Origin of the sequence: Streptomyces sp. NPDC096324 (assembly GCF_044763015.1) — a bacterium.
In the GTDB taxonomy this organism is placed as follows: domain Bacteria; phylum Actinomycetota; class Actinomycetes; order Streptomycetales; family Streptomycetaceae; genus Streptomyces.
The window spans coordinates 1-55,398 of record NZ_JBIWFK010000007.1 but is presented as its reverse complement, the minus strand read 5'-3'; the positions used below and the strand labels follow the sequence as shown (position 1 = coordinate 55,398).

Sequence of the window (55,398 nt, the reverse complement as noted above, 5' to 3'; positions counted from 1 at the left end):
CGTCGTCGTACGGCACGAGCGTGGCGGCGAGCGAGGAGGCTGCCTTCGTCCTGGCCTCGCCGCTCGTGGCCTTCGGGAACTTCCAGTTCGGCGCACCCGCGTCCCGGTCGGCGTCCTGGACGGTCACCACGGTGTAGGCGCTGCCCGCGACGACGGCACCGACGAGCAGCACGGAACCGGCGATGGCCGCGATACGGCCACGCCTGACGGGCTTCCTGGCAGGGGCGGGTTCGGCGGCGACCGCAGCGGACTCGGAGGTGACCGCTTGCGGTACGACGGACTCCGGCAGGGTCGGTTCCGGTGTCTCAGGGACGGCCGGCGCAGGGGCCGTCGGCTCCGACGCGATCGACGCCGGACCGGGCTTCACGGCCTCTGCGGTCTCCGGGTTCGGGGATTGCTCGTTCACAGCCGCTCCAACTGCCGCTTGGCCAGGTCCATGATCTTCGACTTCGGGATCGGCTTGGAGTCGTAGATCCAGATCTCCATGGCGATGTCACCACGCGAGGCCGTCGCCTGAGCCTTGTAGAGCGGCAGGTAGCCGGCCTTCCTCTCCGGCTTGAAGAGGTAGACCATGCCGTCACTCGCACCCGGGAGGGACCACTCGCCGCTGGAGCGGTACACGTACCAGTCACTCGCCCGATCCGCGGCGCTGAGGTTCTCCTCCTGGCGGTACTGCACCAGCCGGATCTGGGTGTTGCCCGTGCTGCCCATGTTCCAGCTGACCCCGGCGCCCCGGCGGAACTCCGCCTCGGCCAGACGACCGAACGCTCGGTCCGAATCCTTCAGTGCGTGCGCGTAGGCGGCCATGTCCAGCCAGCCGTCCTGCTCCGGCGCCCAGTCGGGCACCTTCGTGCCCTTCGGCCGGCTGATCAGCAGCTTGCGCAGGTCGCCGTTCGTCTTGACGCGGTGGTCCTGGGCGGCGGACAGGGGTTCGGGCCCGGGGCCCTTCGCCTGGGCCACCACCGGCTGCGACAGCGAGGGCAGCCGGGTCGGCTCGCGGTCGGCCTGGACCAGATATCCGGCGCAGGTACCGGCGACGAGACCGAGCACGGCGGCCGTGGCGATGAGCAGAGTCGTACGACCGCGCCGACGGCGCCCGGGCGCTGACGGAGCGTCCGGTGTCGTACCCGGATCGACGATCGGCGCGACCTCGGGCACGCTCGGTCTTTCCGGTGTTTCGGGACCTTCGGGTACCACCAAGACATCCCCCCACGAACGTGAAGCGCGGATTCCGTATCCGCGCGCACAGGAGACCCATGGCCTGCACACGGGGTTGCGCCGGTGTTGATCACGATTCGGACTACCATGGCGGCCATGGCGAACAAGCTCGTGATCAAGGTGACGGCGGGGGCCGACGCCCCGGAGCGCTGCTCACAGGCGTTCACCGTCGCCGCGGTGGCCGTGGCCAGTGGCGTCGAGGTCTCCCTCTGGCTGACCGGCGAGTCCTCCTGGTTCGCGCTGCCGGGCCGCGCCGCCGAGTTCGAGCTGCCGCACGCGGCACCGCTGCCCGATCTGATCGACTCGATCCTGGCGGCCGGGCGCATCACCCTGTGCACCCAGTGCGCGGCCCGGCGCGACATCACGGAGAAGGACGTCCTGGAGGGCGTGCGGATCGCGGGTGCGCAGGTGTTCGTGCAGGAGGCGATGACGGACGGGACGCAGGCGCTGGTCTACTGACCGCCGCCCCGCGCCGCTACTGACCCCGCCTGCGGCGCGTGCGGATGTCCACCCAGAGACAGAAGGGGTGGCCCGCCGGGTCGAACAGCACGCGTACGTCCTCCTGGGGCTGCTGCTCGGCGAGCCGGGCGCCCTGTTCCACGGCGCGGGCGGTCTCCTCGGCGAGGTCGTCGACCTCGATGTCGAGATGGAGCATCATCCGCTGGTCGCCGGGGCCCGCGGGCCACACCGGCGGCGTGTAGAGCGGCTCGGTCTCGAAGGCGAGCGCGATCCCGTCGAAGGGCGGGCCGATGAGCACCCAGTCGGGCTCCTCCGACCGCACCTCGTACCCGAGCAGCCTCCGGTAGAAGTCGGCGAGTTCATGGGCGTCGGGTGCGTCGAGCACCACGGTGGACAACCTCGTACGCGACATAGACGCCTTTTCCGCTCCTACCGCTGCCGTCGGTTCACGGCTGCCGCCGTTTCTTGCCGTCCAGCTCGTCCCACCACTCGTCGGACTTCGGGTCCCCGGACGGGTCGTCCCACCATCGGTCCTCGGGGCCCCGCCGGTTGGCCACCATCGCGGCCACCGGCGGAATCAGCATGGCCACCACGCACATGGCGACGGCCGCGGGAACCGACCACAGGCGTACGACCGCCCAGGCGAGGACGAACAGCACGATGCACGTCCCCATCATGGCGAAATACTGGCGACGCCTGCGCGCGTACATACCACCAGCGTAGGCCCGGACAACCCGTCCGGCGCAGTGCCGGCGGGCCGGGAAGCGGGCAAGCCGAAGGGCCGCACCCCGATCCGGTAAGCGTCCAACCCCCGGGGGTGCGGCCCTTCGGCCGTTCAGTCGACTGCCGTCATCGACGGCGGTCCGCCGTTCAGACGGCGATCGCGACCTCGGCGAGGCCGCCCGTCTGGGCGACGACCGTGCGGTCGGCGGTGCCACCGGGCACCAGCGCGCGGACGGTCCAGGTGCCCTCGGCCGCGTAGAAGCGGAACTGGCCCGTCGCGGAGGTGGGGACCTCCGCGGTGAACTCGCCGGTCGAGTCCAGCAGACGGACGTAGCCCGTCACCGGCTCGCCGTCGCGGGTGACCTGACCCTGGATCGTGGTCTCACCGGGCTTGATCGTCGAGGCGTCCGGGCCGCCGGCCTTCGCTCCACACATATTTCGATTCCGTCCTTCAGGCCTTGGGGTTTACTTGTTGGCGCCGAGCTCGATCGGCACGCCGACGAGGGAGCCGTACTCGGTCCAGGAGCCGTCGTAGTTCTTGACGTTCTGCACACCGAGGAGCTCGTGCAGCACGAACCAGGTGAGCGCGGAACGCTCACCGATGCGGCAGTAGGCGATCGTGTCCTTGGCGAGGTCGACCTGCTCGGCGGCGTAGAGCTCCTTGAGCTCGTCGTCCGACTTGAAGGTGCCGTCGTCGTTGGCGTTCTTCGACCACGGGATGTTGCGGGCGCTCGGGACGTGGCCCGGACGCTGCGACTGCTCCTGCGGCAGGTGCGCCGGGGCGAGCAGCTTGCCGCTGAACTCGTCGGGCGACCGGACGTCGACCAGGTTCTGCGAGCCGATCGCGGCGACGACGTCGTCACGGAAGGCGCGGATGGCGGTGTTCTGGGCCTTGGCCTTGTACGCGGTGGCGGCGCGGTCGGGAACCTGCGAGCCGTCGACCAGGTCGCGGGAGTCGAGCTCCCACTTCTTGCGGCCGCCGTCGAGGAGCTTCACGTTCTCGTGGCCGTAGAGCTTGAAGTACCAGTAGGCGTAGGACGCGAACCAGTTGTTGTTGCCGCCGTAGAGAACGACCAGCGTGTCGTTGCCGATGCCCTTGGCCGAGAGGAGCTTCTCGAAGCCCTCCTGGTCGATGAAGTCACGGCGGACCGGGTCCTGGAGGTCCTTGGTCCAGTCGATCCGGATGGCGTTCTTGATGTGGTTCTTCTCGTACGCCGACGTGTCCTCGTCGACCTCGACGACCGCCACGTTCGGGTCGTCCAGGTGGTCCTGGACCCAATCGGCGTCTACCAGGACGTCGCTGCGGCTCATGCTCGTTCTCCTCCGGGGCAGTTGCGGCGGGGTGGTGCGATGGAGAGGCTGCGCGGTGCTGCATGCCGGTGAGGGCTGCGCGGCGCAATGGTGGCCCGGACAAGAGAGGTCCAGGGGCCCGGCTCGCGGAAGACGGGAACGCTTCCGCTCAGAAGGTGCGACAGAGCATGGCGGCGACGCGGCACAGGTCTACTGCCCGCCGCTTCGTGAGATCCGCCTGTCGCTTCATGGGTCCGATCGTAGGGACGGACAGGCGGGCATGTCACCGGCGTGTCGGATGCTGAGACGCGATCGTCCGCACTGTGATACGAACATGCCGTCGAAGCCCGTCCCGCACGGATTCCGGAGGGCTCGGCCGGTCGCGTCCCGGCTGCCCATCTGCGGTACGGACGAGGTCGTCTCGCCTTTCGGACAGCGACCCCCTCCGGGGGCCCCGCCACCGGCCCCGCCGCCGGTCCGGCCGCCGACCCCGCACCGGCCCGGCCGCCCCTTCCGGCCGCCCTCCGGTCAGGCCTTCCGCCGGCCGGCGGAGCCTCTCCGCCCGCCGGTGGAGCCGTTCCGCCGGCTCGGCCGGGCCTGTCGGCCGCCACCGGCCGAGCCTTCCTCCGGCCGGACTTCCGTCCGCCTCCGGTCCGGCCTTCTACCCGACCAGCCGGACGTCCGAACCCTTCACCGAGATCTCGACGCCGTCGTGGGCCGCCTCGACCTTGTCGAGCTTGATCCCGCCGGGCAGTTGCTCGATCTTCTGCTCGAAGTCGGTGATCGAGCGGATCCGGCCCTCCGCGAGCTGGACACCCAGCTTGGGCAGGGAATCGGCGTGCACCTTCACGGTGTCGCCGGAGACCGACACGGAGCTGAGCACCGAGAGCGTCTTGGACGCCTTGGAGCCGGGGACGGTCACCTCGACGGCGACCTTGACCTTGCCGTTGCCACCGTCGGAGAGGCCCGTGACCTGGGTCTTGATGCCGAACCCGACGTCCAGGGGCTCGGGCTTGGCGGCCTTCAGCAGTTCGGCGTACGAGATCGACGCGGTGCCGGTGGCACTGCCTGCGGTGGCGGAGCTGTAGTCGCCGCTGAAGGCGACGCCGTGCATCTCGGCGTTGAGGTCGTCGATGCGGATCGTGCCCGCGGAGGAGCCCGTGCCGCCCGTCGACGCCTCGTAGTCCTTGATGCCGACCTTCACGTCGTCGAGTTCGCCCGAGGCGACCTGGGTGAGGAACGGAAAGCCCCCGATGGACACGTCGGGGGTGGACGTGAGGCCCTCGCTGGTCTTGATGCGGCCCGCCGCCTCGTCCTCCGCGAACCAGACCGCCACCCGGTCGGCGAGTACGAACAGTCCGCCGAGAACGACCAACAGAACCACGGTTATTCGCAGTGCGCGCATGCTCGTTGTTCCCCTACCTGGGACGGCTCCGTCTGGACGGCCGAGTGGCCACCGAACGCGAGCCTAACCCCGAAGGGCCCCCGAACCGGGGGCCCTTCAAGGTAGTTGTCGATCACCTGTGACGAATCGGCGCGGCCCGCGGACCGCGACCGGCCGCCCGGCGGGCCGGTCAGCCCAGAGCACGGCCCAGCAGGTAGACCGCCGGGGCGGCGGCGGCCAGCGGCAGCGCCACGCCCGCGGTGAAGTGGACGAAGCGAGAGGGGTAGTCGTAGCTCGCCACCCGGTGGCCGATCAGCGCGCAGACGCCCGCGCCGAGGCCGAGGAAGGCGCCCTGCGTGCCCAGGTCCGTCATGCCGCCGACCGCGATGCCGGCGCCGGTGGCGGCCAGCAGCGCGACGACCACGGAGGCCGCCGTGGGCAGCGGCAGCGCGCGGGCCAGGATCGCCGCGGCGACCGCGGCCGCGCCCACCGTGACGGCGTCCGGCTCGGCCGCCAGATGACCGGCCGCGATGATCGCCAGCGCCGCGGAGACGACGGTCGCCATCAGGCCGTACATGCGGGTGTCCGGATCGGCGTGGCTGCGGAGCTGGAGCACGAGGGTCAGCAGGACCCACACGCCGAGGGTGCCGAGAATCGCGGCGGGCGCGTTCTCCCGGCCGGCGGCGAGCAGCGCCACGTCGGCGGTCACCGCGCCCAGGAACGCCAGCGCGATGCCCTGGCGGGCGGGCCACATCCCGTTCAGCCGGAACCAGCCCGCCGCGGTGACGGCCTGGAGCAGGACGAGCGGTACGACGAGCGCGTACTCCCCGATCGCCGCCGTCCCGGAGAGCAGCAGCGCGAGCAGCGCGGTGAGCGCGGCCGGCTGGATCCCGGGCTCGATGATCGGCGACCGTCCCTCGGCGCGGGCACGCTGCGCGTCGGTGATCCGGCTCTGGCCGGTGACCGTGGCGGGCCCGTAGGCGACGTCGGTCTCGCTCTCGGGCGGGGTCCCGCCGTCACGCGGGGTCCCACCGGGGCGGGAGGGGTCTCCCGGGCCGTCGGCGGCCGGCGCGTGGGCCGGGTTCCACGGCTGCGCCGGGGCCTCGGGCGGCAGGGCCGCCCCCGCGACGCCGCCGTACCCCTGGGGCTCGCCGAAGCTCTGGTACCCCTGCGGGGGCGGGTACGAGGTGTCGGCCTCCTGGACCGGCGCCTGTGCCTGCGTCTCCCAGGTCCGCCCCTCCCACTGCTGGGTGTGCTGCGGCCAGTCGGCCTGCTGCTGGGGCTCCTGGGACTGGTGCTGCTGTGCTTGCTGATAGGGGTCGTACGCCTCGCGGCGACCCTCGTACGGCTGGTTGCTCATCGTCTCGCTCACCCTCCTGCGAACGGCGGGAGCACCTCGACCGTGCCGCCCTCGGCCAGCCGTACCGTCTCATGCCCGCGGGTCCCCACGGGATCACCGTCGATCAGGAACGAGCATCGCCGCAGGACGTGGACGAATTCGCCGGGGTGCCGTTCGCGGGCCGCGTCGAGTGCCTCGGCGAGCGTGCCGGCGTCGTACGGCTCGTCGCCGACGCCTGCCGCGGCCTTGGCGGCGGCCCAGTAACGCACCGTGCCCTTTGCCATCTCGTTCCTCAATCAGCGATCTGGTGTGTGGTGTCCGCGCACCTGTTTGCGTGAACCCCGCCAGGCTAGGCCACGTGCGCCGTGGACCAATCGCGGATGCGGGCCAGCAGGGCGTCGGGGGCGGCGTTCTCGGCGTGGCCCATGCCGTGCTCCAGCCACAGTTCGGCGTGCCCGGCGGAGGCCTCGGCCAGCATCCGCGGGTGGTCGACCGGGAAATAGCCGTCCCGGTCGCCGTGGACGACGAGGAGCGGGGTCGGCGCGATGTGCGGGACGCACTCGACCGGGGACGCCGGCACCGGATCCCAGTCACGGTGGTGGATCCGGGTCCGCAGCCCGACCCGGCCCACGATCCGGCCCTCGGGACGGGTCACCAGCCAGTGCACCCGCCGCATGGGGGCCGTACCCCGGTAGTACCAGCGGGCCGGCGCGCTCACCGACACCACCGCGTCCGTACGCGCCTCCGCGCGCCCCTCGTGCTCCCGCGCCGCCGCCGGCCCACCCTCCGCGGCCCCGGGGCCGTTCTCCCCGTAGAGCGCCGCGTGCCGCAGCACCACCGAGCCGCCCATCGAGAAGCCGACCGTCACGATCCTGGTGTGCCCGAGTTCACGCGCCCAGGCGACGGCCGCCGCCAGATCGAGGACCTCGCGGTCCCCGACGGTGGAACGGCCGCCCGATCCGCCGTGTCCGCGGAAGGAGAAGGTGACCACCGCCCCGCCCCGGGCGAGGACGCCGGCCGCCCGGCGGACGTGCGGACGGTCCAGATCGCCCGTGAATCCGTGTGCGACGATGAACGCAAGGTCACCGGACGACTCCGTTCCGGGGTCGTAGGCCGCGTCGATGTCCACCCCGTCGGCCGTACGCAGAAACCTCCGCAGAGGGGTGCGCGGAACCGTCTCAAGGCGTGGACTCTTGAACGAACGCGTCATGTGACCTGCCGGACCTGGGCTCATGTGGGCTATTCTGCTGGGCATGAGGACTCGGGCAGAGTAGCCCCCGGGTCCTTTTGTGCTTTCAGAAGCGTTGTATACGAAGCGGGAAACCGCAGGTGTACGGGCCGCGAAGGCGCGGCGGATCCCGGAGGCGCGGGAGCCGTATGTACAGGGCAGTGCCGCAAACGTCCTCGCAGGGACCGAGGAGGAACCAGACGTTATGGGCGAGCGAACCGTGCACGAAGGCAGGACGACCCGAGTGGGTGAGGCTCGATGAGCTCTCTTCTGCTCCTGACCAACGCCCTTCAGCCGTCGACGGAGGTGCTTCCCGCTCTCGGCCTGCTGCTGCACAACGTGCGCGTGGCTCCGGCGGAAGGCCCGGCCCTCGTCGACACCCCCGGTGCCGACGTCATCCTGATCGACGGACGACGTGACCTCCCCCAGGTCCGCAGCCTGTGCCAGTTGCTGCGCTCCACGGGACCCGGCTGTCCGCTCGTCCTCGTCGTGACCGAGGGCGGCCTCGCCGCCGTCACGGCCGACTGGGGCATCGACGACGTCCTGCTCGACACGGCGGGCCCCGCCGAGGTCGAGGCGCGCCTGCGGCTCGCGATGGGCCGCCAGCAGATCGTCAACGACGACTCCCCGATGGAGATCCGCAACGGCGATCTCTCCGTGGACGAGGCGACCTACAGCGCCAAGCTCAAGGGCCGGGTCCTCGACCTCACCTTCAAGGAGTTCGAGCTCCTGAAGTACCTCGCGCAGCACCCGGGCCGCGTCTTCACCCGCGCCCAGCTCCTCCAGGAGGTCTGGGGCTACGACTACTTCGGCGGTACGCGCACGGTCGACGTCCACGTACGGCGTCTGCGCGCGAAGCTCGGGCCCGAGCACGAGTCGCTGATCGGAACCGTCCGGAACGTCGGTTACCGATTCGTTACCCCGGAGAAGGTGGAGCGCGCCGCGGACACCGCGAAGGCCAAGGCGGCCCAGCCAAAGCCGGATGATGCGGACGAGACGGCGCACCCGGACGGGACCGCTCCCACGCAGGCCGCCGCGCAGCCCCAGGAAGCTGCCGTACGCCCTGCCCAGAGGTAGGTCCATCCGCGTAGACTCCGCGCGTGGCCAAGGTGACTAGGGATGATGTGGCGCGGCTGGCGGGTACTTCCACCGCCGTCGTCAGTTATGTCATCAACAACGGACCCCGGCCGGTCGCCCCGGCCACGCGCGAGCGCGTTCTCGCCGCGATCAAGGAGCTGGGGTACCGGCCCGACCGGGTCGCCCAGGCCATGGCCTCGCGGAAGACGGAGCTCATAGGCCTGATCGTGCCGGACGCGCGCCAGCCCTTCTTCGGGGAGATGGCGCACGCCGTCGAACAGGCCGCGGCCGAGCGCGGGAAAATGGTCCTGGTCGGCAACTCCGACTACATCGCCGAGCGCGAGGTCCACTATCTGCGGGCCTTCCTCGGCATGCGGGTCTCCGGGCTGATCCTCGTCAGCCACGCGCTGAACGACCACGCGGCGGCCGAGATCGACGCCTGGGACGCCCGCGTGGTGCTGCTGCACGAGCGCCCCGAGGCGATCGACGACGTCGCCGTCGTCACCGACGACATAGGGGGCGCCCAGCTCGCCACCCGGCACCTCCTGGAGCACGGCTACGAGTACGTGGCCTGTCTCGGCGGTACGGCCGAGACCCCCGCCGTCGGCGACCCCGTCTCCGACCACGTCGAGGGCTGGCGGCGCGCCATGCAGGAGGCCGGCAAGCCGACCGAGGGACGCCTCTTCGAGGCCCCGTACAACCGCTACGACGCCTACAAGGTCGGCCTCGAACTGCTCGCCGGACCACACCGGCCGCCGGCCATCTTCTGCTCCACCGACGACCAGGCGATCGGTGTCCTGCGCGCCGCGCGCGAGCTGCGCATCGACGTGCCGGGACAGCTCGCGGTCGCCGGGTTCGACGACGTCAAGGAAGCGGCCCTGACCGACCCTCCTCTGACAACGATCGCATCGGACCGCTCGGCGATGGCCCGCGCGGCCGTGGACCTCGTCCTGGACGACGGGCTGCGGGTGCCCGGCTCCCGCCGCGAGCGGCTGAAGCTGTTCCCCTCGCGCCTGGTGGTACGGCAGTCCTGCGGCTGCGAGTAGCCCGCCCCCGGGCGGCGGCCGCGAGCGGCCATCGCCCCCGGCGGCCCGGCCGCCCCACACTTTCCACCCGGACGACGAGGATCCCCGCGCCCTGAGGGACGCGGGGATCTCTGTGTGCCGGTGCGGGCCGCGAGGGCCCGACGGGCCTAGAACAGCAGGTTGTACTGGTTGAAGCCGGTGCCGAGGCTCTTGCGGGTGCCGAAGAGGCTGCTGGAGGCCTTGTTGGTGCCCGGGTAGAGCCAGAGCGTGCCGCCCGAGTCGCGGGCGAGGACGTCCGCGATACCGTCACCGGTCACATCGCCGTTGGCCACGTACGAGGTGAAGTTCCAGCCCGTACGAGCCTGGATGCGCGCCGAGAACGGGGTCTTCTCGACCTGCGTGCCCCGGTAGAGGTACAGGACGCCCGAGCTGTTGCGGACCAGCAGGTCGGCGCGGCCGTCGCCGGACAGGTCGCCGTGACCGAAGATCTTGACGTTCTTCCACGCCCTGTCGACGATCTTGACGCGGCCGTAGAACTGGCCGGTGCCCTTGCCCGGGTAGAGGTAGACCGACCCGTCCGCGTCCACCGCGACCAGGTCGGGGCGGGAGTCGCCGGTCAGGTCGCCGGGGACGGCGTACGACTTGTAGCCGCCCCACACCGAGCTGATCTGCATCCACTCGAACTCGCCCGAGCTGTGGTTCATGTAGCTGCGGTAGAGCTTGCCGTCGCCCTTGTCCCGCATGATCAGGTCCTGGTAGAAGTCCCGGTCCAGGTCGGCCTGGAGGACCCAGCTCGCGTTCTGCCAGCCGTTGCCCTGGTAGGCGCGCGCGGACAGCGAGGTGCCCTTGCTGTCCTGCTCGAACAGACCGCCGGAGGGCGTGCGCTCCAGCAGGTCGGCACGGCCGTCGAACGTCAGGTCGGCGTCGTCGATGCGCGGCTGGGCCGCCCAGGTGTACGAGGACACCTTGGTGAACACCGGGTAGGCACCCTTGGCGGTGCAGCCCGAGACGCCCCACGAGACGATGCCGATGATCTTGCCGCCGAACATCACCGGGCCGCCGGAGTCACCGTTGCACGGGCTCTTGGTGCCCTCGTCGACACCGGTCGCCGGGGTGCCCGCGCAGAACATGGAGCCCTCGATGAAGTCGTCCTCGCCGAGGACGGTGTTCATCGCGCTGTTGCAGGTCGAGTCCTTCACCAGCGGCAGGGTGACCTTGCGCAGGTTCGCCGACAGGTCGGCGTCCGCGGCGCCCGAGGTCAGCCCCCAGCCGTAGACGGTGGCGTTGCTGCCGGGCTGGTAGTAGGCGTTGTCGCCCGCGGCTGCCAGCTTCGCCCACTGCTGCTCCAGCGGACGGTCCAGGGTGAGGACCGCCACGTCGTTCTGGAGGGTCGAGCTGTTGAAGTGCGGGTGGTTCCACTGGCGGTAGACGCCCGCGACGGTGCCGTTGGTGCTGTCCAGCAGACCGGTGGCACCGGCGACGACCGCGCCGTTGTCCGCCCAGTCCAGACCCGCGACGCAGTGCGCCGCCGTCAGGACCTTGTTCGGGGCGACGAGGGTGCCGCCGCAGAAGTAGCCGGTCCCCGCCGCGCTGTCGTAGTAGGAGAGCTGGACCATCCACGGCGCGGAGGAGATCGTCGTCTCGCTGCCGCCGATGATGAACGGTGTCTTCTTGGGCGCCGTGCCGGGCGTCGCCTGGGTCTTGGCGGCCTCGACGACCCGGTGGCGCAGCTCCTTGTCGGAGGCGGTCGGCGCGGGCGCCGCGGTGGACTGGGCGACGCTCGCGTCGGGCAGTCCGGCCGGGTCACCGGCCGCGGAGGCGGGCTGTGCCGCGATGGCGCCGGCGCAGGTCAGCGCCAGCGCGAGAGCGGCCGTCGGCAACGCCGTGGCGGGGCGTCTCCAACGGGCGCGCAGAGCAGGTATCACTCAGGACTCCTGGGTGTGGGTGCGTGTGTCTTCTCGTCAGTGGCCCGAGAAGGGCGTACGACGCACCGGCCCGACCGTCGACGGCAATCGCTTGCATCGACATCGGGCGTAACCGCGGAGCCCCCCTCCGGCCCGGGAATCGTAGGCCTCACCGATCTCTGGGCACACGGCCTTCACAGGGGTCGGAGAAGTGTTCGTCCCCGGCGTTCCGGGACATCACCGGTGCGCAACCCGCCGTTCGCCGGAGGGCGGCGGAACCACGCACGGTGCACGGACGGGTACGAGCCGGAAGCGCGGGCGGACCTCGGCGGAGGCACGGCGCGGACGTCGGCGGAGGCACCCGCCGAGTGCTCACAGACAGTTCTCACGACACCCGCAGGGGTTTCCCGGACAGCCCACAGAAAGGGTCTTTATATCGGGCATACGAGGTTCTGTCGGGCTTCTCAGGGGCCACTCAGGGAGCTCTCATGATCGGAGGACAGTCTGTTTTCATGACCGAGAGCTTCCGCCGTAGCGGCGAGTACCCCCAGGGCGACCACCACGGGTCCGCGTACCCGGAGCAGCAGTCGCACCCCTCCTCCCCGGTGAATCCCGAGTGGCCTCCGCCCCCGGCGTACGACCCGGCCGGACCGGTCCACGTCGAGCCGGGCACCACGGTGTGGCCGGGCTCCGGCTCCGGCCACGGCTCCGGCGGCGGCAACGGCGGCCACACCGCCGGCCCGTACGCCGGCTACCCCGAGCACGACCCCGCCGGTACGACCGCCGCGTTCGCCACCGTGGCCCCCGGCCCCACCGAGCCCCCCGCGAGCCCGGCCGGCAAGCGGCGCGCCAAGGGTCCCTTCGCCCTGCTCGCCGCCGTCGCGATCGTCGCCGCGGCGATCGGCGGCGGCACCGCGTACGCCTTCCAGGAGCTGACCGGCAACGACACCGTCGCCACCTCCAGCACCACCAGCGCCAACGTGGTGCCCACCAGCCAGCGCGGCACGGTCTCCGGCGTCGCCAAGGCGGTCAGCCCGAGCATCGTCGAGATCGGCGCGACCTCGAACGCGGGCTCGTCCACCGGCTCGGGCGTGATCATCACGACCGGCGGCGAGATCATCACCAACAACCACGTCGTCGCGGGCGCCTCCGAGATCAAGGTGCAGCTCGCCAACGGCAAGTCGTACAAGGCCGACGTGGTGGGCACCGACAGCAAGAAGGACCTCGCGCTGATCAAGCTGGACAACCCGCCCTCCGGCCTGAAGCCCGCGACGCTCGGCAACTCCGACGGCGTCCAGGTCGGCGACCAGGTCGTCGCGATCGGCTCCCCCGAGGGCCTGACCGGCACCGTCACCAGCGGCATCGTCTCCGCCCTCGACCGGGACGTGACCGTCTCCACCGACGAGGGCCAGAGCCAGCAGCAACAGCAGGACGGCAGCGGCAACGGCCAGTGGCCGTTCGAGTTCGGCGGCCGGCAGTTCAACGGCGACACCGGCTCCTCCACGACGACGTACAAGGCCCTGCAGACCGACGCCTCGCTCAACCCCGGCAACTCCGGCGGCGCCCTCATCGACATGAACGGCAACATCGTCGGCATCAACTCCGCGATGTACTCGGCGGCTTCGGACTCCTCGTCCTCCTCGTCGAGCGCGGGCAGCGTCGGCCTCGGCTTCGCCATCCCGATCAACACCGTCAAGTCCGACCTCGCCACCCTGCGGGCCGGCGGTTCCGACAGCTAGCCAGGAGGCCGCCATGATGATCAAGAGCGTCCAGCACACCACCGCCGTGGGGGACGCGGCCGCACTCGCCCTCGCCCTGGCGGTCGCCCGCGCCCTGCACCCGTCCGTCCGGCGCGCGCCCGAACTGGCCCCCGCCGTGTCCCGCCCCGCCCGGAGCCGGACCTCCGCCCGCCGCCGCACCGTACGCAGCTGATCCATTCCGGCGCGGCCAGGAACGTGCGAGTCTGAAAGCACCGGATCACCACTCATACCACCCGAGGAACCCGACGCCCATGAGCTCCGCCGAAGGCGACCGTGACACCCAGCGCATCCTGATCGTCGACGACGAGCCGGCGGTGCGCGACGCACTCAAGCGCAGCCTCGCCTTCGAGGGGTACGACACCGAGGTCGCGGTCGACGGCGCGGACGCCCTGGAGAAGGCGACGGCCTACCAGCCCGACCTGGTCGTCCTCGACATCCAGATGCCGCGCATGGACGGCCTCACCGCGGCCCGCCGGATGCGCGGCGCGGGCACCACCACGCCCATCCTCATGCTGACGGCCCGGGACACGGTCGGCGACCGCGTCACCGGGCTGGACGCCGGGGCGGACGACTACCTCGTCAAGCCCTTCGAGCTCGACGAACTCTTCGCCCGCATCCGCGCGTTGCTGCGGCGCAGCTCGTACGCGGCATCCGCGGGCGCGGTCGTCGAGGACGACGCGCTGACCTTCGGCGACCTGCGCATGGACCTGTCGACGCGCGAGGTCACCCGTGCGGGACGCCCGGTGGAGCTGACCCGCACCGAGTTCACCCTGCTGGAGATGTTCCTGGCCCATCCGCGCCAGGTCCTCACCCGCGAGCAGATCCTGAAGGCCGTCTGGGGCTTCGACTTCGAACCGTCGTCGAACTCCCTCGACGTCTACGTCATGTACCTGCGCCGCAAGACGGAGGCCGGCGGCGAACCGCGCCTGGTCCACACGGTGCGGGGTGTGGGGTATGTGCTGCGGTCCGGTGGAGCGGAGTGATGCGACGCTTCAAAACGCTGCCGTTGCGCTCGCGGCTGGCCCTTCTGGTGGCAGCGGCGGTGGCGTTCGCGGTGGCGGCGGTATCGGTGACGTGCTGGTTCATCGTCCAGGGGAAGTTGTACGGCGAGCTGAACAACCAGCTGCGGTCCTCGGCGATCCACCCCCAGGGCAGGAACATCGCCAGCACCATCCAGAATTGCACCAGCACTCCGAACACCCCGTCCGGCCAGACACCGCCTGACGCCGGAGGATTCCGGGCCCAGTTCGAGTCGTACCTCCAAGTGGTCACGGCGGACGGCCAGGTCTGTGTCGCCTCCATGTCACCCGGCAAGATCGAGATCGCCGGAGGGGACACCGCCCTCGCCAAGAACCCGGTCCCGGGCCACGGCGCCTTCCGCGACGGCACCGACACCCAGGGCAACCCGGTACGGGTGCTCACGGTCCCGCTGACCATCGCCAATCCGGACGGGACGACGACGCTCGTCAAGGACGCCGCGACCATGTACGCCGTCCCGCTCAAGGGCACCAACGCCACCCTCAACGAACTGGCCCTGGTCCTCCTGCTCGTCGGCGGCATCGGAGTCGTGGGGGCCGGGGCGGCCGGGCTCTGGGTCGCGCGGGCCGGGCTTCGGCCGGTCGACGAGCTCACGGACGCCGTGGAACACGTGGCCCGCACCGAGGACCTCACCATCCGCATCCCCGTCGACGAGGAGAGCGACGACGAGATCGCCCGGCTCTCCCGTTCCTTCAACTCGATGACCGCCTCCCTCGCGAGCTCACGCGAGGTGCAGCAGCAGCTCATCGCCGACGCCGGACACGAACTGCGGACCCCGCTCACCTCGCTGCGGACGAACATCGAACTCCTGACCAGGAGCGAGGAGACCGGCCGTCCGATCCCCCCGGCGGACCGCAAGGCGCTGCTCGCCTCGGTGACGGCGCAGATGACCGAACTGGCGGCGCTGATCGGCGACCTTCAGACACTGTCGCGGTCGGACGCCGGACACACGGCCGACCGGGTGGAGGTCGTGGCACTCCAGGACACCGTGGAAGCGGCACTGCGCAGGGCCCGGCTGCGCGGCCCGGAGCTGACGATCACGGCCGAGCTGGAGCCCTGGTTCGTCCGGGCGGAGCCCTCCGCCCTGGAGCGGGCGATCGTGAACGTCCTCGACAACGCGGTGAAGTTCAGCCCCCCGGGCGGCACGGTCGACGTCCGGCTGAGGGACGGCGAGCTGACCGTGCGCGACCACGGCCCCGGCATCCCCGGTGACGAACTCCCGCACGTCTTCGACCGCTTCTGGCGTTCCCCGGACGCTCGGGCCCTGCCCGGCTCGGGCCTCGGCCTGTCCATCGTGGCCCGCACCGTCCAGCAGTGCGGCGGCGAGGTGACGCTGAGCCCCGCGGAGGGCGGCGGCACGATCGCGACCGTCCGGCTTCCGGGAGCACGGACGGCCCCGCCCGACACACTCTGACCTGCTCCCCTGCCCCGCTGCCGCCCTGCTCTCCGCATGCGAGTGAGCCCCCGCCCGAGACCGGGTGGGGGCTCACTCGCATACCGCGCCGTGCCGGGACCGGCCCGGTCCGGTCCGGCGGAAGGCCGCCGGCCGCCGAACCCGTCGGCGCTTCCGGCTACTTCAGGATCGTGATCCGGTCCGCCGTCGGAACCGGGTACGGCGTCGCGGCCGAGGAGTTGGCCGTCAGGTAGGCGCCGAGGGCCGCCAGGTCGTCGCCACCGACACGGACGTTGCCGCCCTTGCCGAGCTCGGCGAAGCCGTCGCCGCCGCCCGCGAGGAAGGAGTTCATCGCGACACGGTAGGTGGCGGCCGGGTCGATCGCGGTGCCGTCGAGCTTGACCGAGTCGGCGACGACACGCGCCGCGCCGGTCTTGGTCAGGTCGAGGGTGTAAGTGAGGCCCTTGGAGATCTGGAGGATCTTCGGGGAGGCCTCGTTGGCGCCGCTGACCTGCTGCTGGAGCGCGGTGACCACCTGTGCGCCGGTCAGGTCGACCAGGTTGACGGTGTTGGCGAACGGCTGGACCGTGTACGCCTCCCCGTAGGTCACCACGCCGTCTCCCTCGGCGCCGCTCGCGGCGTAGGTGAGTCCGGCGCGGATACCGCCCGGGTTCATCACCGCGAGGTCGGCCTCGGGGTCGACGGACTTGGCGTACGCGAGCTGCGCGTCGGCGATCAGGTCGCCGGCCTGGGACTCGGTGCCGGTGTTGCCGATGTCGCCCGCGATGTAGCCGAGGGGACGCGAGGCGACCGGCGCGGAGAGCGCCTTCCACTTGGTGATCAGCGTCGTCATGTCCGCGGCCTTCGCGACATCACGCGTGACCACGTGGTTCGCGGACTTCACCGCCGTACGGGCGATGTCGCCGGTCCAGCGGTCGTACGTCAGCGTCGTGTCCGTGTACAGCCGGCCGAAGGAGGAGGCCGAGGTGACCATGCGGGGCTTCCCCGCCGGGTCGGGGATGGTGCACGCGTACGCCTGGTGGGTGTGGCCGGTGATCAGCGCGTCCACGGCCGGCGTGACGTTCTTCGCGATGTCGACGATCGGCCCGGAGATGCCGTCGCCGGCGCCGGGGCTGTCGCAGTCGTAGTTGTACGCCGTCGAGGCGGGCGAACCGCCCTCGTGGATCAGCGCGACGATCGACTTCACGCCCTGGCGCTGGAGCTCCTTGGCGTACTTGTTGATCGTCTCGACCTCGTCGCCGAACTTCAGGCCCTTGACGCCCTCGGCCGACACGATGTTCGGCGTGCCCTCCAGCGTGACGCCGATGAAGCCGACCTTGACGCCGTTCTTCTTCCACACCCAGTAGGGCTTGAGGATCGGCTTGCCGGTCTTCTCGTCGGTGACGTTCGCCGCGAGGTAGGGGAAGTCGGCGCCGGTGAACTTCTTGCCGCCCGAGCAGCCGTCCACCGGGTGGCAGCCGCCCTTCTGGAGCCGGGCCAGTTCCTTGGCACCCTCGTCGAACTCGTGGTTGCCGACCGAAGTGACGTCGAGGTCGAGGCCGTTGAGCGCCTCGATCGTCGGCTCGTCGTGGAAGAGTCCGGAGATCAGCGGGGAGGCACCGACCATGTCACCGGCGGCCGCCGTGATCGAGTACTTGTTGCCCTTGCGGGCGTCGCGCAGATGCGTCGCCAGGTACTCGACACCACCCGCGTCGATGGTCTTCGTCGTGCCGTCCGCCTGCAGCTCCGTGACCCGGCCCGAGGAACCGGTCGGCGGCTCCAGATTGCCGTGCAGGTCGTTGAAGGACAGGAGCTGGACGTCCTGGTAGCGGCCGCTGCCGTGGTGGTGCGACGGTGTCGCCTTGTCCTGGTGCGCACTCGCCGGGATCGCGGCGGCCAGCGCCCCTACGGTGGCGAGACCGGCGGCGGCCGCGAGAAGGCGACGAGTGCGTCTGGACCGGATCGTGGGCGGCATGGTTCCCCCTGGAGAACGGTGAAGGGCCGAAACGGTGTGCGGTACGTGAGCCGAGCAGGTGGTGCGTGCCCTGTGCGTCGTGCGTGAGCCGAGCGAATGGTGCGCACCATGAGTGCCGTGCGGACCGTGTGCGAGCTGATGAACAGCCGTGGCTTTGCACGCACTTTAGAATCAACGCGCGTAGCGCGAAAGGGGGTTAGGGGTTACGGACTGATTGCCATCACCACACCGGAAGCCGAAAACCACGTCACCGCAGCTCACCGCCACACCCCTCACCCCCGCACCGTCCGCCCTCTCCCGGACCGGCCGCCGCCCGCCACGATCCGTGTCCGCGTCGCCCAACTCCTTGTCCCCTCATCGCCGAGCCGTACCCTCGTATCCATGACCAGCGACGACGCGGCGCCCTCCGCCCTCTCCCGCTCCATCGAGACCTACTCCGCGCTCTCCCCGGACCAGGCCGAGGACGTGCTCCGGCTGCTCTCGGAGGCCGCTCGGGCCGATGGACAGCAGGCCGTGTCCGAGCAGGGGCGGCTCCAGCTCAAGGGCGGGAGCCGCGACGGGGTCCGGCATCTGCTGCTGACCGTCGGCGCCGAACTGGTCGGCTACGCACAGCTCGAGGACACCGACCCGGTCGAGGCCCCGGCCGCCGAACTGGTCGTCCACCCGGCGCACCGGGGGCACGGTCACGGCCGGGCGCTGGGCTCGGCGATGCTCAACGAGTCCGGGAAACGGCTGCGGGTGTGGGCGCACGGCGGTCACTCCGCCGCCCGGCATCTCGCACAGGTCCTGGGCCTCACCCTCTTCCGTGAACTGCGCCAGATGCGCCGCTCGTTGGACAACCTCGACCTGCCCGAGCCGAAGCTGCCGGAGGGTGTCACCGTCCGGAACTTCGTACCGGGCGAGGACGACGCCGCCTGGCTCGCCGTGAACGCCGCCGCCTTCGCCCACCACCCCGAGCAGGGCTCCCTCACCCAGCGCGACCTGGACGACCGGACCGCCGAACCGTGGTTCGACCCCGCCGGCTTCTTCCTCGCCTTCCGTGGCGACGAACTCGTCGGCTTCCACTGGACCAAGGTCCACGCCGAGGAGGGGCTGGGCGAGGTGTACGTCCTCGGTGTGCGGCCCGGCGCCCAGGGCGGCGGACTCGGCAAGGCACTGACCACGATCGGACTGCGCCACCTCGCCGCCCAGGCCCTGCCCACCGCGATGCTCTATGTCGACGCCGACAACAAGGCGGCGGTCAGCGTCTACGAGCGTCTCGGCTTCGTCACCCACGAGACGGACCTCATGTACCGCACGGAGTCCTGAGCCCGCGGCACCCGAGCGTCGTTCCCGCGGCCTAAGTCAGCGGCGGGCGAGGACGGTTGTCCGGCGTCGCCGCAGGGGTTCGCCCAGGGAGCGGGCCCCGGCCAGCACGGCCACGACCAGGACGGCCGCCCATCGTCGGTGCGCGTCGTCCCAGTGCGGGTCGGACGGGCCGACGAAGAGCTCCCAGCGCGCGGGAAGCAGTATCGAGGCGGCGAAGAAGGCGCCCACCAGTCCGGCCGATATCGCGATCCCCGGTTCGGTGGCCCCCGAGTGCCGCACGGCGACGAGCGCGGAGGTCAGCGCGAGGGTCATGACAGCGGCCGCTTCCAGGGTGATCGCGCCCATCGGGGGCCGTCCCTCGGCGGGGATGAGGAACAGCGCGGCCGTCCAGCACACCGCCATGAACGGCACGACGAGCACCAGCCGCAGCCCCGTCCGTATCGGGCGTGGGGTCGGCACCGTGGCCGTGGTGTGCCGGGCCGGGTCGTCGAGCAGGAACGCCAGCCCCAGGCCGAAGGCGAGGGCGGTGGCCCGCAGCAGCATGAGACACAGCCACGGGTCCGGTTCCTCGGAGACCGTCCGGGAGGAGCCGGCCAGCATCAGCCCGAGGACGGCGCCTGTCATCACGGCCCACCGGGGCATGCCGCGCCACACCGGGCGGACCAGGGCGCGGGCCACGACGTGCGCGGGTGGGGGCCCGGCTGCTTTCGTGAGGCGGTCGGCGGAAGCCCCTGTCATCGTCTTCACTACTCCTCGCACGAGCCGCTCCCCGAGTCCGCCGCGGTCCCCTTGCCTCCGGCCGGTACGCCGAGCAGCTCGGCCACCCGTGCCGTGGACGTCTTCGCGGACGTCAGTTCCGTCCAGTGCGCCTTGACCCTCGCGGCGACGCTGTAGTGCGGCTTCTGAAGCAGTTCGCGCACCACGGTGGTCTGCTGGGCGGACATGGAGACGGGGCTCGTGGGGGCCAGCGCGATGGCGGAGCCCTCGATGCTGTCGTCGAGGCGGACATCGCGCAGCGACCGCATCGGGTCCGGCTGTGTGCTCAGCGCCAGCCACATGATGGTCACCACGCGGGCGTCGCACATCTCGCCGGCGGTCTTCTCGTTGCCGACGACCAGGACCGAGGCGACGCCGACCGCGAACTCGGGAAGGCGGTTGCCGCCCCAGCTCGTGCCGACGGTGACATGTCCGGGCGTGGTGAAGGGGGAAATCGCGGCATCGCCCTGAAGGCCGTAGCGGGCGTCGATCCTCTGGCTCACGGTCAGCCGCTCGCCTCCCGCGGAACCGCCCGCGCGGGACTGGATGCGGTCGACCGCCTCGGCCCAGTCGTCGGTGCGGCCGGTCCATTCCGCGAAGGCGCAGTACGTGGACCGTCCGTGCCGTACACAGGTCTGTTCCTTCTGCGGGCTCACGGACGCCTTGGTGCGGGCCGCGATCAGCGAGGCCGGGTCGCCCGGGGACTGTCCGGCCACGCCGACGGCCGTCGCGGCGAGGGCGAGCACGGTCACCGACGTGACCAGCCTCGTCCGGCCGCCGCTCACCAGCACGGCGACGCAGAGCAGCAGGACCACGAGGCCCGTCAGATAGAGCGCGTGCCAGGCGGCCGGGCGGCCGAGCAGTTCGGAGGGGAACGGATCCGCGCCCTCTTCCGTGACGACCGGTCCGAGCCAGCTCACCCAGTGCTTTCCCTGGGTGGCGGCGGAGACCAGGGTGGTGAGGACGAACGCTCCGATCACGAAGGGCGGGGCGACGAACCCGACCGGTATCACCCGGGCGAGCAGGACGCCGAGGACCCCGGCCAGCAGGACCATCAGCGGGCCCACGACCAGTTCGGCGGGTGAACCGTGACCGACGGCGCCCGGCTTCAGCGCCGCCCAGGTGTACTGGAAGCCGACGACGAACGCCGTGATCGCGCCGACGGGCAGGACCGACAGCGCGTGCGCCACCGTCCGCCGCCAGGCTTCCACGGGCAGGATGTCGAAGTGCTGGTCGGTGGACTGCCGGCGGGACCGCAGCACGGCGCGGTTGACGCAGATGAACACGGCGACGGCCAGCAGCATGGGTGTCGGCTGGGTGGCCCTGTCGGTGTCCTGGAGGACCGGGAAGTCGTCCATGCCGTCGCCCCCGACGAACAACCTCCAGCCGGCATAGCCGACATACAGCGCGAGGAAGAGCAGGACCGGGATCTGCAGCAGCAGTTCGCGCGCTTCGAAGCGGGCGAGGGCCAGGACCGCGGCCGACCTGGATTCCCGGCCCCGGGCGGACGGCTCCACCCCCGTGGGAGCCGTCCGCGTGACCGTGTCCGTGGTGGCGCTCATGCCGCCACCTCCGCGGTCCGGGCGTCGAGCGTGAGCAAGTAGCCGTCCTCCAGCGTCGGTTCGAGGAGGTCGGCGCCCTCGGGCGGATCGCCGACGTTACGGAAGGCGCCCGTGCCCGTACGCCATCCGGCCAGGGCCGAAGGATCGCGTTCCGTACTGCTCCACACGCGGCCGGCGGCCCGTTCGGTCAGCTCCGCGGGGGTGCCCTCGAAGCGGATGCGTCCGGCGTCCATGACGATCACGCGGTGGCAGAGCATCGCGACGTCCTCGGTCTGGTGGGTGGAGAGCAGGACGGTGCGTCCTTCTCCCGCCTGTGCGATCAGTTCCCTGAAGCGCATGCGCTGTTCGGGGTCGAGCCCGACGGTCGGTTCGTCCAGGACGAGGAAGCCGGGGTCGCCGACCAGGGCGGCGGCGAGCGCGACCCGTTGGCGCATACCGCCGGAGAGCCGCTTGATGCGCTTGCCGCGCACGTCGGACAGGCCGACGGAGTCCAGGACGCGGCGGACCTCGCGATGCCGGGCCCCGCGGTCGGTCAGCTCCTTGAGGATGGCCACGTAGTCGACGAACTCGAAGGCCGAGAAGTCCTGGTGGAATCCGGGGGTCTGCGGGAGGTAGCCCAGCGCGCGCCGCACGTCCAGGCGTCCGGCGGTGCCGGCCGGGTCGTGGCCGAGGACGGTGAAGGAGCCCCGGTCGGCGGGCACGGCGGTGGCGAGCACCCGCAACAGGGTGGTCTTTCCGGCGCCGTTGGGGCCGAGGAGTCCGGTGACTCCTTCTCGGAGGCGCAGGGAGACGTCGTCGAGCGCGAGCGTCCCGCCGAAGCGGAGGCTCAGCCCGGAGGCGGAGACGGTGGGAATCATGCTGCGTTCCTGTCGGTGAAGTCGGTGAACGGGAGGCGCGACGCGTCGAACCGGTCCCGGGCGAGATAGAGGAGTACGGCGGCCAGTACCGCGACGGCCCCGGAGACGCCCTGCCCGGCCGCGGTGAACGGGGCGAGCGTGGTGTCGGGTTCCGTGGTCGCCCGGGCCGCGAGCAGCAGGGCGACCCAGCCGCCGCCGACCAGGCAGGGGGCGAGGACGGGACCGAGCCGGGAGGTGAGCGCGAGTCCGGTCGCGGTGAGGGCGAGGGCGGGCAGCAGCCAGGCCAGGGCGTGCAGTCCGTAGGAGGGGAGGGCGAGGGTGGCGAGGCCGCTGAACCCCAGGCACACGGTCAGGACCGCGACCGTGCGGATCATCAGGAGCCGGAAGCCGTGCAGCGGTGAGACCACCGCCATCTCGTACGTCGGGTCGATCCCGGGGCCGTAGGACACCGCGACCCCGGCGAGCGGGAGCAGTGGCGCGAGGGCCAGGAAGAGGATGGGCGTGGCCCCGGCCCGCACCGCGTCGGCCGCGACCACGGTCATGACCAGCAGGGCGCCGATCGCGCCCAGCCAGGAGCGGCGCAGGGCGGGGGAGGCGGCCAGCAGCCGTGCGGTGTGGTCGGCGACGCCGAGCCGGACGAGCAGCCACTCCACCGGACCCGGCCGCGGGGCGTCGAGTTCGGCGTCGAGCCGCTCCCATCCGGCGTCCAGGGCGACCGGGTCGCTGATGGCGGCCAGCGTCCCCCGGCACCTCTCGCACGCGGCGAGGTGGGTGTCGGCGGACCACAGACGGGGCGCCGCCAACTCGCCGCGCGCATAGGCCCGGATGTCGTCCTCCGGCACGTGCCAGGCCGTACGGCTGTCACCGGTCATCTCATCGCCATCGCTTCCGTGACGGTCGTCGCTCATGCCAACGCCTCCCGCAACTGCTTGCGCGCACGCAGTGCCCGCGTCTTGACCGTGCCCGGCGGGATACCGAGCAGGACGGCCGCTTCCCTGGTGCTGAGTCCGTCGATCACGGTGGCCTGGAGCACCGCCCGGAGTTCGGGCGAGAGCCTGGTCAGCGCGCCCGCCAGGTCGCCGTGTTCGACGCCCGCCAGCACGCGCTCCTCCGCGGAGACCTCGTCGCGGTGCCGGAGGCGGGCCAGCGCGTTGCGGAGCCGGCCGCGCGCGCCGTCACCGCGCATCGAGTCGACGAGGCGCCGGGAGCCGATGCGCCACAGCCAGCCGGCCGGGTCGCCCTCCTCGCGGTAGCGGGCGGTGCCGCGCCACACGGCGAGGAAGGTCTCCTGAACGACGTCGTCGACGATCCCGGCGTCGGCGCACCGGCCGCGCAACCGCGCGGTCAGCCATGGCGCGTACCGCCGGTACAGCTCTTCGAAGGCGCGACGGTCCCCGTCCGCCGCGATGGCCCGCAGCAGCTCTCCGTCGCTTCTCGTTTCCCTCACATCCCCTCATCGGACGAGCCCCGCCGATCGGTTCACGCATCGGCCGGAAATTTCCGAAAGCCTTCGCGTGCCTGGTGAACACCCTGATTCACGGCCGGAGCGACACGCCCCGCCGGCCCGGAACTTGACGACGGCCCCCATCTTGCACCACCCTTTCACTACTCAATTAGTGAAAGGGTGGTTGTCCGAGTGGTCGTGTACCGCATCGACCGGCGCAGCGGCGTCGCCACCTACCTCCAGATCGTCCAGCAGACGAAGCAGGCGCTCCGGCTCGGCCTCCTCGAACCGGGCGACAAGCTCCCCACGGCCCGCGAGGTCGTGGAAGCCACCGCGATCAATCCGAACACCGTCCTGAAGGCCTACCGCGAACTGGAGCGCGAGGGGCTGGTCGAGGCCAGGCGCGGTCTCGGCACCTTCGTCCGCAGGACGCTCGGCGCCGCCCCCGCGGACTCGCCCCTGCGCGAGGACCTGGAGGCCTGGGCCCGCAGCGCCCACGCCGCCGGACTCGACCGCGAGGACGTGGCGGCACTGTTCGGCTCCGTACTGGACACACACTTCCCGAAGGGGGACCAGTGAGTTCCACCAGCACCACCCGATCCACCGTCGCCGTCGAGGCGCGCGGTCTCACCGTGCGCCACGGCAGGCGCGCCGCCGCGGCCCTGGACGACTGCTCCTTCCGCCTCCCGGCCGGGCGCGTCAGCGCCCTCGTCGGCCCCAACGGCGCGGGCAAGTCGACCCTGCTGGCGACCCTGGCCGGGCTGCTGCGCCCCGCCGCCGGCACCGTCTCCGTGCTCGGCACCGGTCCGGCCGAGGCGCGCGAGCGCATCGCCTACCTCGCCCAGGACAAGCCCCTGCACCCCCAGCTCACGATCGCCGAGACGCTGCGCCTGGGCGCCGAACTCAACCCGGCCCGCTGGGACGCCGCGCACGCCGCCTCGATCGTGGAGCAGGGATCGCTCGACCCGGGCACCAAGGTCCGGACGCTGTCCGGCGGCCAGCGGACCCGCGTGGCACTGGCCCTCGCGCTGGGCAAGCGGCCCGAACTGATGCTGCTGGACGAACCGATGGCCGACCTGGACCCACTGGCCCGCCACGAACTGCTGGGCACCCTCATGGCGGACGCCGCCGAACACGGCACCACCGTCCTGATGTCCTCGCACATCGTCACCGAACTGGCCGACGCCTGCGACCACCTGCTGCTCCTGGGCGGCGGACGCGTCCGGCTCGGCGGCGGCCTGGACGACCTGCTCCTCGCGCACACCCTGGTGACCGGCCGCGGCACCCCCGCCGACCTCGCCCCGCACCTCGTCGTCGAGTCCCGCGCCGCCGGCCGCGGTCTCACGGCCCTGATACGCAACGACGGACCGGTGGACGACCGCTGGGACGCCGAACGCCCCTCCCTGGAGGAACTCGTCCTCGCCCATCTGCGCTCCCCCGAAGCCCCCGCGCTGCTCACCCCCGGCACGACTCCGGCCCCCGCGGCGGTGACCCGATGAGCGCCATCACCCCGACGGCCCCCGTACGCCGCACCCTGCCCGCGCCGGGCGGCCTGGTCTGGACGGTCCTGCGGCTGCACCGCACCGCGCTGTGGATCTGGACCGGCTTCGTCGTACTCACCGCCGGACTGCTGCTGTGGCTGTACGGCCCCGGCGCCGCCCACACCCAGCACCTGCTCGACACGTTCGGCTACGCGGGAGTGCAGGAGGACGCCTGGGCCGACGGCACCAACGGCTCGGTCCTCTCGGGCGTCTACAACGACCTCTTCCAGGACCCGGCCTCCCTGCTGAACATCGCCTCCTTCGCCGTCGCCGTCTTCGCGGCCGGCACGCTGACCGCCCGCGAACTGGAGAACGGCACCGCCCGGCTCGCCTGGACCCAGTCCGTCACCCCGAACCGCTGGCTCGCCGCCAAACTGGCCGTTCCCGCGCTGCTCATCACCGTCGGAACCGGCCTGCTGGTCGTCCTGTACCGGATGCTGTGGGACGCCCACGCCAACCTCCTGCTGGCCGGCATCGGACCGCGCGCCCTGTACTTCTCCATCGGCCCGGCCACCGTCGCCGCCCCGCTCCTCGGCCTGGCCGTCGGCGCCTTCGCCGGTCTCGCGCTGCGCCGCACCCTGCCCGCCATCGCGGTCGCCGGTCTCGCCCAGTACGCGGTCATCATGTTCCGGGCCAACTCCTGGCCCTTCCAGGGCAGTTATCAGCAGCCCGAACTGTCCGTCCGGAGCCGGGCGATCACCTCCACGGGCGCGGAGATCCCCGACCCGGGCTGCTACGACAGCCAGGCCTGCCTCGCCCGGCACGACGTCGTCGGCTTCACCCGCCAGTACCTCCCCTCCCCCGACTACTGGCCCCGCCAGCTCCTGGAGACCGGCGTCATGCTCGCCGCCACCGCGATCCTGGTCGCCGCCGCCTTCGCCGTCCTGCGGAAGAGGTCGACCTCATGAGCACCCTGACCGGCAAACCCCCCTCAGGCCAGGCCCCGTACCGCCCGTCCCGCCCGGCCCCGTACCGCCCGTCCGGTCTGACCTGGACCGTGCTGCGCCTGCACCGCACGGCCCTGTTCATCTGGGGCGCCGCCCTGCTCACCGTCGTCGCGGCCCTGATCTGGCTGCTCGCCGCCGGCCCCGAGGCCCGCGCGGCCGTCGGCGGCTGCGACGCGTCGGACCCGTTCCCGATCGACTGCGGAACCGTCCGGCAGACCGCGACGGCCAGGACGTACGACTACGTCCTCGCCCTGACCTCCGCCTGCGTCACGTTCCAGATCTACGCGGTCGCGGTCTGGGCGGGCGCCGCGCTGACCGGCCGCGAGCTGGAGAGCGGCACGGCGCGGCTGGCGTGGACCCAGTCCGTCACCCCGGCGCGCTGGCTCGCCACCAAACTCGCCGTCCCCGCGGTCCTGCTGACGGCGGGCACCACCCTGGCGGTCCTGCTCCTCAACTGGACCCGCCGCGCCGGGAGGGGGGACCTGTCCGGCGGCTGGTTCACCATGAACGTCTTCATCTCCTCCGGGCCGGTGGCCGTCGCGTACGCCCTCGCGGGCCTCGCCCTCGGCGCGCTCGCCGGCCTGGCCCTGCGCAAGGCGCTGCCCGCCGCCGCTGCCGCCCTCGCCGCGGCCTACGTCCTGCACGAGGTGCTGGACGGGTTCCGGATGAGCCTGTGGCCCGCCGAGACGGCCACCGGACTGGCCGCACTCAACCTCCCGCACGGCACGCTGGTCCTCGAACACGGTGCCGTCACCGGCACCGGCGAACGACTGACCACCAGCATGGCCTGCGTCGGAACCGACAGCGCCGCCGCCCTGGAGAAGTGTGCGAAGGGGACGGGGCTGACCGATTTCTGGACGACCTATCACCCGGAGTCCCATTTCTGGCCCCTCCAGCTCGTGGAGAGCGGCCTGCTCCTGGCCGTCGCGGGGCTCGCGGCCGCCGCGGCCTTCGCCCTGCTGCGGAGGCGGCATTCGTAACCGGGGGTAGCACCGGCCGACGCGCACGCTGCGCGGAGGGGTGTGTACACGGCTCCCGGACACGCAGACGTCCGGGAGCCTCCCCCAGATATCCCGCACGTCATGTCGCCGTAACCATCGATTCAGGTGACCTTGCGACGCTCGAGCAATGCAGCCCGCCGTGCCCGAGCCTTCTCCCACGCCGGAGAACGAGCCCTCACCGTCGACACGGAGCCAGCGTACGCCGGCGAAGCGGAACGGGAATCTCCGCATCACCGCGCTGACACCCGCCCTCTCCGACGCGCCGGTCTCGCCTCCGGCACGGAAGAATGGGTCCATGAACCAGCGAAGCGCCCAGGCACCCGTGCAGCACCCGCAGCCCTCCGTCGGCTCCATCGCCGCCCACCGTCCGCACACCGTCGCGGCGAACGTGTCCGACCTGGAGCCCGACCTCGACGCCGACCTCGACGCGTACGAGGACCTGGAGCAGGACGGGATCATGCTGCCGCAAGGCCGCTTCCTGGACCGCGAGCGAAGCTGGCTCGCGTTCAACGAGCGCGTCCTGGAACTCGCGGAGGACCCGAACACACCCCTGCTGGAGCGCGCCAACTTCCTGGCGATCTTCGCCAGCAACCTGGACGAGTTCTTCATGGTCCGGGTGGCCGGCCTCAAGCGCCGCATCGCCACCGGTGTCGCCACCAAGTCCGCCTCGGGCCTCCAGCCCCGCGAGGTCCTGGAGATGATCTGGGCCCGCTCCCGCGAACTCATGGCCCGCCACGCCGCCTGCTACCAGGAGGACGTCGCCCCCGCGCTCGCGGAGGAGGGTGTCCACCTCGTCCGCTGGAGCGAGCTGACCGAGAAGGAGCAGGCCCGCCTGTTCACTCTCTTCCGGCACCAGATCTTCCCGGTCCTGACCCCGCTGGCGGTCGACCCCGCGCACCCCTTCCCGTACATCTCCGGCCTGTCCCTGAACCTCGCCGTCGTCGTACGGAACCCGGTCAGCGGCCACCGCCACTTCGCGCGCGTCAAGGTCCCGCCGCTGCTCTCCCGCTTCCTGGAGGCCTCCCCGAACCGCTACGTCCCCATCGAGGACGTGATCGCGGCCCACCTCGAGGAGCTCTTCCCGGGCATGGAGGTGCTCGAACACCACACCTTCCGGCTCACCCGCAACGAGGACCTGGAGGTCGAGGAGGACGACGCCGAGAACCTGCTCCAGGCCCTGGAGAAGGAGCTCATGCGGCGCCGCTTCGGCCCGCCGGTGCGCCTGGAGGTCGAGGAGTCCATCGACCGCTACGTCCTCGACCTCCTCGTACGCGAACTGAAGATCTCCGAGGCCGAGGTGTACCCGCTGCCGGGTCCCCTGGACCTCACGGGCCTCTTCGGCATCGGTTCCCTGGACCGGCCCGAGCTGAAGTACCCCAAGTTCATCGCGGGCACCCACCGCGATCTCGCCGAGGTCGAGTCGGCGTCGCCGCCCGACATCTTCGCCGCGCTGCGCGAGCGCGACGTCCTGCTGCACCACCCGTACGACTCCTTCTCCACCTCGGTGCAGGCCTTCCTGGAACAGGCCGCAGCCGACCCGGACGTGCTCGCCATCAAGCAGACGCTCTACCGCACCTCCGGCGACTCGCCGATCGTGGACGCGCTGATAGACGCGGCCGAATCCGGCAAGCAGGTCCTCGTCCTGGTCGAGATCAAGGCGCGCTTCGACGAGCAGGCGAACATCAAGTGGGCCCGCAAGCTCGAAGAGGCCGGCTGCCACGTCGTGTACGGCCTCGTCGGCCTGAAGACCCACTGCAAGCTGTCGCTCGTGGTCCGGCAGGAGGGCGAGACCCTGCGCCGCTACTCCCATGTCGGCACCGGCAACTACCACCCGAAGACCGCCCGGCTGTACGAGGACCTCGGACTGCTCACCGCCGATCCCCAGGTCGGCGCGGACCTCTCCGACCTCTTCAACCGGCTCTCGGGCTACTCGCGCCGCGAGACCTACCGCCGTCTGCTCGTCGCGCCCAAGTCGCTGCGCGACGGCCTGGTCGCACGGATCAACAAGGAAGTACAGCACCACAAGGCCGGGCGCCCCGCCTTCGTCCGCATCAAGGTCAACTCGATGGTGGACGAGGCACTCATCGACGCTCTGTACCGTGCCTCCCAGGCCGGCGTGCCGGTCGACGTCTGGGTGCGCGGAATATGCGCCGTCCGCCCCGGCGTCACGGACCTGTCCGAGAACATACGGGTCCGCTCCGTCCTCGGCCGCTTCCTGGAGCACTCCCGGGTCTTCACCTTCGGCAACGGAGGCGAACCCGAGGTGTGGATCGGCAGCGCCGACATGATGCACCGCAACCTCGACCGGCGGATCGAGGCCCTGGTCAGGGTCACCGACCCGGCTCACCGCGCGGCCCTCAACCGGCTGCTGGAGACCGGCATGTCCGACACCACGGCCTCCTGGCACCTCGGCCCCGACGGCGAGTGGATCCGCCACGCGACCGACGCGGAGGGACAGCCCCTGCGGAACGTCCAGGAGATGCTCATAGACGCCCGGAGGCGCCGGCGTGGCACAGCAGCACCTTGATCCCCCCACCAGCTCCGTGGCCGAGACGGCCCCCCTCGACGGGGGAGACACCCCGATCGGTGACGCCCTGGCGGGCTATCTGCGGGCCCAGGCCACGGAATTCCTGCGCTCGCTGCGCCAGCACCGGGAAACCGGTGGCGCCGCGAGCGCCGGAGGAGAGTCCGGCGACGCGGCGCGCTCCCTGCGCCACTCCGCCCGCCGCATCAGCGGCAGCCTGCACACCTTCCGGCCGCTCCTCGACGCGGACTGGTCGGAGGGGATGCGCCCCGAGTTGGCCTGGCTCTCGGGCACCCTGGCGCGCGAACACGCCTATGCCGCACGCCTGGAACGGCTGATCGGCGCGCTGAACCGGCTGTCCGGCACGGCCGGCGTGCCCGGCCAGGCCGGCCGGGGCCCGGCCGCGGCCTCCAAGGCCGGCAATCTCACCGTCGGCGCCGCGAAGGCGGGCGCGCTCCTCGACCGCCAGCTCACGCTCGCCCGCACCCGCGCCCACTCGGCGGCCCTCCAGGCACTGGGTTCCTCCCGCTTCCACGCCGTCGCCGACAGCGTCGCCGTGCTGGCCAGCGAGGTTCCGCTGGCCCCGGCCGCGAACACCGCCGATCTGCGTCCGCTGGCCGCCGCGGCCCAGGAACGGCTGGCCGACGCCGTCAGCGCGCTGCCGCTGGTCGTCGCGGGCCGTCCCTACAACGCGGAAGCCCTCGTGCACGGCCTCTCCGCCGACACCGCCCCCCAGCCGCAGGACGCGCCCTGGCACCAGGTCCGGCTGCTGCTGCGCCTGCACCGCTACGCCGGCGAGGTGCTGCACCGGGGCGAGTGCCCCGTCGACGTACGCCTGCTCGGCGCGGGGACGGCGCTGAACCGGCACCGGGACGCCGCGGAGGCGGCCTCCGCCGCCGCCTCCGCGGCACGCACCCCGCGCATCGCGCCGGCGACGGCGTACGCGCTCGGTGTGCTGCACGCCGACCAGCGCCACGAGGTGGAGGCGGCACGGTTCGCCTTCCAGCAGGCCTGGCAGAAGGAAGCCGTACGCACCCTCTGAGGGAGGCCCCATGGCCGACGACACGATTCACGCGGCGGGCTGCGTCCTGTGGCGCCGCTCCCCGGTCGACTCGGCGCTGCAGATCTGTCTCGTCCACCGGCCCAAGTACGACGACTGGTCCCACCCCAAGGGCAAGCTGAAACGCGGCGAGGCCTTCCTGACCGGCGCGCTGCGCGAGGTCGAGGAGGAGACGGGTTACGACGCCGTCCCCAGTGCCGTGCTTCCCACCCTCCACTATGCCGTCGGCGGGCGCCCCAAGGAGGTCCGCTACTGGGCCGCCGAGGCGGCCGACGGCCGCTTCGCCCCGAACGACGAGGTCGACCGCGTGCTCTGGCTCTCGCCCACCGCCGCACGCCACCGCCTCACCCAGCCACGCGACCGCGATCTGGTCGACGCGCTGCTGGACGCGCTGCGTCTGGCCTGACGTGTTCCCCTGGAGAGGACAGGCGCCGCCCCGGCTTTCGGCGCGGCGCACGGCCATGGGCGAAATCGAGCCTGGGGAGCCGACGACGGCCACTCACCGTAGTGAGCGCGCCCTTCGCTGTTGCTCATGAGGAAATCGGGGCGAATGAGCTATGACGGGAACATGGGCGTCACGGGCCGCGACCGCACCCTTTCGGTTACCTGGAGTTTCCCTTCCGGCCCCCTCAGCCGGGACACAGCCGTGTCCTCGACGTGAGCGTTCCGTGACCTCACCGCACCGCCGTCAGGGGTTCACCCCCCGTTCACTTACGGCCTTCGGCGCCTTCACCTGATCTGCTTAATTTCGGCCTTACGCGGTGCGAAGGACGCCTCAGGGCGAACCCTTCCCATCGCTACAGACCGCAGTACGACAGACATCGCACGCCGCCACCTGACGGCGGCTCCTGGAAGGAACTCCCGAAGTGAAGCTTCAGCGCATGAACCGGCGTGCCCTCACCCTCGGTGCTCTCGCCGTCTCCGGCGCCCTGGCCCTCACGGCGTGCGGTTCTGACGACACCGGCAACGCCAGCGGTGGCGGCAGCTCGGCCTCGGCCAGCAACAACAGCGCCATCAAGTGTGACGACGCCAAGGGCCAGCTGCAGGCCTCCGGCTCCTCCGCGCAGAAGAACGCGATCGACGCCTGGGTCAAGGCCTTCACGGCCGCCTGCAAGGACGTCCAGATCAACTACAACCCGACCGGTTCGGGCGCCGGCGTCACCGCGTTCACCCAGGGCCAGACCGCGTTCGCCGGTTCGGACTCGCCGCTCAAGCCCGAAGAGGCCACGGCCGCGAAGAAGGTCTGCGGCGGCAACGCCGCGGTCGACCTGCCCATGGTCGGCGGCCCCATCGCGATCGGCTACAACGTCCCCGGTGTCGACAACCTGGTCCTGGACTCCGCCACGCTCGCCAAGATCTTCGACGGCAAGATCACGAAGTGGGACGACGCGGCCATCCGGAAGCTGAACCCCGACGCGAAGCTTCCCTCCACCAAGATCCAGGCGTTCCACCGCTCGGACGAGTCCGGCACCACGGACAACTTCACCAAGTACCTCATCGCCACCGCCCCGGCGGACTGGAAGTACTCCGGCGGCAAGGCCTGGCAGGCGAAGGGCGGCCAGTCCGCTCAGGGTTCCGCCGGTCTCGCCCAGCAGGTGAACCAGACCCCCGGCGCGATCTCGTACTTCGAGCTCTCCTACGCCACCGGCAGCATCAAGGCCGCCGCCCTCAAGACGGACGCCGCCACCCCTGCCGCCGCCACGGTCGAGAACGCCACCAAGGCCATCTCCTCCGCCAAGGTCGTCGGCACCGGCAACGACCTGGCGCTCCAGCTGAACTACAAGCCGACCGCCGATGGCGCCTACCCGCTCACGCTGGTCACCTACGAGATCCTCTGCGAGAAGGGCAACAAGGCCGACACCCTGGCCGCGACGAAGGCCTTCCTCACCTACACCGCGAGCGAGGACGGCCAGAAGCAGCTGACCGCCGCCCAGTACGCGCCGATCCCCGCCGAGATCATCACCAAGGTTCGTTCCACCATCTCGAACCTGAGCTGACCCGAGTGTGCGGCCCGCCTCGCCGAGGCGGGCCGCACCGTCCGGTGCACCGCCGCCTGGAGCCGGTACTCGAACCGGCTCCGCAGACCGGAGACTCATGATGGACATATCGACTCAGACTGAAGCGCCTCCCCCCACCCCACGATCTTCGGGTGCCGCGCGCAAGCGCGACGCCCGCGGTGCCACCCGCCCCGGAGACCGCGTCTTCCTCGCGCTCTCCCGCGGTTCCGGCATCCTCCTCCTGGTGATCATGGCCGCCATCGCGGTCTTCCTCACCTACCGCGCCTCGCTCGCGCTCAGCAAGAACCACGGCAACTTCCTCACCACCTTCGAGTGGAACACCGGCTTCACCCCGCCGGTCTTCGGCATCGCGGTGCTGGCCTTCGGCACGGTGGTCTCCGCGATCATCGCCATGGCCCTCGCGGTCCCGGTCGCGGTCGGTATCGCCCTGTTCATCACGCACTACGCGCCGCGCAAGCTCGGCGGACCCATCGCGTACGTGATCGACCTGCTCGCCGCCGTCCCCTCCATCGTGTACGGCCTCTGGGGCGCCATCGTCCTCGTACCGCACATGAACGGGCTGTTCGGCTGGCTCGACACCTACTTCGGCTGGACCGGCATCTTCACCTGGCAGGACGGAGCGCCCCGCTCCATGCTCACCGTCGGCATCCTGCTCGCGATCATGATCCTTCCGATCATCACGAACGTGAGCCGTGAGGTCTTCCGCCAGGCTCCGCAGATGCACCAGGAAGCCGCACTCGCTCTCGGCGCCACGCGCTGGGAGGTCATCCGCATGTCGGTGCTGCCCTTCGGCCGCTCCGGCGTGATCTCCGCCTCGATGCTCGGCCTCGGCCGCGCGCTCGGCGAGACGATGGCCGTCGCCACCGTGCTGTCCCCGAGCTTCGACATCCAGGCCAGCCTGCTCGATCCCGGCGGCGGCACCTTCGCGCAGAACATCGCGGCCAAGTTCAACGAGGCCACCGTGTTCGGCCAGGACGCCCTGATCGCCTCGGGTCTCGTCCTCTTCGTGATCACCCTGCTGGTGAACGGCGCGGCGCGCTTCATCATCAACCGCCGCAAGGAGTACTCGGGGGCCAACGCATGAGCAACGCACCCGTCACCCGCAAGCACGCCAGCACGCTGCGCGGCGGAAGCCTTCCCAAGTGGTCCCCCTGGGCCATCGCGGCGGGTTCCATCGCGGTCGGGCTGGGAATCTCCTTCGCCGCCGGCCTGGACAGCAAGGTCCAGTGGGGCCTGATCGCCGCGATCCTCTTCGTCCTCGGTACATACGTGTTCGCCTCGCGCGTCGAGGGCCGCCGCCAGGCCAAGGACCGCGTCGCCACCAGCCTGGTCTGGGTCTGCTTCATCGTCGCCGTGGTGCCGCTGGTCTCCCTGATCTGGGAAACCCTCAAGCGCGGCGTCAAGGCCTTCGACCCCTACTTCCTGAGCCACTCCATGGGCGTGGTCACCGACACCGAGACCGGTGGAGGCATCTACCACGCGATCATCGGCACGCTGGAGCAGGTGGGCATCGCCTCGCTCATCGCCGTTCCGATCGGCGTGCTCACCGCGATCTACCTCGTCGAGTACGGCCGCGGCAAGCTCGCCAAGGCGGTCACCTTCTTCGTCGACGTCATGACGGGTGTCCCGTCGATCGTCGCCGGTCTGTTCGTTCTCAGCTTCTGGATCCTGATCATGGGCATGGGCTACTCCGGCTTCGCCGGCGCGATGGCCCTGTCGATCCTGATGATGCCCGTGGTGGTCCGCTCCACCGAGGAGATGCTCAAGCTCGTCCCGAACGAGCTGCGCGAGGCCTCCCTCGCCCTCGGCATCCCGAAGTGGCGCACCATCCTCAAGGTGGTCCTGCCGACGTCCATCGGCGGTATCACCACGGGCGTGATGCTCGCGGTCGCGCGCATCACCGGTGAGACCGCTCCCGTGCTGCTGTTGGTGTGGGGTACGAACTTCATCAACAACAACCCGTTCGACGGCCCGCAGGCCTCGCTGCCGCTGTACATCTACCGGCAGTACTCGGCAGGAACCCCGGCATCGACCGACAGGGCCTGGGCGGCGGCGCTCGCCCTCATCCTGTTCGTCATGATCCTCAACATGGGAGCCCGCGCCATCGCGCGCTGGAAGGCACCCAAGACGGGCCGCTGACGCGGCCGATCAGCGATCCGATCCTTTCGAAAGAAGCAGTGACTGACATGGCCAAGCGAATCGACGTAAGCGGTCTGACCGCCTACTACAGCGCCCACAAGGCGATCGAAGACATCTCCATGACGGTCGAGCCCCGCTCCGTGACGGCCTTCATCGGCCCCTCCGGCTGCGGAAAGTCGACCTTCCTGCGCACCCTGAACCGCATGCACGAGGTCACCCCCGGTGGCCGTGTCGAGGGCAAGGTGCTGCTCGACGACGAGGACCTGTACGGGAACGGCATAGACCCCGTCGCCGTGCGCCGCACCATCGGCATGGTCTTCCAGCGTCCCAACCCCTTCCCCACCATGTCGATCTTCGACAACGTGGCGGCGGGCCTGAAGCTCAACGGCTCCTACAAGAAGTCCGAGCTCAGCGACATCGTCGAGCGGTCCCTGAAGGGCGCGAACCTCTGGAACGAGGTCAAGGACCGGCTGAACAAGCCCGGGTCCGGCCTGTCCGGCGGTCAGCAGCAGCGTCTGTGCATCGCGCGGGCGATCGCGGTCGAGCCTCAGGTCCTCCTCATGGACGAGCCCTGCTCGGCCCTGGACCCGATCTCCACCCTCGCCATCGAGGACCTGATCGGTGAGCTGAAGGAGCGCTTCACGATCGTCATCGTGACGCACAACATGCAGCAGGCCGCCCGCGTCTCCGACCGTACGGCGTTCTTCAACCTCTCCGCGGTGGGCCAGCCCGGCCGCCTCATCGAGATCGACGACACGGAGCGGATCTTCTCCAACCCGTCCGTCCAGGCCACGGAGGACTACATCTCCGGTCGCTTCGGCTGACCGGACCGCCTCCCGAAAACCCCTCGCGGTGCTGCATGGCGGTGCCACCGCGAGGACGAGAAGGGCCCGCCCCTGGCTCCCGGGGGCGGGCCCGCTCGTTTTCCCTTCGGGACAGGCGGGCGGGTTCCGTTCCTTCCCCGGCTCGCCCCCGAACCCCCGCTTCCTCCCTGCACATCCGTCTCGCAGCGGGCGGACGGGCTCGCAGCGGGCGGACGAGTGAGTGAATGAGTCGGCACAGCCCAGGTAGGGGGCGGAGCCCCCGGCACACAGGGGCGAAGCTCAGGGCGCACGGGAGGCGAAGCCCCCATGCCTGGGTGGGGGGCCGGTAACGCAAAAGGCCGGCCCCGAAGGACCGGCCCACGCACCGCCGGAAGCACCCACCCGGCGGCGATCACGCCCTACAGGAACGCCAGATTCACGACCCAGAAACTGGCCGCGGCCACGAGAGCGGCGGCCGGCATGGTGATGAACCAGCCGAGGACGATGTTCTTGGCGACACCCCACCGCACGGCGTTCACCCGCTTCGTCGCCCCGACACCCATGATCGCCGAGGTGATGACGTGCGTCGTGGAGATGGGCGCCTTGAAGAGGTACGCCGTGGCGAACATGATCGAGGCACCGGTCGTCTCCGCGGCGAACCCCTGCGGCGGATCGAGCTCGATGATCTTCCGCCCGAGCGTCCGCATGATGCGCCAGCCGCCCGCGTACGTGCCCAGCGACAGCATCATCGCGCAAACGATCTTCACCCAGACCGGAATCGGGTCGTTCGGCCCCTGCTCGCCGGCGATGACCAGCGCCATCACCACGACACCCATCGTCTTCTGGGCGTCCTGGAGACCGTGCCCGAGCGCCATGCCGGCCGCGGACACCGTCTGCGCGATACGGAAACCGCGCTTGGTCTTGTGCGGGTTGGACCGCCGGAACAGCCACATGATCAAGGCCATCACGAGATAGCCGACGAGCAGACCGACGACCGGCGACAGGAACATCGGGATGATGACCTTGTCGACCAGCCCGCTCCAGTAGACCGTCGTACCGCCGGCCAGGGCCGCGCCGACCATGCCGCCGAACAGGGCGTGCGAGGACGAGGACGGCAGACCGAAGTACCAGGTGATCAGGTTCCAGGTGATCGCGCCGACGAGCGCCGCGAAGAGGATGCCCATCCCCTTCGAGCCCTCGGGCGTCTGGATCAGCCCCTCACTGACGGTCTTGGCGACCCCGCTGCCCAGGAACGCGCCGGCGAGGTTCATCACCGCGGCCATGGCGAGCGCGGCCCGCGGCGTCAGGGCACGCGTGGACACGGAGGTGGCGATGGCGTTCGCCGAGTCGTGGAAGCCGTTCGTGTACGTGAAACCGAGCGCGACCCCGATGGTCACGATCAAAGCAAAGGTGTCCATGAACGGGTCAGGACTCCTTGACGGCGATGGTCTCCACCGTGTTCGCCACGTGCTCGAACGCGTCGGCCGCTTCCTCCAGCACGTCCACGATCTGCTTGAGCTTCAGCACCTCCATGGCGTCGTACTTGCCGTTGAAGAGGTGGGCCAGCAATTTGCGGTGGATCTGGTCGGCCTGGTTCTCCAGACGGTTGACCTCGATCCAGTACTCGGTGAGGTTGTCCATGGTCCGCAGGTTGGGCATGGCCTCGGCGGTCAGCTCGGCGGCCCGCGCCAGCACCTCGATCTGCTGCTCGACGCCCTTGGGCAGCTCCTCGACCTGGTACAGGACGACCAGATCGACGGCCTCCTCCATGAAGTCCATGATGTCGTCGAGGGACGAGGCGAGGTTGTAGATGTCCTCGCGGTCGAAGGGCGTGATGAAGGAGGAGTTCAGCTGGTGGAAGATCGCGTGTGTCGCGTCGTCACCGGCGTGTTCCGCGGCCCGCATACGCTCTGCGATCTCGGCCCGAGCGGAAGTGTCCGCCCCGAGCAGTTCCATCAGGAGCTTCGAGCCCGTGACGATGTTGTCCGCGGATGCGGAGAACATGTCGTAGAAGCTCGTCTCCCTGGGGGTCAGACGAAAGCGCACGTTGGGGTCCTCGGGGTGCTTCGGTTCGGTCAGGCTGATGCTAGGCGCATCATCCGGCCACGGCTAACGGGCCGCCACCCAGTGTCGCCCATCAGGCACAGCGATCGGCACGGGGTCCGGTACCGGCGCCGGGCAAGGGCTCCATACCCAGCAAAGTTCGGTACGATATACCCACCAGGGGTATATGTAAGTGGCGTTTCAGACAGGATCGCCGATCGGATCCAGCAGGAGGACGCGATGACGACCACCGAGGCCGACGCGACGGCGCCCTCTGGCGACCCGCAGAAGATCGTGACCGACCACGACCGCGGCATCCACGGCTACCACCAGCAGAAGGACGAGCACCTGAAGCGGCTGCGCCGCATCGAGGGCCAGATCCGGGGCCTCCAGCGGATGGTCGACGAGGACGTCTACTGCATCGACATACTCACCCAGGTGTCCGCCTCCACCAAGGCCCTCCAGTCCTTCGCCCTCCAGCTCCTGGAGGAGCACCTGCGTCACTGCGTGGCGGACGCGGCCCTCAAGGGCGGCGCCGAGATCGACGCGAAGGTCGAGGAAGCGACGAAGGCGATCGGCCGCCTGCTGCGCACCTGAGCCGGCCGCGACGGCTCGCGAAATACGCGAAACGTGAGAGATACGACGCATGTGACATCCGCGACGTGCGCACCTCGGCCATCAGGGCGGGACCGGAAAGGACTAGTCCTCCCCGCCCCGCCGGGCGGGAGCGCGCTCTTCGGCCACTTTCAGCACCGCGTCGATGCTCTCCAGGCTGAGGCGGTCCTCGTGCGCCGCCGAGGCCGCGATGATCAGCTCACCGCACAGGTCGATCTCGGCGAGGGCCACGTGGTCCTGAACTGCCGCACCGCCGACCGGGGCCACGCACATCACCTCTTCCTGCCGTCACCGACTTCCTAGAGTAGGGAGCGGCCTACACACCGCGCATGGCACGGAAGGGCCATTTCCAGCCCTCCTCTGAAGCTACGGCTCCGGATGCTCTTGCCCATCTCCGCGGAAGCCACTACTCCGCGATCTTCCCGGCGTAGATGTCGGAGGAATCCGGCAGCCGTACGACCGCGGGGCTGCCGAAGTCGTACAGCAGGAGCGTCGAAGCGACGGCCACGGTGCCCTTCCTCTGTCCGTTGACGAAGCTGAACCGGTGCCGGACCTTGCGCAGGCGCCCCTGGTCGTCGAGGTAAGCGTCGAACGGCACGGCGGTGGTGGCGAACCCCTTCGCCGCCGCCCTCAGCGCCGGCCGCTGCTCCGTCGAGGCGTCCCGCGCGGCGGTGCCGAGGTCCGCGGTCCCGCGATAGTGCCGTACGGGGATCCCGGCGACCTCGGTCTTCCCCACATAGGTCACCGACCGCGCGCCGCGCAGCAGTTCGGCGGCGGCGTACGGATCGGTGGCACCGCCCGTGACGAGGTTGCCGTCCGTGAGGCCGGCGGTCTCCACGCGCACCCACTTGTCGGCGGGCACTCCGGCTCCCCTGTTCTTCATGAACAGAGCGCCCGGAGTCAGAAGTTCGGTGATCGGCCGGTGCTCGGCCGCTCCCGCGGGATCCTGCGGCAGCAGCACCTTCAGGCGGCCCGTCTGCTTCCTGAAGTCGTACACGCCCTGCCCGCGGATGGTGACCCGGGTCCCGCCGGTGGCCATCTCCATCGACGTGGTGGCCTTCGCGCTGCCGGCGCGCTCCAGGGCTGCCACCGCCCGGCGCAGCGTGTCGGCGGTGCCGGGGCCGTTGCGGACGTCCTCCGCGGCCGTCCCGCCGCCCGAGCATCCGGTGCCACAGACCATGAGTCCCGCCGCGACGAACGCGACCAGGACCGCCGCCCGTTCCTGCTGCTGCGCCACCATCGTCCACCGACCCCCAGCCGGTCCGTGCCGGGCCATCCCGTCGTCCCGTTAACGACAGGTGGAGTCGCCCGTCACGCGGCGGGGATCCGTTCACTTGGCTTGGGTAACGTTGTCGGTGTGGAGCATCTGGACGAGACGGACCCTGTTCCCGGTCACCGGACGACCACGGTCGAGCAGGGCCCCTTCTGCCTGGCCCGCTGCACGTGCGGCTGGCGGGGCCCGGCGCGCCGCGCCAGGAGCCAGGCCCGCACGGACGCGGCGACCCACGCCCTGACGACGACCCCCTGAAGCGGTCCGCCGCACCAGCCTTCTTCGCCCCTACCCTCCCCCAAGGTCTCGGCTTCGCTCGACCAGGGGGGATCCCCATCGCACCTGGGGCTCCGCCCCAGACCCCGCTCCTCAAACGCCGGAGGGGCTGGATTTTCCCGGCCGGGGCTGTGACCGCCTGGATCCCGCACCCGCAGCCGGGATTCGGCGCGAGGGGACGTGCCGGTACATCGATGCCCGTCGCCACCGACGGTCACCTCTCCGTCCAACGGCGACGGGCTGATGCACCGGCACGGCCCCGACCCACCCACCGGACGGGAACCGCCCCCCACCGCCGTCGCCCGGAACCCCACGTGCTGAGATGCGCAGTGCTGTAGCCGTTCTGCGACACAGCCGTGCGGAACCCCCGAGCCCGGGGGCCCGTCTCGTTCCACGGAACCCACGGGAGGCACACATGCAACGGCGTTCGTTCATCGGCGGAACCACAGCCGTCCTCGCGGCGGCGGCGACGTCCGCCTGCAGCGGCAGCGACAAGGGCGGCCCGCACGCCGACGGCAAGGCCGGGTCCACGAGCGCCACGGCAGGCGCGGCCGACACCACCGGCATACGGACGGCGACCGAGGCCAACAGGGCGGCCGCCAACTGGACCGCGCTCTCCCACCAACTGGACGGCGCCCTGATCCGCCCCGGCGACCGGAGCTGGACCGCCGCCCACCAGCTCTACAACACGCGCTTCGACAACCTGAAGCCCGCCGCCGTCGCCTACGTCGCGCACGCCGACGACATCCGCACGACGATGGACTACGCCCGCGCCCACGGCGTGAAGGTCTCGATCCGCAACGGCGGCCACTCCTACGCGGGTTGGTCCTCCGGCGACGGCCGCCTGATCATCGACGTCTCCAAGCTGAACAAGATCCGCGCCTCGGCGAACGAGGCGGTCGTCGGCGCCGGTTCCAAGCTGATCGACGTCTACCGCGCGCTGGCCGCGAAGGGCGTCACCATCCCCGCCGGCTCCTGCCCCACCGTCGGCGTCTCCGGCCTGACCCTGGGCGGCGGCCACGGCGTCGTGTCACGGGCGTACGGGCTGACCTGCGACAGCCTCACCCAGGCGACGCTGATCACCGCCGACGGCAAGCAGCTCACCGCGAACGCGACCGAGAACAAGGACCTGTTCTGGGCGCTGCGGGGCGCCGGCAACGGCAACTTCGGCGTCGTCACCGAGCTCCGGTTCAAGACCCACCCCGCACCGCAGGGCGTCTCGGCGTACATGACCTGGCCGTGGGCCAAGGCCGCCGCGGTGGTGAAGGCCTGGCAGGAGTGGGGCCCGACCCAGCCGGACGAGATCTGGTCGTCCTGTCACCTGGCCAACGTGCCCGGCGGCACGCCCACCGTCTCCATCGCCGCCTTCTCCCTCGGCACCTACGGCGAACTCCAGAACGCGGTGGACCGGCTGGCGGACCGGATCGGCTCTCCGGCGCGCAGCGTCTCCCTCAAGCGGCGCTCCTACGAGGAGTCGATGGAGGTGTACGCGGGCTGCTCGTCGTTCTCCGCCGACGCCCAGTGCCATCTGCCGGGGTCGACACCGGGCCGCAGCTCGCAGGGTGCCCTCGGCCGTGAGACGTACGCGGCCCGTTCGGACTTCTTCGACCGCTCCATCTCGGCGGCCGGCGTCCAGACCCTCCTGAACCAGATCTCCGGGGTGCGCGGCGGCGCCGGCAGCATCGCGCTCACCGCGCTGGGCGGCGCCGTCAACCGCGTCGCGCCCACGTCCACCGCGTTCGTCCACCGCCGCTCGCGCATGCTCGCCCAGTACATCGTCTCCTGGCGGGCGGGCACCTCCGGCGGCACCGCCCAGTCCTGGCTGACGGGCGCCCACAACGCGATGACCCGGTACGCCTCGGGCGCGGCCTACCAGAACTACACCGACGCGACGCTGACCAACTGGCGCAAGGCGTACTACGGAGACGCGGCCACCCGGCTCGCGACCCTGAAGCACCAGTACGACCCGAACCGCTTCTTCTCGTTCCCCCAGGCGCTCTGAGGACGCCTCGGGCCGCCGCGCGGGCCTGTCAGCCCGGCCCGCGCGGCGCGCACCGTGGCAACCCGGACCGCGCGGCGCTGCACCGTGGCACCCCGTCCGACCGCAGCGCCACGCCGTGGCACCCCGTCCCGCACCGCGCTACGCGGCGAGGTCCCGTTCCTCCGTCTGCCCGGCCCGCGCCCCAGGGACCAGCGTCTCCCGCCCGACGGGTACGGCGCCGCGCGAGCGGATCAGCCGGCCCACGCGCGGGGCGGTCTCGACGGCCTTCATGACCGGGGTGAGCAGAGCCATGGCGAGCGGCGACAGCAGCAGGACGACGGCCGTGCCGAGCGCGAATCCGCCGATGACGTCCGTCGGGTAGTGCACGCCCATGAAGACCCGGCAGAACCCTTCGAGCAGCGCCAGCGCGATCCCGGCGAGCCCGAACCTCCGGTGGGCGACGAAGAGTCCGACACCCATCGCCATGGTGATCGTCGCGTGGTCGCTGACGAAGGAGAAGTCGGTCTTGCCGCCCACGAGGACGTCGAGACCCTGGTGGTCCACGAAGGGGCGCGGGCGCTCCACGAAACCCCTTATCGGGATGTTCACGAGGAGGGCGACACCGGCCGCGAGCGGGGTCCAGACGAGTGCGGCCACGGTCGCCGCCGCGTCGGATCCGCCCCGCCGCCGCACGGTCGACCAGCACCACACGACCAGCAGGACCATCGCGAGCAGGAGTCCCCACTCGCCGACGAACTCCATGATCCGGTCGACCCAGTGCGGCGTGTGCTTGGCCAGGCCATTGATGTCGTACAGCAGGTCGACGTCGGGGTTCGAACCGGATTCGGCGAGTTGCGCCATGGCGCTGCGGCCCCTTCGTCGTCATTCCCGCGACCGCGCCCTTTCGCGCGCCGCTCCGTCCACCCCCGTGGTTGTAGATCGGTTCTCTACGTCAAAAGGAACGCACGGTTCCCTCCATTACGTTCCACCCTCCACGGAATGATCACGCACACGTTATCGAAGAGAGATATCGCCGCAGGTCAGAGGGTGGGTTCATACCGAAGTGGGCAATGCTTTCGCGCCATCCTCGGTCACCCGGGTGGCCCCGAAGTAGTCGGGCGTGTCGACGGGGTCGAAGCGGATGACGGCACCGGGCCGGGGAGCGTCGATCATGTATCCGCCGCCCACATAGATGCCCACGTGCCGGATGGCGCGGGAGTTGGTGAGGTCGTCCGAGAAGAAGACCAGGTCCCCGGGGAGCAGTTCGTCGCGCTTGGGGTGCGGCCCCGCGTTGTACTGGTCGTTGGCCACCCGTGGCAGGGTCACCCCGACACTGTCGTACGAGGCCTTGGTCAGACCCGAGCAGTCGAACCGTCCGCCCTGGTCAGTCGTGCCGTTGCCACCCCACAGGTAGGGCGTGCCGAGCTTCTTCTGCGCGTACGTGATGGCCCCCGCGGCCTGCTTCGAGGGGTCCACACGGGTGACGGGAGCGGCGAAGCTCTTCGCCAGCGTGGTGATCGTCTTCACGTAGTTGCGGGTCTCCGCGTACGGCGGCACGCCCCCGTACTTGATGACCGCGTAGGCGCCCGCGTTGTAGGCGGCGAGCATGTTCTCGGTGACGTTTCCCGGAGCGTTCTTCACATAGGAGGCGAGCTCGCAGTCGTACGAGGCGGCCGACGGAATCGCGTCATTGGGGTTCCACACGTCGCGGACGCCGTCCCCGTCGCCGTCGACGCCGTGCGTGGCCCACGTCCCCGGAATGAATTGCGCTATCCCCTCGGCCTGCGCCGGACTCTTCGCGTTCGGATTGAATCCGCTCTCCTGATAGAGCTGCGCGGCGAGCAGGGCGGGATTGATCGCGCCGCAGAGATTGCCCCACTTCTGTACGAGGGACTGGTACGCGGCGGGCACCGCGCCCTTGGCGAGCCCGACCGATCCGCCGCCGATGCCGCCCGCGAGGTTCCCGGCGACCAGGTAGACCCCGACGACGAGCACCATCACGAAGCCCATCCCCGCGCCCACGGCCGCGATCGCCACGATCCAGGCCTTACGCACCGTCAACCGCCCCTCGCCGCCCGGGAGTCCGCCGACGTCAGTGTAGAGGCGGGCCCCCGTGCGGGAGGGGTGTCGCGCGCACGGACGGAGCGGTTTGTCCTGTCGGAGGACGCCGGAGTGGCGTCAACCGGCCAGGGCGGCCACGTGGTACAGATCCTCGACCTCGGTGCCGAACACGGGGCTGTACGAGACGTCGTCGGTGTCCCCGCCCTGTTCGTGGCCGCCGATGACGCCGACGACCGCCCCGTCCCCGTTCACCCAGGGGCTGCCGCTGGTTCCGCCGGCGAAGGCGGGGCACGCGACGCGCTGCTGCGTACGGCTCTCGGCGGTGGGCTTGTCGGTGCAGGTGATGGGGGTGTCGACGGAGCCGGGGTATCCGGTGACGGTGACGGCGGTGGCCCCGGTGGCGCGGTGCGCGGCGAAGGCGTTCGCGCCGCCGACGACGTCCTCGACCTCCTCGCCGTCGCGGGTGGCGAGCACGGCGAAGGCGACGTCGCTGTCCTCGTCCTGGCCCTTGCTCCACCCTTCGGGGAGGAACACGCCCTCGACGTCCCAGAACCCGTGAGGCGCCTTGCCGTCCCGGTAGCCGGGCGCGAAGGACAGCTCCGCCTCGCCGTCCAGGCAGTGGGCCGCCGTGATGACGAGATCCCGCCCGTCGCTGTGCACGACGGAGGCCGTGCAGAAATGCCCGCCGGCGCCCTCGCTCGCGGCGCTCCCGCGGAACAGGGCGCCCACCCGGGCGCTCCGGCCGTTCTCGGCGGCCCGAACGGTCACGCCGAACGGCCCGGGGCCGTCGTCGGCCGCGGCGACGGACGAGGACGTCACCGCGAGCAGCACCAGGGCCGCACCGAGCAGTACCGGCCGCCGGGTCACCGGGAGACGGGTGATGCGGATGCTCTTCATCGCCCCTCACCTTGCCGCGAGCGGGTGAGACAAACCTCGGACCAGTCCGAGTATCACCTGTGAACGCCGACCCCGCCCGGCCACCGAGACCCACCGGCCACGACTGCCTCGCTCGCCCCGCTGGCACCCTGCCACGACGGCCCCGCTCACCCCCGCCCGTGCGGGGTGGCACGGTGATCCCCGGGGAGCGGTGATCGTGTGATCGCCCGGATCACGGCCGTCGCGCGGCCCCGCGCTCTCCAGGATCTGTCAGGTCACCAGCCGCTCGAACGCCTCGGCCACGGGAGTCGGGGGGCGCGGGACCGGGGCGGGGATACGGTGGCCGTGAACGTCTGCGATCACACAGGGGAGTTGGAGTCCGCGATGCCCACGCCCGTCCGGCGCACGTCCGAGGAGCCCGACCGTGGCTGACCTCCCCTCCGGCCTCGACTGGACCCGCGCCGCCCCCGAGGACGCGACCGGCCCCGGCCCCTGGATCGAACTCGCCTTCGGTGAGGACGACTTGGTCTACATCAGGGAGACCGGCGACCCGGACAACGTCGTGACGACCACCCGCAGGAAGTGGGACGCGTTCGTCCTGGGGGTCCGGGCAGGCGAGTTCGACCACTTCGTCGAGGGGCTGGAGGACGACCCCGGAGCGCACGGCACGACGCCGCCCCCCATGCAATTCCCCTGAAAAAGCTGTGCGTTGGGTCAACCGGCCGTCAGTCGCGGCCCATCCGTGAGCCATGGAAGGGTCACGCGCCCACCGCGTTCGGCAAGGGTTCCGCCAACCACTCATTGTCGCGCACTCGACAAGGAATGCTGGTCCGCGGCCCGCTCGACCCACCGCCGACAGCCCGACACCGACCGGTACCCGTTCGGCGGCACCAGCCACCTCCGCACCGCGACCACGGGCCACGACGGCCCGACCGGCTGGGCACCCCGGAGGAAGTCACCGCGTTCACCGGCCGACCTCCGGAGTGCGGGCGGCCGCCGGGAGACGTGGGGTTCCCCGGCACCACCCGGCGAACGGGCCGCGGCAACCAGCCGCGGCCCGTTCCGTCCGTCCACCCCGCGCGGCCCCGGCGACCCGGAGAACACCGGCGCGACGCACCGTCAGAAACCCTCCGCCGAAACCGCGTCCGTTCGAATATCACCCCGCGTGCGAGGCACAGAAGGGGACAACGACAGAACCACGTGCCAGGTTTCGCTTCCGCTTCATTGCCCGGCGTGACCACCCGTGATACACAGAGTGACGATACGACTCTCGTACACCGCCGCACGCCTCCCGTGAGGGTCCCGCGTACGCCGGTGACAAGGAATTCGCACGAATCCCGCCAACCAATGACGTCAAGTCGACATACGAAGGCGTCATTGTCGGCGAGAATGGGCCCGACCTCTGCGCGCAGTGGCAGGGGGTGCAGAACTACCCACTAGGGGCGGTGACTTACATGCTTTTCGCAGCCGACAAGGGCGACATCAACACAATCATCGGTGGAATCGCCCCGGACTGGGGCCCCTTCGGCAGCCTGGGCAACGAAGCCAAGGTGATGGTCGAGGTGGTGATGGCGGTGGCCATCCTGCTCTGCCTCGGCATCGCGATCTGGGGTGCGGCCAAACAGCGCATCGGCGCGACCGCGCTCCGCGACACCTTCAGCGCCGAACAGGGCAAGGGACTCATCATCGCCGGGCTCACCGGGGTCTTCATCATCGGATCCCTCGGCACGCTCTTCACCATCGTGTACGGCATGGCCGTGTAGCCCGGCACGGCCGCGCCGCACCCGGCGTGCCGTCAGTACCCGGCCGGGCGCGCCCGGATTCTCGCCCTCCGATCCATCCGTCCGTCGTGCCCACCGGCTGAGGTTGCAACTCCCTGATGTCCAGTCACCACACCGCGCCCGCGCGGGAACCAGCACGGCTACCGTCGTACTACGTGGTTCAGCGAGAGATTGAGGGGGCGTACGCGGCATGAGTCTCGGTGACGAACCCGGGTACGGCGACGGCCCGCGCGGCGAGGAAGGGGGGTACGGCGGCTCCGGCCAGACCCGTACCCGTCTGCCCGACCGTCCGGGCGACGTCTACGGCGGCGCGCGGCGCGGACGCGGATCCTCCTCGCGGAGCCTGGTCACGGTCGTCGGTGTGGTCGTCCTGCTCATCGCCGCGATCGCCTTCGCGAACCGCGGGGACGACGCGGCATCGTCAGGCGACGGCACCGGCGACAAGGCCGCGTCGTCCCCGACGGCGGCCTCCGGCAACCCCCCGGTGACGACGAAGTCCGCCGGCATCCCGTCGGGCTTCCCCCACACACGGGAGGGAGCACAGAGCGCTGCCGCGAACTTTGCGGTGGCCCTGGGATCGGCCGACATGTTCGACAAGTCCCGGCGGGACCAGATCCTCGCGACCGTGATCGCACCTGCCAAGGTGTCCGAGTTCGAGGCGACGCTGGACGAGGCGTACACGCCGCAGTTCAACAAGAACGTGGGTCTGAACGAGGACGGCTCGGCCCCGCAGGGCTACACATTCGTCTCGCGCACGACTCCTATCGGGACCAAGACCACCCAGACCTCGGACGACGCGGCGACCGTGGAGGTCTGGTGCGGGGGTCTCCTCGGTCTCGCCGGTGAGAACTCGACCAACCCGGTCACCAGCAGCTGGTTCACCATCACCATGAAGCTGGAGTGGACCGGTGGCGACTGGAAGATCGTCTCGCACTCCCAGAAGGACGGGCCCGCGCCCGTCCCGGGCGACGACCGTGCCTCCAGCGCCGACGACATCGCGAAGGCCGTCGAGGAGTACGGAGGGTTCACCTATGCCCGCTAACCACCGCGTACTCAAACTGACCGCGGTCATCGGGGCCGTACAGGCCTCGGCGGTACTGCTGGCCACGAGAGCGGTCGCCGCACCCACGCCATCGCCGTCACCCTCCTCGAGCGACAACCATTGCAGCCTCATCCATGGCCCGGCGAGGAACTACTGCGAATCCGGCACAAAGGGATCCGGCAAATCCGGCCTCACCACCGACCCCGGTACCGCCTCCACGCTGGACCCCCTCTCCTCCCTCGCGAACGGCTGCGCCGACGCCGCCTCCTGGACCATCAACAAACTCTCCGCCGCCGTGAACGACACCGCGAACGTCGACTTCACGAACCCCAAGTTCCTCCAGCAGTACGCCGTCGTCTTCGCGGCCTCCACGATCCTCACCCTGCTCCTGTGGCTGCTGGCCGTGGCGAAGCGGGCCGTGCGAGGTGTCCCCCTCGGCACGGCCCTGTCCGAGGCGATCGGCTTCCTCTGGCTGACCGTGCTGGCCTCCGCGTTCACCCCGCTGATCCTCTACACGGTCGTCTCCGCGACGGACGGCGTGACCGAGGTCCTCGCCAAGACCACCGGCAACCAGACGGACGCGTTCTTCGGGACGTTCTCCGGCGCCCTCGACAAGGGCGGCAACATCGGCGGCGGCCCCATCATGCTCATCGTCGTCTCGATGGTCTCGATCCTGGCCGCCGGAATCCTCTGGCTGGAGCTGGTCATCCGCGCCGCCCTGCTCTACGTCGGCGCCCTCCTCGGCACCGTCGTCTACGCGGGCCTCGTCGACAAGAACCTGTGGGGCCACGTCCGCCGCTGGGCCGGCATCATGATCGCGGTCATCCTGGTGAAACCGGTCATCGTCATCGTGCTCGGCCTCGCCGGCGCCCTCAGCTCCGACAACGGCCCCGACGCGTTCTCCGCCGTCGTCTCCGGACTCGCCATCATCCTGCTCGCCATCTTCGCCAGCGCGATGATCTACCGCTTCGTCCCCGGCTTCGGCGACGAGATCGCCGGCTCCCGCAACAACCGCATCATGCAGGGCGCCGAAGGCAAGGCCGCCGCCGTGATCAGCTCGCCGGCCACCCTGGTCGCGCAGGGCATCAAGACCCACAGCTCCCGTGCCGACAACAACGGCGGCGGAGGCGGCAACAGCCAGCCCCGCCCCGCCAACCCCGCGTCCGGCGGGGTGGCCGCGCACAGCAGCCGTACGCCGAACGCAGGCGGCGGATCCGTCCCCTCCGCCGCACCCCCGCCGCGCAGCAGCCCGGTCAACACCCCGCACGCAAGCAACACCCGCAACAGCAACCGCACGGGAGGTGAAGGGCGTTGACGACCGAGTCCCACCTGTCCCATCCGGTCACGCCCCGCCGTACATATCTGATCGGCCGCGCCCGGCCGAACGCGATCGTCGGCCGGAACCGCGAGTCCGGCGAGATCGCGCTCATCATCGGCGGCGCGTTCCTCGGCATGATGTGCGGCCTGCTCGTCCCGGTACTGTCCCTGCGGATCGTGCTGCTCATGGGCTTCCCGCTGCTCGCGCTCGCCGCGGTGTACATCCCGTACAAGCGGCGGACGTTCTACAAGTGGTTCGAGATCAACCGCAGCTACAAGCGGACCCTGCGCCAGGGGACGACGTACCGCAGCCCGGTGACAGAGGCCGGCATCCACCTCGACGGCAGGGAGGTCGAGATCGGACCGCCGCCGGGCATCGGGCGCATCGCCTGGCTCGCCGCCCCGTTCGGCCCCGACGAGATCGCCGTCCTGCTGCACGCCGACCGCCGGACCGTCACCGCCGCCATCGAGATCGAGGGCCCGGGTGTCGGTCTGCGCGACAGCGAGGACCAGGAGGCCCTCGTCGACCGCTTCGGCACGCTGCTCAAGCACGTGGCGAACGGCGACGGCTTCGTCACCCGCCTCCAGATGCTCGCCCGCACCCTCCCCGCCGACCCGGACGCCCACGCCAAGGACGTCTCCCAACGCGGCGACGAGCGCGCCCCCGGATGGCTCCAGCAGTCGTACGACCAGCTCCAGTCGATGGTGTCCACGAGCAGCGAGCAGCACCGCGCCTACCTCGTCGCCTGCATGCACTACTCCCGTGAACTCGCCGCCGAGGGCCAGGCCATGGCACGGGCGGCACGGCCGCAGGGCGGCCGCAAGGTCGACCGGGACGCCGGACTCGCCGTCGTCATGGCCCGCGAGCTGACCGACATCTGCTCCCGGCTCCAGGAAGCCGACATCCGCGTACGGCAACCCCTCGGTCAGGGGCGGCTCGCCTCCCTCGTGCACTCGATGTACGACCCCGACCACCCCATCGACCACATCCAGGCCATGACCAAGCGCAACGCCTGGCCGGCCGAACTGGACGCGATGGAACCGACGTACCTCCAGGCGAAGACCCGCGAGTCCTCCACCCGCGCGCCCTGGTGCCACGCCACGGCCTGGGTGAAGGAGTGGCCGATGACCCCGGTCGGCGTCAACTTCCTCGCCCCGCTCCTCGTCCACACCCCGGACGTCATCCGCACGGTCGCCGTGACCATGGACCTCGAACCCACCGAGATCGCCATCGAGCGCATGCTGACCGAGAAGACGAACGACGAGGCCGAGGCCAGCCGCGCCGCCAAGATGAACCGCACCGTCGACCCGCGCGACATCGCCTCGCACAACCGCCTCGACCAGCGCGGCGAGGACCTGGCGAGCGGCGCCGCGGGCGTCAACCTCGTCGGCTACATCACCGTGTCCTCCCGTAACCCCGAGGCCCTCGCCCGCGACAAGCGCACCATCCGCGCCTCGGCCGGAAAGTCGTATCTGAAGCTGGAGTGGTGCGACCGCGAGCACCACCGCGCCTTCGTCAACACACTGCCGTTCGCCACCGGAATCCGCAGGTAGGGGCTGATGCACTGATGCGGGATCCGCTGTCCGCCGCGACGGACGCCTTCACGTCCTTCCTCTTCGGCAAGGTCGAGACGACCCGCCTCCCCGTGCGCACGTCCACGGGCCAGGCGCAGGCGGTCTACCTGCCCACCGCCGCACCGGGTCTCGGCGACTCGGGCGTCATCATCGGCCGCGAGGTGTACTCCGGCAAGGGCTACATCTACGACCCCTTCCAGCTCTACGGGCAGCAGCTCCCGGCCCCGCACTGGCTGGTCCTCGGCGAGTCCGGCAACGGCAAGTCGGCCCTGGAGAAGACGTACGTCCTCCGGCAGTTGCGCTTCCGCGACCGCCAGGTCGTCGTCCTCGACGCCCAGGGCGAGGACGGCGTCGGCGAATGGAACCTCATCGCGCAGGAGCTGGGGATAACTCCCATCCGGCTCGACCCCACGGCCGCCCTGGACATGGGCATCCGGCTCAACCCGCTCGACCCCTCGATCACGACGACGGGCCAGCTCGCCCTGCTGCGCACCATCATCGAGGTCGCGATGGGGCACGGCCTCGACGAGCGGTCCGGCTTCGCCCTGAAGGTCGCCCACGCCTACGTCAACGAGACGATCGTCGAGCGCCAGCCGGTGCTCACCGACATCGTCGAGCAGCTCCGCCACCCCGAACCGGAGTCGGCCGAGGCGATGAACGTCGCCATAGACGACGTACGGGCCTGGGGCCTGGACGTCGCCCTGGTCCTGGACCGGCTGGTCGACGGTGACCTCAGGGGCATGTTCGACGGCCCGACGACGGTCGGCATCGACCTGGACGCCCCGCTCATCGTCTTCGACCTGTCGCACATCGACCGGAACTCCATCGCCATGCCGATCCTGATGGCGATCGTCGGTGTGTGGCTGGAGCACACCTGGATCCGGCCCGACCGCAAGAAGCGCATCTTCCTGGTGGAAGAGGCGTGGCACATCATCAACAGCCCCTTCGTGGCCCAGCTCTTCCAGCGACTGCTGAAGTTCGGGCGCCGCCTCGGCCTGTCCTTCGTGGCGGTGGTCCACCACCTGTCGGACGTCGTCGACGGAGCGGCGGCCAAGGAGGCCGCCGCGATCCTGAAGATGGCCTCGACACGGACGATCTACGCGCAGAAGGCGGACGAGGCCCGTTCGACGGGCCGGGTCCTCGGCCTGCCCCGCTGGGCGGTCGAGATCATCCCGACGCTGACACCGGGCATCGCGGTCTGGGACGTCAACGGCAACGTCCAGGTGGTCAAGCACCTGATCACCGAGACGGAACGACCTCTGGTCTTCACCGACCGCGCGATGACGGAGTCGTCCGCCGACCACCTCCTCGCCGACGACGCCCTGCGCGCCGCCGAACTGGAGGCGGAGGAACGGGCGGCCGCCTTCATGGAACAGCATCTCGGCGATCTCGACGGCTCCACCGAGTCCACGGTGGCGTGATGAGCCCGTACCCCGACCAGCGCGACGACCGCCCCAACCCCCGGAACGAGGGGGCGGGCGGCATCCCGGACGGCCTGCTGATCGGGGTGCTGGGCTTCCTCCTCGGCATGACCCTGATGGTGTGGTCGGCGACAGGCCTCGCGGGCTGGTTCTCCCGCGGCGCCTGGCCGGACGCGATCACCTTCACCCGTACGCCCCTGGCCATGCGCCACCTGATCGGCGAGCCGCACGACATCGCCGGCGCCTGGCCCGACACCCCACCCGCCCAGTTGTCGGGCTACGGCCTCTTCTGGGGCCTGTTCATCGGCCAGTTGATGGTGCTGCTGGTCCTCGCCGTGTTCGTGATGGGCACGGTGGCACGATGGCGGGCGGGACGAGCGCGGAGACGAGCGCAGGATCTGGAGGCCAAGGAGTCCGGGCGAACGTCCAGGGCGACCAGGACCTCCACGGACGCGCCCGATCCGGTGGTGCCGACGGCCAGAACGGAACATCGGCCACTGCCCGCACAGCCCCTGGAGACCGCCCCCGCAGCAGCCGCGACCTCCGAGACGGCCTCGCCGGCACACGGGCACGTGGGCGGCCTGGACACTGTCGCCACCGAGGCCACCGCGAGCCTCACCGCCACTGAGGCCGCCGCCGGCCCGGCCGCCGCCGAAGCCGCCACGAGCCGGTCCGCCGCCGCGGCACCGCGGCCGAATCCGGCGTGGACATCCACGCGCGCGGTCGTCCTCGCCCCCGCGGAAACCCGCCACCTCACCGCGGCCCAGGCCGTACGCGACGCCGAGGGCCCGGTCCTCGTCATCACCTCAGCCCCCAACGTCTGGTCGGAGACCAAGGACGCCCGCGCCAAACTGGGCCCCGTCCTCCTCTACGACCCCGCCCACCTCTGCGACACCCCGGCCAGGCTGCACTGGTCCCCCTCGGCAGGCTGCGAGGACAAGGAAACGGCGGCGGCCAGAGCGACCGCCCTCCTCGCCCCGGTGCGCCCGTCCGCCAAGGCCGACCAGGCGATGGCCGACGTCGCGGCAACGCTCATGCGCTGCTATCTGCACGCCGCCGCGGTGGAGGGCAAGGCCTTCCGCCACGTCCACCGCTGGGCCCAGGGCTCACAGGTGCAGGACGCCGTACGAGCCCTGCGGACGAATCCCAGGGCCGCGGCCGGCACCGCCGGGGAGCTCGAGGCCGCGCTCGTCTCGCATCCCGAACGCCGGGACATCGCCCAGGAGCTGACGGCGCGTGCGCTGTCGGCCCTCGGCACGGTCAACATCCGAGAATCCTGCGCTCCGAACCGAAGTGACAGCCTCGCCTTGGATTCCTTCGTCAACGAAGGGGGCACGCTTTATATAGTCGGTGAACCTCTCGAGGACCCCAAGGCCGGCCCCGGTGCCAAGCCCCTCCTGACGGCCCTCGCCTCAAGCGTGGTCGAGCGTGGCCGGCGCATGGCCGAACGGTCATCCTCCGGTCGGCTCGACCCACCACTCACGCTCGTCCTGGACGACATCGCGGCCGTGGCCCCGCTCCCCCAGCTCCCGGACCTGCTGGCCACGGGCCCGGCCCGCGGCCTGCCGACCCTGGCACTCCTCCGCTCCCGCGAACAACTCCGCTCCCGCTGGCCGCATTACGAGCTCCCGGTCTGAGCCGGGTACGGGCTTCACGCCCGCGGGTCCCCACCGTCGATCACGCCCGCGGGTCCCCACGGTCGATGGCGAACTCGAGCTCCAGTTCACCGGTGTCGCCCGGCATCGGGGCCGTCTGCCCGGTGGGCAGGAAACCCGCCTTCCGGTAGAACGCCTCGGCACGGCCGTTCTTCTCGTGCACGAACAGCCGCACGCGGTCGAGCCCTGCCTCCCAGGACCACGCGAGAGCGGCGTCGAAGAGCCCCCGGGTCACCCCTGCCTCGCTCCCCCGGAACTCGGGCCGTACGTACACCCCCACCACATGCGCCTGAGTCCGCTCGGGCACCTCACCGAACGCGTCCCGCACCCCGGCCTCCTCGACCAGCACGGTCACGGACCCGGCCCACACCCCGTCCTCGCCCACCGCCACGATCTGCTGCCGCGTGGTGGCGTCGACCGCGGCCCCGGCCGCCCGGTCCTGCCAGAAGCCGTCCGACTTGGTCACCGCGTCCTCGTAGGTCTCCAGGAACGCGAGGTGCGCGACGGGGTCCCGCAGGGCATCGAGCCTGAGCTCCTTCACCTGCGGCCACTCGTCGGAACGTATGGAACGGATCACGTGGGTACTGGAGTTCATGGCAGTCACCGTAGTACGGGCGCACGGCCGGGCTCATCCGATATCCACCCTGCCGATCACCGCCGGCCCGGCCACCGTCATGCTCTTCCCTGTACGGCATTGTGAGCCGACCGGTCCGATCACGCGCAAGCCCTCCAGGGAGAACACCGCATGGCCAAAGTCCAACTAGAGGAACTCCGCAACGTCATCCATCCCACGGGCAAGTTGGACAGCCGGGCGGAGCACTGGGCCGGACGCCTCTACATGAGGTCCCTCTCCCTTCGCGTGACCCGCCATCTCGTCGACACTCGTATCTCGCCGAACCAGATCACCGTGGTCATGGTCTTCGCGGGGATGCTCTCGGGAGTCGCCCTGATCCTGCCGGGCCTCGGTGGCGCCGTTCTCTCCGTCGTCTTCATGCAGCTCTATCTGCTGCTGGACTGCGTGGACGGAGAGGTGGCCCGCTGGCGCCGCCAGTTCAGCCCGCTCGGCGTCTACCTCGACCGCCTCGGCGCCTACCTCGCCGATGCCGCCGTGATGGTGGGCATGGGCATCCGTGCCGCCCAACTCGGCGTCAATCTCTACCTGGTGGCCGGTCTGGCCGCGGCGATCGGCGTCCTGCTCCTGAAGTCGTCCTCCGACCTCGTGCACGTGGCCCGCTCCGACAGCGGCATGGAGAAGGCGACCGACTCGTCCGTCGTCCCGCGCTCCAGCGGTCTCGCACAGGTCCGCCGGCTGGCCTCGGCCGTGGGCCTGCACCGCCTGGTCAACGGCATCGAGTGCACCATCCTGCTGCTCGTCACCGCGGTCGTCGACCTGGCGCTCGGCGACCTGACGGCCACGCGGATCGCGACCGTCGCCGTGACGGCGATCGTGTGGCTGCTCGTGCCGGCTCACGTCGTCTCGATCGTCGCGTCGTCCCGCCTGAAGTAACCGCACCACCAAAAAAAGGGGGCGGTCTCCACGTGGAGACCGCCCCCTTTCCCATAAGTACTGTTCCTCTAAGAACTACTCCTCTTAGAACAGCTCCTTTTCGAAGTGTTCTTGAACGCAGAAAACCCCCGGACCGGTATCCCCGGTCCGGGGGTTTTCTCAAAATTTGTTCGGCGGCGTCCTACTCTCCCACAGGGTCCCCCCT

General features: G+C 70.7%; 56 protein-coding genes (1 of these 56 only partly in view). 30 read left to right on the top strand and 26 right to left on the bottom strand.

The window, feature by feature from the left end:
* Both ACIQ7M_RS20140 and ACIQ7M_RS20135 read right to left on the bottom strand, forming a co-directional pair.
* Positions 1-406 carry the 5' portion of a hypothetical protein gene (locus ACIQ7M_RS20140; protein ID WP_403646045.1) on the bottom strand. Its footprint begins 521 nt before the window's first position, so 406 of the gene's 927 nt are visible here — the first part of the coding sequence; the start codon lies at positions 404-406; the stop codon falls past the left edge of the window.
* A complete protein-coding gene (locus tag ACIQ7M_RS20135; protein WP_403646042.1) occupies positions 403-1,158 on the bottom strand; it encodes a hypothetical protein in 756 nt (251 codons plus the stop codon). Before ACIQ7M_RS20135 ends, ACIQ7M_RS20140 begins: the two co-directional genes overlap by 4 nt.
* Positions 1,159-1,314: 156 nt before the next feature.
* Here ACIQ7M_RS20135 and ACIQ7M_RS20130 point away from each other — a divergent pair, with 156 nt between their 5' ends.
* On the top strand, positions 1,315-1,677 hold the full coding sequence (locus tag ACIQ7M_RS20130; RefSeq protein WP_355759853.1) for a DsrE family protein: 363 nt from the start codon (positions 1,315-1,317) through the stop codon (positions 1,675-1,677).
* 16 nt (positions 1,678-1,693) lie between these two features.
* On the opposite strand, the gene ACIQ7M_RS20125 is transcribed toward ACIQ7M_RS20130, so the two are convergent.
* The 9 genes from ACIQ7M_RS20125 to ACIQ7M_RS20085 all read right to left on the bottom strand — a co-directional run bounded on the left by ACIQ7M_RS20125 (position 1,694) and on the right by ACIQ7M_RS20085 (position 7,647).
* Entirely contained in the window at positions 1,694-2,089 is a 396-nt protein-coding gene (locus tag ACIQ7M_RS20125) for a VOC family protein (RefSeq protein WP_355759855.1), read from the bottom strand.
* A 34-nt stretch (positions 2,090-2,123) separates the two neighbouring features.
* Positions 2,124-2,387 (bottom strand): DUF3099 domain-containing protein, encoded by a 264-nt coding sequence (locus tag ACIQ7M_RS20120; protein ID WP_355759856.1) that lies wholly within the window; start codon positions 2,385-2,387, stop codon positions 2,124-2,126.
* A gap of 160 nt (positions 2,388-2,547) precedes the next feature.
* Positions 2,548-2,835, bottom strand: a complete 288-nt coding sequence (locus ACIQ7M_RS20115; RefSeq protein WP_054232391.1) for a DUF1416 domain-containing protein — start codon at positions 2,833-2,835, stop codon at positions 2,548-2,550.
* Positions 2,836-2,865: 30 nt separating this feature from the next.
* Positions 2,866-3,711, bottom strand: coding sequence for a sulfurtransferase (locus ACIQ7M_RS20110; RefSeq protein ID WP_355759858.1), 846 nt, complete (start codon positions 3,709-3,711; stop codon positions 2,866-2,868).
* A 148-nt stretch (positions 3,712-3,859) separates the two neighbouring features.
* Positions 3,860-3,940: a putative leader peptide gene (locus ACIQ7M_RS20105; RefSeq protein ID WP_350310325.1), complete on the bottom strand. Its 81-nt coding sequence runs from the start codon at positions 3,938-3,940 to the stop codon at positions 3,860-3,862.
* A 411-nt stretch (positions 3,941-4,351) separates the two neighbouring features.
* Entirely contained in the window at positions 4,352-5,095 is a 744-nt protein-coding gene (locus ACIQ7M_RS20100) for a DUF2993 domain-containing protein (RefSeq protein ID WP_355759860.1), read from the bottom strand.
* A gap of 169 nt (positions 5,096-5,264) precedes the next feature.
* On the bottom strand, positions 5,265-6,434 hold the full coding sequence (locus ACIQ7M_RS20095) for a hypothetical protein (RefSeq protein WP_403646035.1): 1,170 nt from the start codon (positions 6,432-6,434) through the stop codon (positions 5,265-5,267).
* 8 nt (positions 6,435-6,442) lie between these two features.
* On the bottom strand, positions 6,443-6,697 hold the full coding sequence (locus ACIQ7M_RS20090; RefSeq protein ID WP_355759864.1) for a MoaD/ThiS family protein: 255 nt from the start codon (positions 6,695-6,697) through the stop codon (positions 6,443-6,445).
* Between the two features lie 65 nt (positions 6,698-6,762).
* On the bottom strand, positions 6,763-7,647 hold the full coding sequence (locus ACIQ7M_RS20085) for an alpha/beta hydrolase (protein ID WP_403646032.1): 885 nt from the start codon (positions 7,645-7,647) through the stop codon (positions 6,763-6,765).
* A gap of 252 nt (positions 7,648-7,899) precedes the next feature.
* On the opposite strand from ACIQ7M_RS20085, the gene ACIQ7M_RS20080 reads away from it, so the two are divergent.
* Positions 7,900-8,718 (top strand): response regulator transcription factor, encoded by an 819-nt coding sequence (locus ACIQ7M_RS20080; RefSeq protein ID WP_355759868.1) that lies wholly within the window; start codon positions 7,900-7,902, stop codon positions 8,716-8,718.
* A 23-nt stretch (positions 8,719-8,741) separates the two neighbouring features.
* Positions 8,742-9,764 (top strand): LacI family DNA-binding transcriptional regulator, encoded by a 1,023-nt coding sequence (locus tag ACIQ7M_RS20075; protein WP_386980696.1) that lies wholly within the window; start codon positions 8,742-8,744, stop codon positions 9,762-9,764.
* A 146-nt stretch (positions 9,765-9,910) separates the two neighbouring features.
* Here the strand turns inward: ACIQ7M_RS20075 and ACIQ7M_RS20070 are convergent, their stop codons facing one another.
* Positions 9,911-11,668: a trypsin-like serine protease gene (locus tag ACIQ7M_RS20070; protein WP_403646028.1), complete on the bottom strand. Its 1,758-nt coding sequence runs from the start codon at positions 11,666-11,668 to the stop codon at positions 9,911-9,913.
* Positions 11,669-12,159: 491 nt separating this feature from the next.
* Between ACIQ7M_RS20070 and ACIQ7M_RS20065 the strand changes: the two genes are divergently transcribed.
* From ACIQ7M_RS20065 to ACIQ7M_RS20050, 4 genes are all read left to right on the top strand, one after another.
* Complete coding sequence (locus ACIQ7M_RS20065) at positions 12,160-13,386, top strand: S1C family serine protease (protein ID WP_403646025.1); 1,227 nt, start codon at positions 12,160-12,162, stop codon at positions 13,384-13,386.
* Positions 13,387-13,399: 13 nt separating this feature from the next.
* Positions 13,400-13,579 carry a hypothetical protein gene (locus tag ACIQ7M_RS20060; RefSeq protein WP_403646022.1) on the top strand — a complete coding sequence of 60 codons (180 nt, stop codon included), beginning with the start codon at positions 13,400-13,402 and terminating at the stop codon, positions 13,577-13,579.
* A gap of 79 nt (positions 13,580-13,658) precedes the next feature.
* Complete coding sequence (locus ACIQ7M_RS20055) at positions 13,659-14,390, top strand: response regulator transcription factor (RefSeq protein WP_037622391.1); 732 nt, start codon at positions 13,659-13,661, stop codon at positions 14,388-14,390.
* Complete coding sequence (locus tag ACIQ7M_RS20050) at positions 14,390-15,859, top strand: sensor histidine kinase (protein WP_403646019.1); 1,470 nt, start codon at positions 14,390-14,392, stop codon at positions 15,857-15,859. The genes ACIQ7M_RS20055 and ACIQ7M_RS20050 overlap by 1 nt, the downstream gene beginning before the upstream one ends.
* Positions 15,860-16,016: 157 nt before the next feature.
* Here ACIQ7M_RS20050 and ACIQ7M_RS20045 read toward each other — a convergent pair whose 3' ends face one another.
* On the bottom strand, positions 16,017-17,813 hold the full coding sequence (locus ACIQ7M_RS20045) for a bifunctional metallophosphatase/5'-nucleotidase (RefSeq protein ID WP_403646016.1): 1,797 nt from the start codon (positions 17,811-17,813) through the stop codon (positions 16,017-16,019).
* A 381-nt stretch (positions 17,814-18,194) separates the two neighbouring features.
* On the opposite strand from ACIQ7M_RS20045, the gene mshD reads away from it, so the two are divergent.
* Positions 18,195-19,121, top strand: a complete 927-nt coding sequence (gene mshD / locus ACIQ7M_RS20040) for a mycothiol synthase (RefSeq protein ID WP_355759881.1) — start codon at positions 18,195-18,197, stop codon at positions 19,119-19,121.
* Between the two features lie 36 nt (positions 19,122-19,157).
* Here mshD and ACIQ7M_RS20035 read toward each other — a convergent pair whose 3' ends face one another.
* The 5 genes from ACIQ7M_RS20035 to ACIQ7M_RS20015 are packed head-to-tail and all read right to left on the bottom strand — an operon-like array spanning position 19,158 to position 23,743.
* Positions 19,158-19,859: an ABC transporter gene (locus ACIQ7M_RS20035; protein ID WP_403646012.1), complete on the bottom strand. Its 702-nt coding sequence runs from the start codon at positions 19,857-19,859 to the stop codon at positions 19,158-19,160.
* 8 nt (positions 19,860-19,867) lie between these two features.
* Positions 19,868-21,439 carry an ABC transporter permease gene (locus ACIQ7M_RS20030; protein WP_403646009.1) on the bottom strand — a complete coding sequence of 524 codons (1,572 nt, stop codon included), beginning with the start codon at positions 21,437-21,439 and terminating at the stop codon, positions 19,868-19,870.
* Positions 21,436-22,296, bottom strand: a complete 861-nt coding sequence (locus ACIQ7M_RS20025; protein WP_386984663.1) for an ABC transporter ATP-binding protein — start codon at positions 22,294-22,296, stop codon at positions 21,436-21,438. Before ACIQ7M_RS20025 ends, ACIQ7M_RS20030 begins: the two co-directional genes overlap by 4 nt.
* Positions 22,293-23,204: a zf-HC2 domain-containing protein gene (locus tag ACIQ7M_RS20020; protein ID WP_386984664.1), complete on the bottom strand. Its 912-nt coding sequence runs from the start codon at positions 23,202-23,204 to the stop codon at positions 22,293-22,295. The genes ACIQ7M_RS20025 and ACIQ7M_RS20020 overlap by 4 nt, the downstream gene beginning before the upstream one ends.
* Complete coding sequence (locus ACIQ7M_RS20015) at positions 23,201-23,743, bottom strand: RNA polymerase sigma factor (protein ID WP_355759889.1); 543 nt, start codon at positions 23,741-23,743, stop codon at positions 23,201-23,203. The genes ACIQ7M_RS20020 and ACIQ7M_RS20015 overlap by 4 nt, the downstream gene beginning before the upstream one ends.
* A gap of 189 nt (positions 23,744-23,932) precedes the next feature.
* On the opposite strand from ACIQ7M_RS20015, the gene ACIQ7M_RS20010 reads away from it, so the two are divergent.
* The 11 genes from ACIQ7M_RS20010 to pstB all read left to right on the top strand — a co-directional run bounded on the left by ACIQ7M_RS20010 (position 23,933) and on the right by pstB (position 35,794).
* A complete protein-coding gene (locus ACIQ7M_RS20010; protein ID WP_355759891.1) occupies positions 23,933-24,319 on the top strand; it encodes a GntR family transcriptional regulator in 387 nt (128 codons plus the stop codon).
* Positions 24,316-25,239: an ATP-binding cassette domain-containing protein gene (locus ACIQ7M_RS20005; RefSeq protein WP_403646004.1), complete on the top strand. Its 924-nt coding sequence runs from the start codon at positions 24,316-24,318 to the stop codon at positions 25,237-25,239. Before ACIQ7M_RS20010 ends, ACIQ7M_RS20005 begins: the two co-directional genes overlap by 4 nt.
* On the top strand, positions 25,236-26,189 hold the full coding sequence (locus ACIQ7M_RS20000; protein ID WP_403646001.1) for a hypothetical protein: 954 nt from the start codon (positions 25,236-25,238) through the stop codon (positions 26,187-26,189). Before ACIQ7M_RS20005 ends, ACIQ7M_RS20000 begins: the two co-directional genes overlap by 4 nt.
* The gene (locus tag ACIQ7M_RS19995; protein ID WP_403645998.1) at positions 26,186-27,208 is read left to right on the top strand and encodes a hypothetical protein; all 1,023 of its coding nucleotides are present in this window, start codon (positions 26,186-26,188) and stop codon (positions 27,206-27,208) included. Before ACIQ7M_RS20000 ends, ACIQ7M_RS19995 begins: the two co-directional genes overlap by 4 nt.
* Positions 27,209-27,524: 316 nt before the next feature.
* Positions 27,525-29,756, top strand: coding sequence for an RNA degradosome polyphosphate kinase (locus ACIQ7M_RS19990; protein ID WP_355759899.1), 2,232 nt, complete (start codon positions 27,525-27,527; stop codon positions 29,754-29,756).
* The gene (locus ACIQ7M_RS19985) at positions 29,737-30,795 is read left to right on the top strand and encodes a CHAD domain-containing protein (RefSeq protein WP_403645994.1); all 1,059 of its coding nucleotides are present in this window, start codon (positions 29,737-29,739) and stop codon (positions 30,793-30,795) included. Before ACIQ7M_RS19990 ends, ACIQ7M_RS19985 begins: the two co-directional genes overlap by 20 nt.
* Positions 30,796-30,805: 10 nt before the next feature.
* Complete coding sequence (locus tag ACIQ7M_RS19980) at positions 30,806-31,219, top strand: NUDIX hydrolase (protein WP_403645991.1); 414 nt, start codon at positions 30,806-30,808, stop codon at positions 31,217-31,219.
* A gap of 460 nt (positions 31,220-31,679) precedes the next feature.
* Positions 31,680-32,810, top strand: coding sequence for a phosphate ABC transporter substrate-binding protein PstS (pstS, locus tag ACIQ7M_RS19975; protein WP_403645988.1), 1,131 nt, complete (start codon positions 31,680-31,682; stop codon positions 32,808-32,810).
* A gap of 100 nt (positions 32,811-32,910) precedes the next feature.
* Positions 32,911-33,915 (top strand): phosphate ABC transporter permease subunit PstC, encoded by a 1,005-nt coding sequence (gene pstC, locus ACIQ7M_RS19970; RefSeq protein ID WP_355759904.1) that lies wholly within the window; start codon positions 32,911-32,913, stop codon positions 33,913-33,915.
* Positions 33,912-34,970, top strand: a complete 1,059-nt coding sequence (pstA, locus tag ACIQ7M_RS19965) for a phosphate ABC transporter permease PstA (protein WP_355759906.1) — start codon at positions 33,912-33,914, stop codon at positions 34,968-34,970. The genes pstC and pstA overlap by 4 nt, the downstream gene beginning before the upstream one ends.
* Before the next feature lie 47 nt (positions 34,971-35,017).
* Complete coding sequence (gene pstB / locus ACIQ7M_RS19960) at positions 35,018-35,794, top strand: phosphate ABC transporter ATP-binding protein PstB (RefSeq protein WP_355759908.1); 777 nt, start codon at positions 35,018-35,020, stop codon at positions 35,792-35,794.
* A 398-nt stretch (positions 35,795-36,192) separates the two neighbouring features.
* Here the strand turns inward: pstB and ACIQ7M_RS19955 are convergent, their stop codons facing one another.
* Both ACIQ7M_RS19955 and ACIQ7M_RS19950 read right to left on the bottom strand, forming a co-directional pair.
* The gene (locus tag ACIQ7M_RS19955) at positions 36,193-37,191 is read right to left on the bottom strand and encodes an inorganic phosphate transporter (RefSeq protein ID WP_355759910.1); all 999 of its coding nucleotides are present in this window, start codon (positions 37,189-37,191) and stop codon (positions 36,193-36,195) included.
* Between the two features lie 7 nt (positions 37,192-37,198).
* Complete coding sequence (locus ACIQ7M_RS19950; RefSeq protein ID WP_326786950.1) at positions 37,199-37,819, bottom strand: DUF47 family protein; 621 nt, start codon at positions 37,817-37,819, stop codon at positions 37,199-37,201.
* Between the two features lie 237 nt (positions 37,820-38,056).
* On the opposite strand from ACIQ7M_RS19950, the gene ACIQ7M_RS19945 reads away from it, so the two are divergent.
* On the top strand, positions 38,057-38,413 hold the full coding sequence (locus tag ACIQ7M_RS19945) for a metal-sensitive transcriptional regulator (RefSeq protein WP_386984679.1): 357 nt from the start codon (positions 38,057-38,059) through the stop codon (positions 38,411-38,413).
* Positions 38,414-38,515: 102 nt separating this feature from the next.
* Here the strand turns inward: ACIQ7M_RS19945 and ACIQ7M_RS19940 are convergent, their stop codons facing one another.
* Entirely contained in the window at positions 38,516-38,704 is a 189-nt protein-coding gene (locus ACIQ7M_RS19940; RefSeq protein WP_355759914.1) for a hypothetical protein, read from the bottom strand.
* A gap of 133 nt (positions 38,705-38,837) precedes the next feature.
* Positions 38,838-39,671, bottom strand: coding sequence for a hypothetical protein (locus tag ACIQ7M_RS19935; protein ID WP_403645981.1), 834 nt, complete (start codon positions 39,669-39,671; stop codon positions 38,838-38,840).
* 117 nt (positions 39,672-39,788) lie between these two features.
* On the opposite strand from ACIQ7M_RS19935, the gene ACIQ7M_RS19930 reads away from it, so the two are divergent.
* Positions 39,789-39,959, top strand: a complete 171-nt coding sequence (locus ACIQ7M_RS19930; RefSeq protein WP_386984683.1) for a hypothetical protein — start codon at positions 39,789-39,791, stop codon at positions 39,957-39,959.
* A gap of 433 nt (positions 39,960-40,392) precedes the next feature.
* A complete protein-coding gene (locus tag ACIQ7M_RS19925) occupies positions 40,393-41,979 on the top strand; it encodes an FAD-binding oxidoreductase (RefSeq protein ID WP_403645978.1) in 1,587 nt (528 codons plus the stop codon).
* 138 nt (positions 41,980-42,117) lie between these two features.
* Here ACIQ7M_RS19925 and ACIQ7M_RS19920 read toward each other — a convergent pair whose 3' ends face one another.
* From ACIQ7M_RS19920 to ACIQ7M_RS19910, 3 genes are all read right to left on the bottom strand, one after another.
* Entirely contained in the window at positions 42,118-42,819 is a 702-nt protein-coding gene (locus ACIQ7M_RS19920; RefSeq protein WP_403645975.1) for a phosphatase PAP2 family protein, read from the bottom strand.
* Positions 42,820-43,011: 192 nt separating this feature from the next.
* Complete coding sequence (locus ACIQ7M_RS19915) at positions 43,012-44,019, bottom strand: bifunctional lytic transglycosylase/C40 family peptidase (RefSeq protein ID WP_355771450.1); 1,008 nt, start codon at positions 44,017-44,019, stop codon at positions 43,012-43,014.
* 117 nt (positions 44,020-44,136) lie between these two features.
* Entirely contained in the window at positions 44,137-44,916 is a 780-nt protein-coding gene (locus ACIQ7M_RS19910; RefSeq protein WP_403645972.1) for a trypsin-like serine peptidase, read from the bottom strand.
* Positions 44,917-45,319: 403 nt separating this feature from the next.
* Between ACIQ7M_RS19910 and ACIQ7M_RS19905 the strand changes: the two genes are divergently transcribed.
* The 7 genes from ACIQ7M_RS19905 (at position 45,320) to ACIQ7M_RS19875 (ending at position 53,668) form a co-directional block, all read left to right on the top strand.
* A complete protein-coding gene (locus ACIQ7M_RS19905; protein ID WP_389850290.1) occupies positions 45,320-45,592 on the top strand; it encodes a DUF397 domain-containing protein in 273 nt (90 codons plus the stop codon).
* A 757-nt stretch (positions 45,593-46,349) separates the two neighbouring features.
* The gene (locus ACIQ7M_RS19900) at positions 46,350-46,658 is read left to right on the top strand and encodes a hypothetical protein (RefSeq protein WP_037622434.1); all 309 of its coding nucleotides are present in this window, start codon (positions 46,350-46,352) and stop codon (positions 46,656-46,658) included.
* Between the two features lie 208 nt (positions 46,659-46,866).
* The gene (locus tag ACIQ7M_RS19895; RefSeq protein WP_403645968.1) at positions 46,867-47,718 is read left to right on the top strand and encodes a hypothetical protein; all 852 of its coding nucleotides are present in this window, start codon (positions 46,867-46,869) and stop codon (positions 47,716-47,718) included.
* Positions 47,708-49,033 (top strand): hypothetical protein, encoded by a 1,326-nt coding sequence (locus tag ACIQ7M_RS19890; RefSeq protein WP_403645965.1) that lies wholly within the window; start codon positions 47,708-47,710, stop codon positions 49,031-49,033. Before ACIQ7M_RS19895 ends, ACIQ7M_RS19890 begins: the two co-directional genes overlap by 11 nt.
* Positions 49,030-50,589 (top strand): SCO6880 family protein, encoded by a 1,560-nt coding sequence (locus tag ACIQ7M_RS19885; RefSeq protein WP_355771435.1) that lies wholly within the window; start codon positions 49,030-49,032, stop codon positions 50,587-50,589. Before ACIQ7M_RS19890 ends, ACIQ7M_RS19885 begins: the two co-directional genes overlap by 4 nt.
* A 14-nt stretch (positions 50,590-50,603) precedes the next feature.
* On the top strand, positions 50,604-52,031 hold the full coding sequence (locus ACIQ7M_RS19880; RefSeq protein WP_355771432.1) for an ATP-binding protein: 1,428 nt from the start codon (positions 50,604-50,606) through the stop codon (positions 52,029-52,031).
* Positions 52,031-53,668, top strand: coding sequence for a type IV secretory system conjugative DNA transfer family protein (locus ACIQ7M_RS19875; protein WP_403645960.1), 1,638 nt, complete (start codon positions 52,031-52,033; stop codon positions 53,666-53,668). The genes ACIQ7M_RS19880 and ACIQ7M_RS19875 overlap by 1 nt, the downstream gene beginning before the upstream one ends.
* A 40-nt stretch (positions 53,669-53,708) precedes the next feature.
* Here ACIQ7M_RS19875 and ACIQ7M_RS19870 read toward each other — a convergent pair whose 3' ends face one another.
* Positions 53,709-54,281, bottom strand: a complete 573-nt coding sequence (locus tag ACIQ7M_RS19870) for a GNAT family N-acetyltransferase (protein ID WP_403645957.1) — start codon at positions 54,279-54,281, stop codon at positions 53,709-53,711.
* Between the two features lie 150 nt (positions 54,282-54,431).
* Here ACIQ7M_RS19870 and ACIQ7M_RS19865 point away from each other — a divergent pair, with 150 nt between their 5' ends.
* Positions 54,432-55,193: a CDP-alcohol phosphatidyltransferase family protein gene (locus ACIQ7M_RS19865; protein WP_403645954.1), complete on the top strand. Its 762-nt coding sequence runs from the start codon at positions 54,432-54,434 to the stop codon at positions 55,191-55,193.
* The last annotated feature ends 205 nt before the right edge of the window (positions 55,194-55,398 follow it).

Coding starts and splice junctions, on each gene's coding strand:
- ACIQ7M_RS19935 (WP_403645981.1), bottom strand. CDS start 39,671: ATGGTGGCGCAGCAGCAGGAACGGGCGGCGGTCCTGGTCGCGTTCGTC.
- ACIQ7M_RS20035 (WP_403646012.1), bottom strand. CDS start 19,859: ATGACAGGGGCTTCCGCCGACCGCCTCACGAAAGCAGCCGGGCCCCCA.
- ACIQ7M_RS19890 (WP_403645965.1), top strand. CDS start 47,708: ATGCCCGCTAACCACCGCGTACTCAAACTGACCGCGGTCATCGGGGCC.
- ACIQ7M_RS20120 (WP_355759856.1), bottom strand. CDS start 2,387: ATGTACGCGCGCAGGCGTCGCCAGTATTTCGCCATGATGGGGACGTGC.
- ACIQ7M_RS19865 (WP_403645954.1), top strand. CDS start 54,432: ATGGCCAAAGTCCAACTAGAGGAACTCCGCAACGTCATCCATCCCACG.
- ACIQ7M_RS20090 (WP_355759864.1), bottom strand. CDS start 6,697: ATGGCAAAGGGCACGGTGCGTTACTGGGCCGCCGCCAAGGCCGCGGCA.
- ACIQ7M_RS20100 (WP_355759860.1), bottom strand. CDS start 5,095: ATGCGCGCACTGCGAATAACCGTGGTTCTGTTGGTCGTTCTCGGCGGA.
- ACIQ7M_RS20050 (WP_403646019.1), top strand. CDS start 14,390: ATGCGACGCTTCAAAACGCTGCCGTTGCGCTCGCGGCTGGCCCTTCTG.
- ACIQ7M_RS20000 (WP_403646001.1), top strand. CDS start 25,236: ATGAGCGCCATCACCCCGACGGCCCCCGTACGCCGCACCCTGCCCGCG.
- ACIQ7M_RS19910 (WP_403645972.1), bottom strand. CDS start 44,916: ATGAAGAGCATCCGCATCACCCGTCTCCCGGTGACCCGGCGGCCGGTA.
- ACIQ7M_RS20020 (WP_386984664.1), bottom strand. CDS start 23,204: ATGAGCGACGACCGTCACGGAAGCGATGGCGATGAGATGACCGGTGAC.
- ACIQ7M_RS20065 (WP_403646025.1), top strand. CDS start 12,160: ATGACCGAGAGCTTCCGCCGTAGCGGCGAGTACCCCCAGGGCGACCAC.
- ACIQ7M_RS20030 (WP_403646009.1), bottom strand. CDS start 21,439: ATGAGCGCCACCACGGACACGGTCACGCGGACGGCTCCCACGGGGGTG.
- ACIQ7M_RS19925 (WP_403645978.1), top strand. CDS start 40,393: ATGCAACGGCGTTCGTTCATCGGCGGAACCACAGCCGTCCTCGCGGCG.
- ACIQ7M_RS20045 (WP_403646016.1), bottom strand. CDS start 17,813: ATGCCGCCCACGATCCGGTCCAGACGCACTCGTCGCCTTCTCGCGGCC.
- ACIQ7M_RS19920 (WP_403645975.1), bottom strand. CDS start 42,819: ATGGCGCAACTCGCCGAATCCGGTTCGAACCCCGACGTCGACCTGCTG.
- ACIQ7M_RS19940 (WP_355759914.1), bottom strand. CDS start 38,704: ATGTGCGTGGCCCCGGTCGGCGGTGCGGCAGTTCAGGACCACGTGGCC.
- ACIQ7M_RS19895 (WP_403645968.1), top strand. CDS start 46,867: ATGAGTCTCGGTGACGAACCCGGGTACGGCGACGGCCCGCGCGGCGAG.
- ACIQ7M_RS19880 (WP_355771432.1), top strand. CDS start 50,604: ATGCGGGATCCGCTGTCCGCCGCGACGGACGCCTTCACGTCCTTCCTC.
- ACIQ7M_RS19955 (WP_355759910.1), bottom strand. CDS start 37,191: ATGGACACCTTTGCTTTGATCGTGACCATCGGGGTCGCGCTCGGTTTC.
- ACIQ7M_RS20080 (WP_355759868.1), top strand. CDS start 7,900: ATGAGCTCTCTTCTGCTCCTGACCAACGCCCTTCAGCCGTCGACGGAG.
- ACIQ7M_RS20085 (WP_403646032.1), bottom strand. CDS start 7,647: ATGAGCCCAGGTCCGGCAGGTCACATGACGCGTTCGTTCAAGAGTCCA.
- ACIQ7M_RS19900 (WP_037622434.1), top strand. CDS start 46,350: ATGCTTTTCGCAGCCGACAAGGGCGACATCAACACAATCATCGGTGGA.
- ACIQ7M_RS20130 (WP_355759853.1), top strand. CDS start 1,315: ATGGCGAACAAGCTCGTGATCAAGGTGACGGCGGGGGCCGACGCCCCG.
- ACIQ7M_RS20095 (WP_403646035.1), bottom strand. CDS start 6,434: ATGAGCAACCAGCCGTACGAGGGTCGCCGCGAGGCGTACGACCCCTAT.
- ACIQ7M_RS20025 (WP_386984663.1), bottom strand. CDS start 22,296: ATGATTCCCACCGTCTCCGCCTCCGGGCTGAGCCTCCGCTTCGGCGGG.
- ACIQ7M_RS19980 (WP_403645991.1), top strand. CDS start 30,806: ATGGCCGACGACACGATTCACGCGGCGGGCTGCGTCCTGTGGCGCCGC.
- ACIQ7M_RS20125 (WP_355759855.1), bottom strand. CDS start 2,089: ATGTCGCGTACGAGGTTGTCCACCGTGGTGCTCGACGCACCCGACGCC.
- ACIQ7M_RS19875 (WP_403645960.1), top strand. CDS start 52,031: ATGAGCCCGTACCCCGACCAGCGCGACGACCGCCCCAACCCCCGGAAC.
- ACIQ7M_RS19990 (WP_355759899.1), top strand. CDS start 27,525: ATGAACCAGCGAAGCGCCCAGGCACCCGTGCAGCACCCGCAGCCCTCC.
- ACIQ7M_RS19870 (WP_403645957.1), bottom strand. CDS start 54,281: ATGAACTCCAGTACCCACGTGATCCGTTCCATACGTTCCGACGAGTGG.
- ACIQ7M_RS20055 (WP_037622391.1), top strand. CDS start 13,659: ATGAGCTCCGCCGAAGGCGACCGTGACACCCAGCGCATCCTGATCGTC.
- mshD (WP_355759881.1), top strand. CDS start 18,195: ATGACCAGCGACGACGCGGCGCCCTCCGCCCTCTCCCGCTCCATCGAG.
- ACIQ7M_RS20060 (WP_403646022.1), top strand. CDS start 13,400: ATGATGATCAAGAGCGTCCAGCACACCACCGCCGTGGGGGACGCGGCC.
- ACIQ7M_RS19995 (WP_403645998.1), top strand. CDS start 26,186: ATGAGCACCCTGACCGGCAAACCCCCCTCAGGCCAGGCCCCGTACCGC.
- ACIQ7M_RS20110 (WP_355759858.1), bottom strand. CDS start 3,711: ATGAGCCGCAGCGACGTCCTGGTAGACGCCGATTGGGTCCAGGACCAC.
- pstA (WP_355759906.1), top strand. CDS start 33,912: ATGAGCAACGCACCCGTCACCCGCAAGCACGCCAGCACGCTGCGCGGC.
- ACIQ7M_RS19945 (WP_386984679.1), top strand. CDS start 38,057: ATGACGACCACCGAGGCCGACGCGACGGCGCCCTCTGGCGACCCGCAG.
- pstC (WP_355759904.1), top strand. CDS start 32,911: ATGGACATATCGACTCAGACTGAAGCGCCTCCCCCCACCCCACGATCT.
- ACIQ7M_RS20115 (WP_054232391.1), bottom strand. CDS start 2,835: ATGTGTGGAGCGAAGGCCGGCGGCCCGGACGCCTCGACGATCAAGCCC.
- pstB (WP_355759908.1), top strand. CDS start 35,018: ATGGCCAAGCGAATCGACGTAAGCGGTCTGACCGCCTACTACAGCGCC.
- ACIQ7M_RS20105 (WP_350310325.1), bottom strand. CDS start 3,940: ATGAAGCGACAGGCGGATCTCACGAAGCGGCGGGCAGTAGACCTGTGC.